This is a genomic window from Streptomyces albicerus (assembly GCF_008905045.1).
Taxonomy (GTDB): domain Bacteria; phylum Actinomycetota; class Actinomycetes; order Streptomycetales; family Streptomycetaceae; genus Streptomyces; species Streptomyces albicerus.
The window spans coordinates 69,938-126,185 of record NZ_VWMY01000023.1; the positions used below are offsets into that span (position 1 = coordinate 69,938).

General features: G+C 69.6%; 56 protein-coding genes (1 of these 56 only partly in view). 25 read left to right on the forward strand and 31 right to left on the reverse strand.

The features are described from left to right. Positions 1 to 28 precede the first annotated feature (28 nt). Positions 29 to 802, reverse strand: a complete 774-nt coding sequence (locus GAS53_RS21780) for an isoprenyl transferase (RefSeq protein WP_151479341.1) — start codon at positions 800 to 802, stop codon at positions 29 to 31. A 515-nt stretch (positions 803 to 1,317) separates the two neighbouring features. On the opposite strand from GAS53_RS21780, the gene GAS53_RS21785 reads away from it, so the two are divergent. Continuing rightward, positions 1,318 to 1,653, forward strand: coding sequence for a DUF192 domain-containing protein (locus tag GAS53_RS21785; RefSeq protein WP_151479342.1), 336 nt, complete (start codon positions 1,318 to 1,320; stop codon positions 1,651 to 1,653). Positions 1,654 to 1,875: 222 nt separating this feature from the next. On the opposite strand, the gene GAS53_RS21790 is transcribed toward GAS53_RS21785, so the two are convergent. Beyond that, on the reverse strand, positions 1,876 to 2,274 hold the full coding sequence (locus GAS53_RS21790; RefSeq protein ID WP_151479343.1) for a winged helix-turn-helix transcriptional regulator: 399 nt from the start codon (positions 2,272 to 2,274) through the stop codon (positions 1,876 to 1,878). Between the two features lie 66 nt (positions 2,275 to 2,340). On the opposite strand from GAS53_RS21790, the gene GAS53_RS21795 reads away from it, so the two are divergent. Continuing rightward, on the forward strand, positions 2,341 to 3,492 hold the full coding sequence (locus GAS53_RS21795) for a winged helix DNA-binding domain-containing protein (protein ID WP_151479344.1): 1,152 nt from the start codon (positions 2,341 to 2,343) through the stop codon (positions 3,490 to 3,492). Between the two features lie 35 nt (positions 3,493 to 3,527). Here the strand turns inward: GAS53_RS21795 and GAS53_RS21800 are convergent, their stop codons facing one another. Next, positions 3,528 to 5,438, reverse strand: coding sequence for a heavy metal translocating P-type ATPase (locus GAS53_RS21800; RefSeq protein ID WP_225859023.1), 1,911 nt, complete (start codon positions 5,436 to 5,438; stop codon positions 3,528 to 3,530). Positions 5,439 to 5,519: 81 nt separating this feature from the next. Between GAS53_RS21800 and GAS53_RS21805 the strand changes: the two genes are divergently transcribed. Next, positions 5,520 to 5,870: an ArsR/SmtB family transcription factor gene (locus tag GAS53_RS21805; protein WP_151479346.1), complete on the forward strand. Its 351-nt coding sequence runs from the start codon at positions 5,520 to 5,522 to the stop codon at positions 5,868 to 5,870. A gap of 37 nt (positions 5,871 to 5,907) precedes the next feature. Here the strand turns inward: GAS53_RS21805 and GAS53_RS21810 are convergent, their stop codons facing one another. After that, positions 5,908 to 6,696, reverse strand: a complete 789-nt coding sequence (locus tag GAS53_RS21810; protein WP_151479347.1) for a class I SAM-dependent methyltransferase — start codon at positions 6,694 to 6,696, stop codon at positions 5,908 to 5,910. 125 nt (positions 6,697 to 6,821) lie between these two features. Between GAS53_RS21810 and GAS53_RS21815 the strand changes: the two genes are divergently transcribed. Further along, positions 6,822 to 7,322, forward strand: coding sequence for a DinB family protein (locus tag GAS53_RS21815; protein WP_151479348.1), 501 nt, complete (start codon positions 6,822 to 6,824; stop codon positions 7,320 to 7,322). Positions 7,323 to 7,335: 13 nt separating this feature from the next. On the opposite strand, the gene GAS53_RS21820 is transcribed toward GAS53_RS21815, so the two are convergent. The 3 genes from GAS53_RS21820 to GAS53_RS21830 all read right to left on the reverse strand — a co-directional run bounded on the left by GAS53_RS21820 (position 7,336) and on the right by GAS53_RS21830 (position 10,188). Then, the gene (locus tag GAS53_RS21820; protein ID WP_151479349.1) at positions 7,336 to 7,890 is read right to left on the reverse strand and encodes a GNAT family N-acetyltransferase; all 555 of its coding nucleotides are present in this window, start codon (positions 7,888 to 7,890) and stop codon (positions 7,336 to 7,338) included. Positions 7,891 to 7,952: 62 nt separating this feature from the next. Then, positions 7,953 to 8,843: an LLM class flavin-dependent oxidoreductase gene (locus GAS53_RS21825; RefSeq protein ID WP_151479350.1), complete on the reverse strand. Its 891-nt coding sequence runs from the start codon at positions 8,841 to 8,843 to the stop codon at positions 7,953 to 7,955. A gap of 1,072 nt (positions 8,844 to 9,915) precedes the next feature. Then, the gene (locus GAS53_RS21830; protein WP_151479351.1) at positions 9,916 to 10,188 is read right to left on the reverse strand and encodes a GntR family transcriptional regulator; all 273 of its coding nucleotides are present in this window, start codon (positions 10,186 to 10,188) and stop codon (positions 9,916 to 9,918) included. Between the two features lie 160 nt (positions 10,189 to 10,348). On the opposite strand from GAS53_RS21830, the gene GAS53_RS21835 reads away from it, so the two are divergent. The 11 genes from GAS53_RS21835 (at position 10,349) to GAS53_RS21890 (ending at position 18,389) form a co-directional block, all read left to right on the forward strand. Beyond that, on the forward strand, positions 10,349 to 10,645 hold the full coding sequence (locus tag GAS53_RS21835) for a hypothetical protein (RefSeq protein WP_151479352.1): 297 nt from the start codon (positions 10,349 to 10,351) through the stop codon (positions 10,643 to 10,645). Continuing rightward, positions 10,642 to 11,004, forward strand: a complete 363-nt coding sequence (locus tag GAS53_RS21840; protein WP_151479353.1) for a hypothetical protein — start codon at positions 10,642 to 10,644, stop codon at positions 11,002 to 11,004. Before GAS53_RS21835 ends, GAS53_RS21840 begins: the two co-directional genes overlap by 4 nt. Beyond that, positions 11,004 to 11,315: a helix-turn-helix domain-containing protein gene (locus GAS53_RS21845; RefSeq protein WP_192583220.1), complete on the forward strand. Its 312-nt coding sequence runs from the start codon at positions 11,004 to 11,006 to the stop codon at positions 11,313 to 11,315. The genes GAS53_RS21840 and GAS53_RS21845 overlap by 1 nt, the downstream gene beginning before the upstream one ends. Before the next feature lie 194 nt (positions 11,316 to 11,509). Beyond that, a complete protein-coding gene (locus GAS53_RS21850) occupies positions 11,510 to 12,256 on the forward strand; it encodes a hypothetical protein (RefSeq protein WP_225859024.1) in 747 nt (248 codons plus the stop codon). Positions 12,257 to 12,285: 29 nt separating this feature from the next. Further along, entirely contained in the window at positions 12,286 to 13,293 is a 1,008-nt protein-coding gene (locus tag GAS53_RS21855; protein WP_225859025.1) for a hypothetical protein, read from the forward strand. An 18-nt stretch (positions 13,294 to 13,311) separates the two neighbouring features. Continuing rightward, positions 13,312 to 13,614 (forward strand): hypothetical protein, encoded by a 303-nt coding sequence (locus GAS53_RS21860; RefSeq protein WP_151479356.1) that lies wholly within the window; start codon positions 13,312 to 13,314, stop codon positions 13,612 to 13,614. Beyond that, positions 13,611 to 14,885 (forward strand): putative T7SS-secreted protein, encoded by a 1,275-nt coding sequence (locus GAS53_RS21865; protein ID WP_404829263.1) that lies wholly within the window; start codon positions 13,611 to 13,613, stop codon positions 14,883 to 14,885. The genes GAS53_RS21860 and GAS53_RS21865 overlap by 4 nt, the downstream gene beginning before the upstream one ends. Before the next feature lie 8 nt (positions 14,886 to 14,893). Beyond that, positions 14,894 to 15,532, forward strand: coding sequence for a hypothetical protein (locus GAS53_RS21870; protein ID WP_151479358.1), 639 nt, complete (start codon positions 14,894 to 14,896; stop codon positions 15,530 to 15,532). A 50-nt stretch (positions 15,533 to 15,582) separates the two neighbouring features. Next, positions 15,583 to 16,224: a hypothetical protein gene (locus tag GAS53_RS21875; RefSeq protein ID WP_151479359.1), complete on the forward strand. Its 642-nt coding sequence runs from the start codon at positions 15,583 to 15,585 to the stop codon at positions 16,222 to 16,224. A gap of 134 nt (positions 16,225 to 16,358) precedes the next feature. Then, positions 16,359 to 17,261, forward strand: coding sequence for a hypothetical protein (locus tag GAS53_RS21880; RefSeq protein ID WP_151479360.1), 903 nt, complete (start codon positions 16,359 to 16,361; stop codon positions 17,259 to 17,261). 684 nt (positions 17,262 to 17,945) lie between these two features. Continuing rightward, positions 17,946 to 18,389, forward strand: coding sequence for a hypothetical protein (locus GAS53_RS21890; protein ID WP_151479361.1), 444 nt, complete (start codon positions 17,946 to 17,948; stop codon positions 18,387 to 18,389). 266 nt (positions 18,390 to 18,655) lie between these two features. Here the strand turns inward: GAS53_RS21890 and GAS53_RS21895 are convergent, their stop codons facing one another. The 13 genes from GAS53_RS21895 to GAS53_RS21955 all read right to left on the reverse strand — a co-directional run bounded on the left by GAS53_RS21895 (position 18,656) and on the right by GAS53_RS21955 (position 30,351). After that, complete coding sequence (locus GAS53_RS21895; protein ID WP_151479362.1) at positions 18,656 to 19,276, reverse strand: OmpA family protein; 621 nt, start codon at positions 19,274 to 19,276, stop codon at positions 18,656 to 18,658. Positions 19,277 to 19,278: 2 nt separating this feature from the next. Beyond that, the gene (locus GAS53_RS21900) at positions 19,279 to 19,863 is read right to left on the reverse strand and encodes a hypothetical protein (RefSeq protein WP_151479363.1); all 585 of its coding nucleotides are present in this window, start codon (positions 19,861 to 19,863) and stop codon (positions 19,279 to 19,281) included. Between the two features lie 15 nt (positions 19,864 to 19,878). Then, positions 19,879 to 20,481: a pilus assembly protein TadG-related protein gene (locus tag GAS53_RS21905; RefSeq protein WP_192583229.1), complete on the reverse strand. Its 603-nt coding sequence runs from the start codon at positions 20,479 to 20,481 to the stop codon at positions 19,879 to 19,881. After that, positions 20,478 to 20,720: a hypothetical protein gene (locus GAS53_RS21910; protein ID WP_404829264.1), complete on the reverse strand. Its 243-nt coding sequence runs from the start codon at positions 20,718 to 20,720 to the stop codon at positions 20,478 to 20,480. Before GAS53_RS21910 ends, GAS53_RS21905 begins: the two co-directional genes overlap by 4 nt. 102 nt (positions 20,721 to 20,822) lie before the next feature. Beyond that, complete coding sequence (locus GAS53_RS21915) at positions 20,823 to 21,632, reverse strand: response regulator transcription factor (RefSeq protein ID WP_151479364.1); 810 nt, start codon at positions 21,630 to 21,632, stop codon at positions 20,823 to 20,825. Then, complete coding sequence (locus GAS53_RS21920; protein WP_151479365.1) at positions 21,625 to 23,070, reverse strand: sensor histidine kinase; 1,446 nt, start codon at positions 23,068 to 23,070, stop codon at positions 21,625 to 21,627. Before GAS53_RS21920 ends, GAS53_RS21915 begins: the two co-directional genes overlap by 8 nt. Position 23,071: 1 nt before the next feature. Next, on the reverse strand, positions 23,072 to 23,962 hold the full coding sequence (locus tag GAS53_RS21925; RefSeq protein WP_192583221.1) for a DUF5936 domain-containing protein: 891 nt from the start codon (positions 23,960 to 23,962) through the stop codon (positions 23,072 to 23,074). A gap of 16 nt (positions 23,963 to 23,978) precedes the next feature. Further along, a complete protein-coding gene (locus GAS53_RS21930) occupies positions 23,979 to 24,920 on the reverse strand; it encodes a type II secretion system F family protein (protein WP_151479367.1) in 942 nt (313 codons plus the stop codon). Between the two features lie 40 nt (positions 24,921 to 24,960). Beyond that, positions 24,961 to 26,301 (reverse strand): CpaF family protein, encoded by a 1,341-nt coding sequence (locus GAS53_RS21935; protein ID WP_151479368.1) that lies wholly within the window; start codon positions 26,299 to 26,301, stop codon positions 24,961 to 24,963. 96 nt (positions 26,302 to 26,397) lie between these two features. After that, positions 26,398 to 26,775, reverse strand: a complete 378-nt coding sequence (locus GAS53_RS21940) for a TadE/TadG family type IV pilus assembly protein (protein ID WP_225859026.1) — start codon at positions 26,773 to 26,775, stop codon at positions 26,398 to 26,400. After that, the gene (locus GAS53_RS21945) at positions 26,772 to 28,391 is read right to left on the reverse strand and encodes an AAA family ATPase (RefSeq protein ID WP_151479369.1); all 1,620 of its coding nucleotides are present in this window, start codon (positions 28,389 to 28,391) and stop codon (positions 26,772 to 26,774) included. The genes GAS53_RS21940 and GAS53_RS21945 overlap by 4 nt, the downstream gene beginning before the upstream one ends. 188 nt (positions 28,392 to 28,579) lie before the next feature. Beyond that, complete coding sequence (gene cpaB, locus GAS53_RS21950; protein WP_151479370.1) at positions 28,580 to 29,293, reverse strand: Flp pilus assembly protein CpaB; 714 nt, start codon at positions 29,291 to 29,293, stop codon at positions 28,580 to 28,582. A 176-nt stretch (positions 29,294 to 29,469) separates the two neighbouring features. Continuing rightward, positions 29,470 to 30,351, reverse strand: coding sequence for a hypothetical protein (locus tag GAS53_RS21955; RefSeq protein ID WP_151479371.1), 882 nt, complete (start codon positions 30,349 to 30,351; stop codon positions 29,470 to 29,472). 376 nt (positions 30,352 to 30,727) lie between these two features. Here GAS53_RS21955 and GAS53_RS21960 point away from each other — a divergent pair, with 376 nt between their 5' ends. After that, positions 30,728 to 32,416 carry a chitinase gene (locus GAS53_RS21960; RefSeq protein ID WP_192583222.1) on the forward strand — a complete coding sequence of 563 codons (1,689 nt, stop codon included), beginning with the start codon at positions 30,728 to 30,730 and terminating at the stop codon, positions 32,414 to 32,416. Between the two features lie 60 nt (positions 32,417 to 32,476). On the opposite strand, the gene GAS53_RS21965 is transcribed toward GAS53_RS21960, so the two are convergent. From GAS53_RS21965 to GAS53_RS21980, 4 genes are all read right to left on the reverse strand, one after another. Continuing rightward, positions 32,477 to 33,829, reverse strand: coding sequence for an Nramp family divalent metal transporter (locus tag GAS53_RS21965; protein WP_151479373.1), 1,353 nt, complete (start codon positions 33,827 to 33,829; stop codon positions 32,477 to 32,479). 281 nt (positions 33,830 to 34,110) lie between these two features. Beyond that, positions 34,111 to 34,584 (reverse strand): ATP-binding protein, encoded by a 474-nt coding sequence (locus tag GAS53_RS21970; protein WP_151479374.1) that lies wholly within the window; start codon positions 34,582 to 34,584, stop codon positions 34,111 to 34,113. A gap of 112 nt (positions 34,585 to 34,696) precedes the next feature. Continuing rightward, the gene (locus GAS53_RS21975; RefSeq protein WP_151479375.1) at positions 34,697 to 35,641 is read right to left on the reverse strand and encodes an MEDS domain-containing protein; all 945 of its coding nucleotides are present in this window, start codon (positions 35,639 to 35,641) and stop codon (positions 34,697 to 34,699) included. 88 nt (positions 35,642 to 35,729) lie between these two features. Further along, positions 35,730 to 38,171 (reverse strand): ATP-binding protein, encoded by a 2,442-nt coding sequence (locus GAS53_RS21980; protein WP_151479376.1) that lies wholly within the window; start codon positions 38,169 to 38,171, stop codon positions 35,730 to 35,732. Between the two features lie 492 nt (positions 38,172 to 38,663). On the opposite strand from GAS53_RS21980, the gene GAS53_RS21985 reads away from it, so the two are divergent. Further along, positions 38,664 to 40,043 (forward strand): M14 family metallopeptidase, encoded by a 1,380-nt coding sequence (locus GAS53_RS21985; RefSeq protein WP_151479377.1) that lies wholly within the window; start codon positions 38,664 to 38,666, stop codon positions 40,041 to 40,043. 79 nt (positions 40,044 to 40,122) lie between these two features. Here GAS53_RS21985 and GAS53_RS21990 read toward each other — a convergent pair whose 3' ends face one another. The 5 genes from GAS53_RS21990 to GAS53_RS22010 form a co-directional block, all read right to left on the reverse strand. Continuing rightward, positions 40,123 to 40,734 carry a hypothetical protein gene (locus GAS53_RS21990; RefSeq protein WP_151479378.1) on the reverse strand — a complete coding sequence of 204 codons (612 nt, stop codon included), beginning with the start codon at positions 40,732 to 40,734 and terminating at the stop codon, positions 40,123 to 40,125. Between the two features lie 58 nt (positions 40,735 to 40,792). Then, entirely contained in the window at positions 40,793 to 42,394 is a 1,602-nt protein-coding gene (locus GAS53_RS21995; RefSeq protein ID WP_192583223.1) for a GntP family permease, read from the reverse strand. Positions 42,395 to 42,578: 184 nt separating this feature from the next. After that, a complete protein-coding gene (locus GAS53_RS22000; RefSeq protein WP_151479379.1) occupies positions 42,579 to 43,001 on the reverse strand; it encodes a RidA family protein in 423 nt (140 codons plus the stop codon). Beyond that, a complete protein-coding gene (locus GAS53_RS22005; RefSeq protein WP_151479380.1) occupies positions 42,998 to 43,762 on the reverse strand; it encodes an IclR family transcriptional regulator in 765 nt (254 codons plus the stop codon). Before GAS53_RS22005 ends, GAS53_RS22000 begins: the two co-directional genes overlap by 4 nt. Then, positions 43,759 to 44,952: a sugar kinase gene (locus GAS53_RS22010; RefSeq protein WP_263974154.1), complete on the reverse strand. Its 1,194-nt coding sequence runs from the start codon at positions 44,950 to 44,952 to the stop codon at positions 43,759 to 43,761. Before GAS53_RS22010 ends, GAS53_RS22005 begins: the two co-directional genes overlap by 4 nt. Positions 44,953 to 45,141: 189 nt before the next feature. Between GAS53_RS22010 and GAS53_RS22015 the strand changes: the two genes are divergently transcribed. Together GAS53_RS22015 and GAS53_RS22020 are read left to right on the forward strand one after the other, a co-directional pair. Next, positions 45,142 to 46,446, forward strand: a complete 1,305-nt coding sequence (locus GAS53_RS22015) for an amino acid deaminase (protein WP_151479381.1) — start codon at positions 45,142 to 45,144, stop codon at positions 46,444 to 46,446. A 9-nt stretch (positions 46,447 to 46,455) separates the two neighbouring features. Beyond that, positions 46,456 to 48,078 carry an N-acyl-D-amino-acid deacylase family protein gene (locus GAS53_RS22020; protein ID WP_151479382.1) on the forward strand — a complete coding sequence of 541 codons (1,623 nt, stop codon included), beginning with the start codon at positions 46,456 to 46,458 and terminating at the stop codon, positions 48,076 to 48,078. A gap of 27 nt (positions 48,079 to 48,105) precedes the next feature. Here GAS53_RS22020 and GAS53_RS22025 read toward each other — a convergent pair whose 3' ends face one another. After that, positions 48,106 to 49,014: a trypsin-like peptidase domain-containing protein gene (locus tag GAS53_RS22025; RefSeq protein ID WP_151479383.1), complete on the reverse strand. Its 909-nt coding sequence runs from the start codon at positions 49,012 to 49,014 to the stop codon at positions 48,106 to 48,108. A 124-nt stretch (positions 49,015 to 49,138) separates the two neighbouring features. Beyond that, on the reverse strand, positions 49,139 to 49,837 hold the full coding sequence (locus GAS53_RS22030) for a hypothetical protein (protein ID WP_151479384.1): 699 nt from the start codon (positions 49,835 to 49,837) through the stop codon (positions 49,139 to 49,141). 200 nt (positions 49,838 to 50,037) lie between these two features. Between GAS53_RS22030 and GAS53_RS22035 the strand changes: the two genes are divergently transcribed. The 6 genes from GAS53_RS22035 to GAS53_RS22060 all read left to right on the forward strand — a co-directional run. Continuing rightward, positions 50,038 to 51,249, forward strand: coding sequence for a pyridoxal phosphate-dependent aminotransferase (locus tag GAS53_RS22035; RefSeq protein ID WP_151479385.1), 1,212 nt, complete (start codon positions 50,038 to 50,040; stop codon positions 51,247 to 51,249). Positions 51,250 to 51,352: 103 nt separating this feature from the next. Further along, on the forward strand, positions 51,353 to 51,766 hold the full coding sequence (locus tag GAS53_RS22040; RefSeq protein WP_151479386.1) for an SCO4983 family protein: 414 nt from the start codon (positions 51,353 to 51,355) through the stop codon (positions 51,764 to 51,766). 477 nt (positions 51,767 to 52,243) lie between these two features. After that, positions 52,244 to 53,320 (forward strand): hypothetical protein, encoded by a 1,077-nt coding sequence (locus GAS53_RS22045; protein ID WP_151479387.1) that lies wholly within the window; start codon positions 52,244 to 52,246, stop codon positions 53,318 to 53,320. A gap of 13 nt (positions 53,321 to 53,333) precedes the next feature. Continuing rightward, on the forward strand, positions 53,334 to 54,536 hold the full coding sequence (locus tag GAS53_RS22050) for a toxic anion resistance protein (RefSeq protein ID WP_151479388.1): 1,203 nt from the start codon (positions 53,334 to 53,336) through the stop codon (positions 54,534 to 54,536). After that, positions 54,533 to 56,089 (forward strand): substrate-binding and vWA domain-containing protein, encoded by a 1,557-nt coding sequence (locus GAS53_RS22055; protein WP_225859028.1) that lies wholly within the window; start codon positions 54,533 to 54,535, stop codon positions 56,087 to 56,089. The genes GAS53_RS22050 and GAS53_RS22055 overlap by 4 nt, the downstream gene beginning before the upstream one ends. Beyond that, positions 56,076 to 56,248, forward strand: the beginning of a protein-coding gene (locus GAS53_RS22060; protein ID WP_151479389.1) for a hypothetical protein. It continues 436 nt past the right edge of the window; 173 of the gene's 609 nt are visible here — the first part of the coding sequence; it begins with the start codon at positions 56,076 to 56,078; the stop codon falls past the right edge of the window. The genes GAS53_RS22055 and GAS53_RS22060 overlap by 14 nt, the downstream gene beginning before the upstream one ends.

Consider the following 56,248-nt stretch of genomic DNA (forward strand, 5'->3'; position numbering starts at 1 on the left):
GGCGAACCGAGCCTCAAAAAAGGGGGGCCTAGCCTCCGTAGCGGCGGTGTCGCGCCGCGTAGTCGCGCATGGCGCGGAGGAAGTCGACCTTGCGGAAGGCCGGCCAGAAGACCTCGCAGAAGTAGTACTCGGAGTGGGCCGTCTGCCAGAGCATGAATCCGGACAGCCGCTGCTCGCCGCTCGTACGGATCACGAGGTCGGGATCGGGCTGGTCGCTGGTGTAGAGGTGCTTGCCGATCATGTCGATGTCGACGCTGTCGGCGAGCTTCTCCATCGAGGTGCCCTTTTCGGCGTGGTCGAGGAGCATCGAGCGCACGGCGTCGGCGATCTCTTGGCGGCCGCCGTAGCCGATGGCGACGTTGACGACTATCCCGTCGACGTGCGCGGTGGACTCCTCGGCCTCTTTCAGGACGGTCTGCATCGGCGAGGGCAGGATGTCGGGCGTGCCCACGTGGTGCACGCGCCAGCGGCCGTCGGCCGCGAGGGAGCGTACGACGTTCTCGATGATGCCGAGCAGCGGTACGAGCTCTTCAGCGGGGCGGTCGAAGTTGTCCGTCGACAGCAGCCAGAGGGTGACGACCTCGACGTCGGTCTCGGAGCACCAGCCGAGGAACTCCTCGATCTTGTCGGCTCCGGCCCGGTGCCCCTGGGCGGCGGTGCTGCCCGCCGCCTTCGCCCAGCGCCGGTTGCCGTCCATGATGACCCCGATGTGCTTGGGCACCTGGTCGTGGTCAAGGTGGCCTTCCACCCTGCGTGCATAGAACCTGACCAGCAAGCGGCGCAGGTTGTCGCGCAGGTTCACGTTTTCGTCAGCCCCTCCGTGCAGATAACGGTCCCCCGAGGGCGACACCCTACCCCTGCGGAAGCGCCGTTCCCCCTTGGGGTACAAGGCCTCCTGGTCCCGGGCGGCACAGCGGCGGGAGCGGGTGGCGGCGGGCCGCACGACGCGGCGGTGCTTCGGGGGCGTACGCCAGGCGCGCTGCGGCGCACAAAAAACGGGCCGGTCCGTGGGGGGGAGACGGACCGGCCCGAGGGGGGGTTTCCACCATAACCCTTTGTAAGTGATGCTGTGTGCATCGGCGTGCCACAACTACTCTCCGAAGTCGCCCGGCGACGCCTGGGTGGGTGCGGAAGCGTTCATTCAGAGGCGGATCATGGCCGAATCGCAGCGGATTCCAAGGCAACAAAGAGGAATCCGAAGGGAACCAGGGGGTTTGTGTGCGGTTGTGGGGCACTCGGCCATCTGCCTCGGACGTACGCCCCAAGGGTGACGCGGCCGGGGAACGCCCGCTTGACGCCGACGCGGAATTCCAGACGATGACCGCCTTCACAACCCCTCACACACCGGAGCCCATCCCCCTGGAGCTCGCCGAGTCGGGGCGGGCCCGGCGGCGCGGGCTGCTCGGGCGGGACGGCGTCGAGGGGGCGCTGCTGCTGACTCCGGCGAGCGCGGTGCACACGGTGGGAATGCGGTTCGCGGTCGATGTCGCCTACCTGGACCGGCGGCTGCGGGTCCTGACGGTGCGGACGATGCGCCCGGGGCGAATCGGGCTGCCGAGGTTCCGGGCCCGGCATGTGCTGGAGGCGGAGGCCGGGGCGATGGAGCGGTGGGGTCTGCGGCGCGGGGTGCTGGTCTCCGTGCGGGACTTCTGAGCCGCAGTACGGCTCCCGAGCCGGAGTACGGGGTTTCCGGGGCGGGCCGGCGCCGGTGGCAGAGCACCGCGCAGCCCCCTCCTCTGCGCGGTGCCATCCCGCGCAGCTTTGCTCACGCGAATTACCTTGATTCGAATTTACGTGAGCCGGAGGGGTGGAACGAGCCATCCGGGATAACGATGTGGAAACCCTGTGTGCATTTCGGGGACTTTCGTGAGGCCCTCACCCCGACGGGGCGGCGACCGACGGCTCTTTGCTGAGATCTGGGTGTTTACGGGCGATAATTTCCTTCATATGTAGATCGCCCCATTCGCCCAGGGGCAGCAGCGCGGTGTTCAGCGCCTTGCCCAGCTCGGTGAGCGAGTACTCGACGCGGGGCGGCACCTCCCCGTACACCTCGCGGTGCACCACGCCGTCCGCCTCCATCTCGCGCAGCTGCTGGCTCAGCACCTTCTCGCTGACCCCCGAGGCGTGCTCTGCCGAGAGATGCCGGCGCAGCTCCCCGAAGCGCAGGGTGCCGCCCTCGTGCAGCGCCCACAGGATCATCGGCTTCCACTTGCCGCCCACGACGTCCACGGCCGCGTCCAGACCGCAGGTGTAGGGACCCTTGCCCTTCGACATGGTCAACTCCTCCCAAGACCGGGCAGCGGACAGGATCTGACCTCATTCGGGTCTAACGTCGCCGCCATGACATCGAGGATCACATGGGACGAGGCGAGCGCGCGGCGCTACGAGCGACAACTCCTGCGTACGCCCGCGCCGTCCGGCACTCCGGTCGCCGAGGTCGTCGGCGCGCTGCTCGCCGCCCACGCGCAGGTACTGTCGGCCGCCGAGCTCTCGGTGTGCCTGCGGCTGGACGGTTCGACCCGCCAGGACGTGCGCGCGGCGCTGTGGGACGACCGGAGCCTGGTGAAGACGTACGGCCCGCGCGGCACCATCCATCTCCTCGCCGCCGCCGAACTGCCCCTCTGGAGCGCCGCACTGACCGCTGTCCCGACCGGCCCGAGCCCACACCCGGCGGACGTGCGGATGACGCCCGAGCAGGAGGACCGGGTGGTCGCCGCGATCGGTGACGCCCTGGACGGGCGGCAGCTGACCATCGACGAGCTGACCGAGGCGGTCGTGGCCCGCACCGGTCCCTGGGCCGGTGACCTCGTGATGGAGGCGTTCCAGGGCAAGTGGCCGCGCTGGCGCCAGGTCATGCACCGCGCGGGCCAGGAGGGCGCCCTGTGCTTCGCCCCCAACCGCGGCCGCAAGGCCACGTACACGCGTCCACCGCACTTCGCCCCGCTCCCGGCCGACGAGGCGCTCGCCACGCTCGTACGCCACTATTTGCATGCGTACGGCCCGGCAACACCGCAGTACTTCGCCAAGTGGGCGGCCGCGCCGCGGAGTTGGGCCGCGGACCTCTTCGCCTCCGTGGCTTCCTCGGGCGGGATCGAGGAGGTCGACTTCGAGGGGGCGCCCGCCTGGGTGGTGGCGGGCGACACCGAGTTCCCTTCGGAGGCCGTACGGGGCGTGCGGCTGCTCCCCTACTTCGACTCGTACGCCATCGCCGCGCAGCCGCGTGAGTGGATGTTCCCCGGGGCGGCGTACGAGCGGGCTCTGGCGGGCGGGCAGGCGGGGAACTTCCCCGTGCTGCTCGTCGACGGTGTGGTCGCCGGGGTCTGGCACCAGCGGCGGCAGGGGAAGCGGACGACGGTGACGGTGGAGCCGCTGGGGCGGCTGACCACCGCGCAGCAGCGGGAGTTGGGGGAACAGGTGGAGCGGGTGGGTGAAGTCCTGGAGGCGAGGCCGGAGTTGGTGGTGGGGAAGGTGACGGCGGGCGCGCACGCGTAACCCTCGCAAGTCAACTCGCGCTAGCAATCAGGGACTTATTCGCGCCACGCGCTCTCCCTCAGCAGGCGCAGGCCGTTGAGGCCGACCAGGATCGTGGAACCCTCGTGGCCCGCGACGCCGAGGGGCAGTGGGAGGTGGCCGGCCAGGTCCCAGATGACGAGGGCGGTGATGAACGCGCCCGCGAGGCACAGGTTCTGGACGACCAGACGGCGGGCACGGCGGGAGAGGGCGACTGCTTTGGGGACGGCCGTGAGGTCGTCGGCGACGAGCACCGCGTCGGCGGTCTCCAGGGCGAGGTCCGAGCCGCCGCGGCCCATCGCGACGCCGGTGTGGGCGGCGGCCAGGGCGGGCGCGTCGTTCACACCATCGCCGATGAAGAGCACCTGGCCTCCCAAGTCCCGTACGGCGTCGGCCTTTTCGTGCGGGAGAAGGGCCGCGTGTACGCCGTCGGAGGGGATACCGGTCTTTTCGGCCACCGCGTGGGCGGCACGGTGGTTGTCGCCGGTGAGGAGCGCGGGCGGGGCGGTGGTGAGGCGGTTCAGGGCGGCGACGGCGGCGGGGGCTCCCGGGCGGAGGCGGTCGGTGAGGAGCAGCCAGCCGGCACGCTCGCCGTCGACGCGTACGACGACCGCGGTGCCGTCGGTGTCGGGCGCCGTCGCCGCCCGCTCGCCGAGGCGCTCGGGCGAGCCGACCTCCACCTCGCGCCCGCCGACCGTGGCGGTCACTCCGCAGCCCGGCGCGGACCGGAAGTCGTACGCCTCCTCGCGCGGGAGGTCGCGGGCGGCCGCCACGATCGCGCGGGCGATGGGGTGCTCACTGCGGACCTCGGCGGCGGCGGCGAGGGCGAGCAACTCGTCCTCGAGGAAGGGGTTTTCGGGGATCACCTTGGTGAGATGGGGCGTGCCCTCCGTCAGGGTGCCGGTCTTGTCGTACGCGATCCGGTCCGTCTGGCCCAGGCGTTCCATCACGACGGCGGACTTGATGAGCACGCCGTGGCGGCCCGCGTTGGCGATGGCGGAGAGGAGGGGCGGCATCGTCGCCAGGACCACCGCGCACGGGGAGGCGACGATCATGAAGGTCATCGCGCGCAGGAGCGCCCCGGTGAGGTCGGCGCCGAAGGCGAGCGGGACGACGAAGACGAGGACGGTCGCGGCAACCATGCCGAGCGCGTAGCGGTTCTCGATCCGCTCGACGAAGAGCTGCGTCGGCGCCTTGGTGCGGGACGCCTCCTCGACCAGGGCGACGACGCGGGCGATGACCGTGTCGGAGGGGTCACGCTCGACGCGTACGCGGAGCGCTCCGGTGCCGTTCTGCGTACCGGCGAAGACCTCGTCGCCCGCCGCCTTCGATACGGGGAGGGGTTCGCCGGTGATCGTCGCCTGATCGACGTCGCTGGCGCCGTCGAGGACGCGGCCGTCGGCGCCGACGCGCTCGCCGGGGCGTACCAGCACGATGTCCCCGATGGCGAGTTGGTCGACGGCGACCGTCTCCTCCGTACCGCTGTCGGGGTGCAGGCGGGTGGCCGTCGGAGGCGCCAGGTCGAGGAGGCCGCGGACGCTGTCCTCGGTGCGGGCGGTGGCGAGGGCCTCCACGGCGCCCGAGGTGGCGAAGATGACGATGAGCAGCGCGCCATCCATGACCTGGCCGATCGAGGCCGCGCCGAGCGCCGCGACGATCATCAGCAGATCGACGTCGAGGGTCTTCTCGCGCAGCGCCCTGAGCCCTTCGAGGGCGGGCTCCCAGCCGCCGGTGACGTACGCGGCGGCGTACAGCGGACCCCACAGCCAGGCGCTCGCGTCGAGCAGCTGGAGCGGCAGCGCGAGCAGGAAGGCCGCGGTGGAGGCGGCGGCCCAGCGCGCTTCGGGGAGGGCGAGGAGGCGGGTTCGGGCGGGCTTGACGCGGGTGGGGGCCTTGACGTCAGGGCGTACGGAGGTGAGGGCGGACATGCGGACCACCATACAGGAATATATGAACACCTCTTCATTCATACCGACTGCTGGTGCGTTCGGATCGATACGATGAGGGGCATGGGCCATGGAGTCGACGAGAAGAGCAGCACCCGTGAACGTCTGGACGCCGTCGGCGCCGCGGACGTCGCCGCGACGCTCCAGGCCCTCGCCACGCCGTCGCGACTGCGCATCCTGGCGCGCCTGCGCGAGGGGCCGTGCGCGGTCGGCGAACTCGCGGAGGCCGCGGGCCTGGAGCAGTCGGCGTGCTCGCACCAGCTGCGGCTACTGCGGAACCTGGGGCTCGTCACGGGTGAGCGGCGCGGGCGGTCGATCGTGTACGCGCTGTACGACCACCATGTGGCGGAGCTGCTGGAGGAGGCGCTGCGCCATGTGGAGCACCTGCGGTTGGGGTTGCGGGACGAGGCGTGACCGTCAGGTACGTGGATTGCGGGACGAGGGGTAATCGTCAGGTACGCGGCTTGCGGGCCTCGATGAGGTGGCGGGTGCTGTGAGCCACGAAGGGGCCGTCCGTCTCGATCCGCTCGTGCAGGGCACGGAGTTGGGGCATGTACTGACCGGCGGTGAAGCCGGGCACCATCCACACCACCTTCCGCAGGAAGTGCACGACGGCTCCGATATCGTAGAACTCCATCCGCAGCCACTCGGCGCGCAGGTCCACGATCTCGAGCCCGGCGGCCTCGGCCCCGGCGCGCTCGTGGTCCGGGTGGCGGGCGTTGCGGTTGGCCTCCGGCTGCGGGCCGAGGAAGTACTCGACGACCTCGTAGGCGCTGTTGGGGCCCACGTGCTGGGCGAAGTACGTGCCGCCGGGCCTGAGGACGCGGGCGATCTCCGTCCAATGGGCGGTCACCGGATGCCGGCTCACGACGAGGTCGAACGCCGCGTCGGCGAACGGCAGCGGGGCGTCCTCCGGCGAGGCGACGACCACCGCGCCGCGCGGATGGAGCAGGGCGGTGGCCTTGGCGACGTTCGCCGGCCAGCCCTCGGTGGCGACGGTGAGTCGCGGCAACTCCCGTGCCGACGCGAGGACTTCACCGCCACCGGTCTGGATGTCGAGAGCGGCCTCCGCCTTGGCCAGCCGCTCCCCCATGACCCGCGCGTATCCCCAGGAGGGGCGCTCCTCGGTGGCCCGCCCCTCGAACCACGAGAAGTCCCACCCCTCGGTGGGGGCGGCTTCGGCTTCGGCGACGAGTTCTTCGAATGCGTCTGCTTCGGGGGTGCGGGTGGTCGGGTCCATCGGGCGATGGTGACAGGCGGGGTTTCCGTGCCGCGACCGAATTTGGGGGCGTTGTCGGTGGGCGCTGTTACGTTCGCGGGATGACTACTTCAGGGGCTGGTGCAGGGGCTGGGGCTGGGGCTGGAATGCCGTACGCCGGTGGCGAGAGGGAAAGCCTGCACGCGAGTCTCGACCGCCAACGGGACGTCGTGCTCTGGAAGCTGGAAGGGCTGGACGACGAGCAGCTGCGCCGGCCCATGACCCCGTCAGGCACGAACCTGCTGGGGCTGGTGAAGCACCTCGGCTCGGTCGAGTACGGCTGGTTCTGCTCGGTGTTCGGCCGCGAGGTCGAGCCGCTGTGGTTCGACCCGTACTCGGAGGAGGACATGACGGTCGGCCCCGGCGAGACGAAGGCGCAGATCGTGGACTTCTACGGACGTGCCCGCGCTGCGGCCGACTCCGTGATCACGGAGCTGCCGTTGGAGACCCTCGGCACGCCCCCGACGCACACCTTCGAGGTGTCCCTGCGCTGGGTCCTCATCCACATGATCGAGGAGACGGCACGGCATGCGGGCCACATGGACATCGTGCGGGAGTTGATCGACGGGGCGACGGGGGATCGCCGCGGGACGCCCGGCGGATCCTAGGGCCGGGGCCTGCTCAATCACCTCCTGGAGCCGGGGCATCCTCAATTGCCTCCTGGAGTACGAGGAGGGTGTGTACGTCCTCGCCGTGCCGGACCGTGCCTGCCCGGCGGAAGCCGTGCCGTTCGAGGAGGCGGACCGAGGCGGTGTTCTCGGGGAAGGGGTCGGCATAGAGGGGGCGGGTCTTCTCCTCGCGGACGAAGAGGGCGAGGGCGCTGGTGCCGATGCCCTGGCCCCAGTAGGGGCGGCCGAGCCAGTAGCCGATGAAGCGACGGCCGTCCTCCCCTTCCCCATCCGCCTCCCCCTTGTCCTCCCACCAGGCGACGATGTGGCCTGCCGGACTGCCGTCCACGGTGACCGTCCGTACGAAGACGGTGTCGTCCCCGAGGATTCGGGTGGCCCAGTGGGTCATGAACCGATCCCGTGGCCGGGGAGCGAACCTCGACCGCCGGACCGCCTCGGCGTCCTGCTCCTGCTCGAAGAACACGTCGAGGTCGGCTTCTTCCACGTCTCGCAGCTGTACGTGCGGGTGTAGTTGGGAGTGTGGCTGTGCGCGCGCGTCGTCGCTCATGCCGAAGGAGTCTGGCACCAGGCACTGACAGTCGGCGTGAGCGACGACGGACCGGCGCGAGCTTACGAAGCCCGGGGAACGAGGGGGCGTACGTCCTCGGCCGCGAAGCGGATGAAGCCCTCGGGGTCGGGTTCGTCGGCGGTGGGCTGGAGGACGACGGTGTCGGCGCCGGCGTCCGCGAGGCGCTGGACGGCCTCGGCGACGGCCTCCGCGTTCCCGGCGACTCCGAGGTCCGGGACGGATGCCAGGTCCTCCGTCTCCAGCTCGGCGTGCAGACGGGCGGCGGCGTCGGGGCCGGTGGCGGTGAGGAGGTAGACGATCACGGGGTGGGAGGCGTCGGTACGGGAGGCCAACTTCCGCCCCTCGTCGATGAGTTGGCGGGCCTTCCGTACGCCCTCCGGTGTGGTGCTGGCGGTGAGGATGGTCCCGTCCGCAGCCTCTCCGGAGAGCCGTAGCGAACGCGGGCCGGTGGCTCCCGCGAGGATCTCCACCGCCGCCTCCGGGGGCGGGGGCCAGTCGAGGGCGACGTCGTCGAGCTTCACGTACCGGCCGTTCGTGGTGACGCGCTCGCCCCGCAACAGCGCGCGCAACGCCACGAGGTGCTCGCGCAGGAGCGTCACGGGCGACTCGGCCCTCGCCCCGACCTGTCCCATCCAGTCCTGTACGCCGTGACCGACGCCCAGGATGACGCGGCCCGGGAAGAGGCGGTGCAGGGTGGCGGCTTCCATCGCGGTCACGGCGACGTTCCGCAGGGGCACGGGCAGCAGCCCCACCCCCACCCGCAGGCGTTCCGTCCAGGCGAGCGCTGCTGCCGCCGCCGAGATCCCTCCCTCCAGGAAACAGTCCTCCCACAGCCACAGCTCCTCCAGCCCCGCGTCTTCCGCGACGCGAGCCATCGGGCGTAGGCGTTCCGGGGGCAGTTGAGGCCGAAATACAGCACCGAGTGCAGTCATGCGGCCTTCCTACCCGGGGGTCGGACGGGGGACAACTCCTTTGTGGGGGTGAGGGGTGGGAACGGGCCGTGTTTGTCTTCTGAGGCGGGCCCAAGTCACGAGACTGAGGTGGGGACCGCCCGCTTCTTGGCCAGTGTCGTGCTTCCACGCCCCGAGTAAAGGGCGCTCCCTCCGGTCGCGTCGGCTACGCCGATTCCGCTGCGCTCCACCCTTGACTCGACCCGCTCCAGCACGAGTGAGAAGCGAGCGGGCGGCCCGGAAGAGTGGGGTCCTGAGGCAGACCTGCGGGCAGGTGGGCTGGGCGGCGGACCGGGACTTACGGACGCGGTCGCGCCTCGCCAGCACGCCGGGTCGGCTCAGCGGCTGACGGCCGGTGGGTGGGGGCGCGACCGCGTGTCGCCCGCACGCGGGTCCTCGGCTAAGCGCCCGACCGCCGGTGGAGGGCCATTCCCATCCAGTCCAGCCACCCTCCCGGGCCGTCCGGCCCCGTCCAGGTGGTGATTGGAAGCTTTGGGACAGGCAGGGTGCACATCACCCCAGGTCGCCGACACCTCTGGCTCTCCCGGCTGTCCCAAAACTGCCAATCATGGCCCAGACGACGGTGGCACACCCCATGGGACCCCGCCCGCACCCTCCCTCATCCACCCGCACGTGCGCCGACGCCCGACACCCGGCGCCACGGATCCGCCATCGCGCTCGCGCCTCACCCACCGGCCGTCGGCCGCTGAGCCCACCCGGCGTGCTGGCGAGACGCCACCGCGCCCGCAAGCCCTGAGCACCCTCACTCCCCGCCCTCCCCTCGGCCGACCTGGGACCCCTTTCCCCTGGGCCGCCCGCTCGCTTCTCACCCGTGCTGGAGCGGGCCGAGTCAAGGGTGGAGCGCAGCGGAATCGCCGCAGGCGACGCGACCGAAGGGAGCGCCCTTTACTCGGCCCGCGGAAGCACGACACTGCCCAAGAAGCGGGCGGTCCCCACGTTCACTTGAGAGTTGGCTGCAGGACTACTCCGCCACTACGCCGCAGGGACTCGGGGTGCGTCCTGCGAGAGTGGGGTAAGAGCTCAACCTGCCGAGTCACGCCTCGTCGGGGGCCTCCGGCCGAGGAGCAACGTACGTCCCCCGCTGCGGAACGGTGAAGACCAGCCCCTCCTCGACAAGCACCGCGATCGCGCGCCGCACAGTCGTACGCGCAAGCCCGTACTGTTGCACGAGCTGCGTCTCGCTGGAGATGGGCCTGTTGGGCTGCCAGTCACCCCGCTCGATCCGGGCGCGCAGGATGCCCGCCAACTGCCGGTAGGGCGTAACCGGTCCATCGTGATCGATTTCAGCGTCCGGTTGGAAGTTCATGGTCAGGAAGCTACTCGTACAGATAAGCGCCTTGTCATTGAGATACGTCTCTATACGTAGCGATACAAGCCGAGCTAAGTTGTGTTCCGAAACAAGCGAAAACCCCGGCGACGGAGGCAACCGTCCCGGGGCATGGCCGACGCTGCAAAGGAGCGCCAACATGCTGGACCTTACCGTCCGCTTCCTCTCCCGGATGCTGAGCATCTGCACCCCACGCCCCCGGGGCCGCCACCGCCTCGGAACGATCCCGATCCCGCCCCTCCGATTCACCCCTGCCCCACCGCCCCGCTTCACGGAGATCCTCGACGGCAACACATCCCGCCTCGTACGCCCCTACGTCCTGAACCCCGCCGAACACCGCCGCCAACGCGAACGCCGCCGCGCCCTCTACCTCGCGACACTCGGCATCGACGTCGACCCGGACCACATCCACGGCATCCCGACGGCCGCCCGATGACCCGCCCCGCCGTACGGATGTGCGCCCGCTGCCACCACACGACCAACCGCCCGGTCCTGGTCCACGAGGTACACGCGGCAACGGGTCCCGGCTTCAACGTGTACGCGTGCCCGGAGTGCGCCGACCACTACCCGCCCATGACCGACGCACTGGTACTCCCGGAGCCCAGTCCTCGCCGCTCCCGCCTCACCCTCCGCGTCTACAAGGTCGACGCGGACGGCGCTGTGACCGAGGACCGGGGTGAGGTGAAGGTCCTCACCGGCGGCCGAGCCGAGCCACTACCGCACATGTCGGCGTATCCACCGTGCGAATGCCCGGGCTGCCGACCGCCACAGCGCAGCACGACTCAGGAGACCTGATGAGCAACGGACGAGAGCACACCGTCTGGAAGATCCCACCCGAGCACCGCGAAAGCCCGGTCCGCCGCGCCACCGGACGGCGCATCGCCTTCGGCCAGGCGGTCTACGCCCGCCGCTCAGCCCTGGGTTGGTGCACAGCCGAACTGGCCCGCCGGTCCGGGATGTCCGCCCGCGACATCGAGCGCATCGAGGAAAGCGGAGTCGATCCGACCCTCGAACTCATCGAGCAACTGGCCACCGCCCTCAAGTCGGTGGCGCGGATCACGCCAGGCACTCGCCCCGAGTTCCGCTTCGAGGAGTCCGCCACCTGAACGGTGCTTCACGGCGCTGGGACACCCTCATCGCGCCAGCAACGCGTAAATCCCTGCAATCCAACTCCCATACACGGCCCTGAACGCACGCGCGGCGTTCGGGGCCGCCGCATGTCCAGACACCTTCGGGCCACATGTGCAATCAACTTGCCCTAATTCCTCCCCATCCGCCCAGCCGTGCAAGGAACTTCGCTGTGGCGAAACTGATCGCCACACAGATACCGTCATTGCTCTTGACTGCATCTTTGTCTCACGGGGAGTTCACTGTGAAGCGCCGCTCTTTGCCCGTTGCTGCCGCGTCCGCCGCGACCGCAGCCCTACTCCTGACGGCCTGCGGCAGCGGGGACGACAAGCCCAGCGACAACGACAAGATCGCGGGAGCCGATCAAGGCAACGCAGAGCAGTCGGCTTCACCAAGCGCATCCGCCGAAGCGGACGGTATCGACCGTCCGAAGATGGCGTTCCCTTCGGACTTCAAGATGGTGTTCGACCGGACGGAGCCTTCCGATGCGAAGGAAGCCGCCGCGCTCAACGATGCCGAGAACTTCGTCCGTGCCATCAACCACGGCATCGTCCAACAGGACGTGGCAGACGCGGCGTACAAGTTCTACTCGGACCCCCGAGGCACCGCCCAGGCGTACGCGAAGAAGCAGATTCAGCAGTACATCGACGGCGGATGGACCGTCACGGGCACACAGCGTTACACCGACGCCAAGGTCACTCTCGCGAGCGGCGGCAACCGCGCATCAGTGTCCTTCTGCGACGACGACTCGAAGTTCTACGGCAGGGAGATCAAGTCCAAGAAGGTGCTCAGGACCAATCCGAGCGACAAGGACTACTACTTCTTCGAGATCGTCATGACCACGTCCAAGGATGCCAAGGGCCTTTGGACTGCCGAGGCCATCGAGGTGCAGACGGAGGCAACGCAGTGCAAGGCGTGAAGCGGACGGCTCTCCCCCTAGTCGGTGCGGTGGCTCTGCTCCTGGTACCTGCACAGAACGCGTTCGCCGGCGGCCCGACGGACAAAGGAACCACGGACACAAGCACCGACAGCGGTCTCAAGGACGACGCTCTCTACGCCAAGGCAACGGCGATCTCGTACGACACCTCGAAGAACGGCTCCGGGGCATCCGTCGGACCTATCACGGCCAGCGGTAGTAACTGGACGCCCCCTGCTTGCTGGCACGCCCCCTTGTGGACGGCGAAGCAGTTCGCCAAGGAAACAGAGGACGGGTACAGGGAGATCTCAGGCGACCCCAATCAGCCCGCACACTCCAGGAGGGGCACGTACGAATTCCGGCAGATCTACAAGGACGGCGAGTACAAGAACTACAACCTCGACAAGCAGGACGAGGGCATGTGGTGGGGAGCTGTCGAGAACCCGAATGCTCCCATCCTCGAGCGGACCGCCTGCAACTCGAAACTGCCTTTCTGGGTCGAGAACGGCGAAACGCCTGAAGTCGAGACCGCCATCACGCCGGAAATCCTCGCCGGTCTCGCCTACGAGCAGATCAAGGTCCCCGGCACCGAGGTGACGCTGGCGCCCGACGGCACCACCAAGGTCAACCTCCCCACCTGGGCCTGGCTGGACAAGGGCGAATTCAAACCTGTCTCGGTGACGGCGTCACTCAACACACCTGGTCTGAACATCCAGGCCACCACCACAGCAAAAACCGTCTCCCTCAAGCTCGAACCGGGCACTACGGACGCCGAGACCTACCCCGCCTCCGGCGAGTGCCAGATCAACGACGACGGTTCGATCGGCGAGCCCTACGCCAAGGGCAAGGCCAGCGAGACACCGCCCTGCGGCCTCAGGTACCTCCGCTCCTCCGGCAACGGAACGTATGAACTCCAGGCGACCATCACCTGGGACATCGCCTGGACCGGAACCGGCGGCGCGGGTGGAGACCTTCCCGACGGCGCCTTCGGCAACGACCAGGCCGTCACTGTCCAAGAGATCCAGTCCATCAACCGCTAGACCACTGACGGGGGAACAGTGAGCGACATCTACATCGACTCCGAAGTACTTGATCGCGTACGCGGAAACATCAAGCGCATCGGCGACATCATGGAGCGCCCCGGCCGGGAGATGAACGAGGTCGACGGAAACTCCATGGGGGTCACCGAACTGGCCACGCGTATGAACGACTTCGGCGACGAGTGGTCGTACGGGATCAAGCAGATCAAGAAGTTCTCCGGTTCGGCCGTCAAGACCCTCGACAAGATGCAGAAGGCGTTCGAGGAGATGGACGACAAACTGGCCCAGGAGCTGCGCAAGGCGCGGGAGGACTGCGCGTGAGCGACCCGTTCGCGTGGGGATCTCCCACTCAGACTTCTCCGCTCAAAGACCAGTTCCCGGTCCTTGAGTTCGTCCCCTGCCCGGGTGAGCCTCATACCGCCAAGCACGTGGCTGCCATAGTGAAGCGGACCGCCAAGGCGCTGGACGAGATATCGGATGTCCTGCACGGCACGGGAGAGGGCGACTGGAAGGGGCGCCACGCCGAAGAGTTCCGGAAGCAGTTCGACGATGACTTCCGGCCCAAGGTAGATGCGGCGAAACGGTCCTTCAACAGGGCTGCGAGGGCACTGGGGGACTGGGCCGACGCGATGCCGGAATGGCAGCGCAGGGCGCTGGTGCTGGAGAGCAGGGCGCAGGACGCCCGCGACGCGCAGCAGGCGGCGAAGGCGAAGCTGGCCGATCTGCCGCCCAAGCCGCTGATCGATCTGCCGCCGAAGGACGACGCCGAGGCACGCAAGCAGGAGAAGACCGAGAGGGACCGATCCTCCGCGGAACTGGCAGCCAACACCGCGGAAGCGGACCTGGACAAGATCCGAGCACAGGCCCGGAAACTGGCGAGCGACTACGACCTGGATGGCCGGGCCGTTGCGCGGCGCCTCGACAAGGCGATGGACATCGCGCCGAACGAGCCCGGCGCGCTGGACAAGCTGGGCGACGCTCTCGTAGGCATCGGCAAGGCGCTGGGCGCGCTCGACGACGTCATATCCGAGGCGGTCAGCGCGGCCGTGGCCGACGCCGTCAAGTGGCTCGCGGAACACGCCAACTCCATCGCCGCACTTGGCGATGTGCTCGCGACCATGAGTGCCGTGCTGGGCTCGATCTCGCTCGTCCTCCTTCTCGTCGCCCCGGTGACCGGCCCGCTGGCCCCCGCGTTCGCCGCCGCTGCAGCCGGCGTCGGGGTCGCCTCAGGCGCCTTCGCACTCGGTGCGCTGGGACTGCACAGCACCGCTCGGGCGGTCGGTGGCGACTCCGTGGTCTCCAATCGGACGCTGGCCCAGGACGCTCTGGGTGTGCTGCCATTCGGGGGTGCCTTCAAAGGTGTCTCAAGGGTGGTCGCGGCCAGCCGCGCGGCGGACGCGGCGGCCAACTTCGGCCTGGTGGACACCGTTGCCTCCTTCATCGCCGATCCAACCGCACTCGGATACTTCATGCCGCAGAACGACCGACAGACCGTCGAAGCGGCACTCCCGGGCGGTGGTCTGCTCGTAGCGTTCGAAAACGCCTGGAAAGCTGGCAGCGAGAAGGACAAGGCAGCCCAGCAGGGAAAGTGAGCCACACGATGAAAGACGCAGAGATCCTGGCCCACTTCGACGGGCGAGGCCGTGCCGAGTTCCTTCTCGGCGGCTTCGAGGGCAGGCACTCCGACAAGATCACGGCGATCGCGTACGAACTCGGCTATGACCTTCAAGCAACCGAGATGCCGAGCAAGAGCACGATCCGCCTGATCTTTGTGCGGAATGACTCTCCAACGGCGCGCCAGCGCGCCCAGCAGACTCATGGCCGGTTGCGCGCGGGCGGCCCGCTCCTGCAGGTGTGGGCCGCCCCTGCCGCCCAGCCCGGGGCGACCACACCCGTCACAGCCATCGATATGGCATCCAAACGGCGAGGTCTCGCCGCCTACGAGGCCAACGGGGTGAAGGGCTTCGCTGTTTTCGTCGCTCTGCTCAGCCTCGGGTGCTTCATCGTCGCGTGGGTACAGCGCGACACGCCGGGCACTGCCCTCGCGATGGTAATGCTGGGCATTCCCTTGGCCGTGACCGCAGCTTTGATCCCTCGGTGGACGAAGCGCTGGTACGAAAAGAACCGGCGGCTGGTGGATCTCTACGACCAACAGCGGGCCGGCCAGGTAGGGCCCCCACCGCCCCCGCCAGCTCCCGGGCCCACCGACCAACGCCCTGGCGAATGGGACGGGCAGTGATACGGGTCGATTTCTCCGTCCCCGCCGAGTTCGAAGAGGTGCCCCTCGGCATGGACTTCGAGGCGGCTTGGGCCGAGGTGAACACCCGAAGCGCGCATGGGTATATGGCAGCAGGGACAGACAAAGAGACCGACCAACAGTCGCTGACGGAAATGGCCCGGACACTGCAGCGGATTTCGCGCTTCCTCGACGAAGTCGGCGTGGTCTATGCGGCCAACTGCCTGCATTCCTTCGAGGGCGAAGTCTCACTGGGCTCGCTCACTGTCGCAGTAGTGGACTACTCCTACGGTGGCGATGCCGCCACAGCAGCCCGGGGGACTCTGCGTGGTGTCCTCGAATCACGAGGAGAGGGCTGGACCGGATCGGTGATCGACGCTCCGTGCGGCCAGGCTGCCGTCTTCACCGGCGGCCAGAGCTATGTCCTTCCTCCGGCGTTCTCGCCGAACGGTGAGGAGATCGAAGTACTCACAGCCCAGTTCCACGCGATGATCCCTGTCCCACTCGAGGTGGGAGACGAACAGCGCATGTGCCTGGTGGCCTTCTCCACGCCCCAGGTCACTCACTGGGAGAAGTGCTACGCCCCGCTCATGGCCAATGTGCTCCGGAGCCTTCGGTTCACAGGGAATCGCCAAGAGGCCCGTGGGGGAGCCCAGACCACGGCGGCGGCGTCAGCGTCACGTACTGAGGGGTAGGGGCGCACGCACGGGGCTCACTGCGCGTAGACATCCGGCGGAACCGGAGCCCGGTGATCTGTAGGGACGGGCGACCACGGGATCATTCACATGTTCGCCGACGGTCCGAACGCCAGAGAAGCGGAGAGGCAAGCGTGAGTACCGATATGCCGGGCGCGGCGCGGGAGAGACGCACACGACACCGCATCCCACTGGCGATCGGCATCGGCTGGTACGTGCTCGCCGTGATCGTAGGAATGTACCTGCTGAACAACTTCGACTCGATCCTCATGGCGCCCCTGTGGATCGCGCACGGAGTGATGCTGATCGTGCCGATACGGAGACTGGGGGCCAGAGAATCCAGCGTAGGCGCGGCGCTGTTCATTGTCGTCACCTCCCTGTTCGCCGCATATGGCGCCGACCTGGCCCGCGACAACTTGACCCTTCAGTTGCGGGGCGAGAAGGTCACCGCCACGGTCGTGAAAGAGCGGCTCGACCCAGGCCAAGGCAGGGGTCGCCGTTCCCACTATGTTCTGGAACGGCAGGACGGCACCCGGGTCCCGGGCCCCAAGATGGGCACGGGCTTCAAGGAATACGAGGTCGGCCAGGTGCTCACGGTCCTCGCGGACCCACAGGGCCAGCTCGAACCCCGGACGCTGGGCGAGGCGGACGCCAGCGGCGAGCTGCTCAGCTCAGCAGGAGCAGCCCTCGCCGCTCTCGGCTGCGTCGGCTGGATGACCTGGCGAGGATCGAACACCGCGAAGCGTCGGGACGAGGCGAAGCGAAAGACCTCGTCCCGGACGCAGAAGGCGTACAAGACCGTCACCCGCAACCACACCACACAGGCCGAGCAGGAGGCGATGCTCCGCGAGGCCCTGAGCACGTACCCCGCCGACCGGCGCGGCTATATCAAGGTGCCTCCCGAGGAGTACCCCGACGTGTCGCAGCACCGGGCCGCCCGGATCGCCTGGGAGATGGGGCTGCGCGCGGAGGCGGCGGGCAACCGGGGCTCGTGGCGGTTCCGGGAGACCGTGAACGAGGAAGTCCCACACGACTGAGCCCACGAGGCGGCGACCCTCGCCCCTCCGCGATGCGCACGAAGGCATCGGCAAACCCGAGTCGCTCAAGCACGTGCTTGCCTCGGACGGTCCCTCCGCGCCAGCGATGAGCACCAGTTGGTGCGCCTACACATGGGTCCGCGCGGCGGCCGGGCAGGAAGTCGCAGCGAGCGTGTCCATGCCTGCGGACCTTATCGCCGCGGTCAAGGCACGCGTCGGGCCACGGATTCTCGGCGTACGTCAGCGCGGCGGTACAACGGCAGATTCAGCGCGACCTGCTCGATGAGCTGCTCCAGGAGAAGGAGGCGGAGATCGGTTCGCCCACCCCTGAGATCCAGGAGTGGGCTGCAGAGCCGCTCGGGTTCGGTGTACTGGCAGGTCTGGCCGCCGTCTGATCCGAGGCCCGGCTGTCGGTGGGTGGGAGGTGCACCTCCCACCCACCGACACGAGCAGCCACCGTCCCCCGCGAGGGCTCGCCGATCACGGCGGGCCCTTTCCCCCGCAGGCGACGTGTAGAGCGGCGGAGCACCCCTGGCGGACGGCCACTCGCCGGCCAGAGCGGGCCGAGGTCCAGGCGATGTCCCGGCCTGGGCTTTGTCGTGTCACAGTCGAGTGACCACTCTGGCCCTCGGTCCCTCGCCTACACATGATGTCCCCCGGACGTACAAGATCCAGGGGGGAATCATGCGTATCCGTACCACCACCGCAGCCATCACCGCCGTACTCGCCGTCAGCCTTGTCGGCTGCAGCAGCGACAACGGCACCGACAGCAAGGCCGACACCGCCCCGAGCAGTGCGCCTGCGGCCCCGAGTAGCGCACCTTCGGCTCCGAACACCGCGGACAGCAGTGGCACCTCCGAGGCCGACAAGGTTGTCCTGCCCGAGCCCACCGGCGACAAGCGAACTGCCGTCATCACGGCCATAAGAGACGTCGACCCCAGGCTCGTCCAAGACGAGGACAAGGCCATCGAAAAGGCGCGCTACCAGTGTGTGAACCTCGATGGCGGTGTCTCGGACACCGTCGACAGTGCAATGGAACTGTTCTCCTACAACGGCGTCACGCTGACCGATGACGACGCACGTCACCTCAACATCGGACTGCGCAAAACACTCTGTGCCGAAGCCTGATCAGCCACCGCCTCCGGCCCGGCCGCATCCGTATGCGGCCGGGCCTCGCCGTATCCGACGCGTGCATCGTCTGCGGCCCCGGCACGCACCCAGGGCCCCGGGGCTTTCTCCTGGATCGGCGCTCAGCCCATCCTCGCGTCTGGTCCGGCGCATCACCGATGAACACCGGCTGGTGTAGCTGCTCCGGGACGGCGAGTTGGTCGTCCTCCAGTCGCGTTACCAGTACGAATAGGACCGGACCTCGACCCTCGTTGGATCCTGCCGCCTCAGCCGGTCTTCGGGAACGTCACCTCCACGCGGCGGTTCTTGCGGCGGCCCTGTTCCGAGGTGTTGTCGGCGATGGGGTAGTCCTCGCTGTAGCCGCGTACCTCGAAGGTGACGTCCGGGCCCAGGTTGGCCGCGAGCTCGTCGTGGACGGCCTCCGCGCGGTTCTTGGAGAGAGTGACGCCATGGGCGTACGAGCCGAGGTTGTCGGTGAAGCCGAAGACTCGGACGTTCGTGGCTTTCTGGGCCTTGATCTCCTCCGCGATCGCCTCAATGCGGGCGCGTGCCTCCGGGTTCAGTTTTGAGCTGTCCTTCGGGAAGAGGACCTCCGCCTGGAGTGCGAACTTCACGTCCTCGTTCGTGTCCTCGCGGCGTTCCTCGCCGCCGAGGTCCTCGACGACCGACTTGATGTCCAGCACGCGCGCGGGCGCGAGCGTTGCGCCGTCGGCGAGCTTCAGGCCCGGGCTGTTCGCGTCCACTTCCGGGGGCGGGGAGGTGGTGACGCTGCCTGGCGGGGCGCTCGGGTCATCGTCGTCCGCGTGGGCCGGGGTGAGGGGGGTCAGGAAGACAAGCGTGGTGAGGGCGGTGAGGGTCGTCGCCGTGGTGCGGAGGGTGAGGCGCATGGTTACTCGCCCTCGGAGAGTTCGATGGCGGCCGGGGGCATGGTCGGTACCTGGAGCTGAACCTTGTTCGTGCCTTCCGGAGGCGCCGGGAACTGCGCGAACCAGTCGGCGGTCTGACCTTGGTCGATGCCACCCTCGAACTTCGTGCACAGGCAGCGTCCTTCGGTGTCCCTGAGGACGAAGTACTTCTTCTTACCCGCCTGGTCGACGACGCTGGCGCCTGCCATGGATCCCCCGTTTTTCTTCAGCTCCGTCTCGTCGCTCTTCCATTCACTCGCGAGCCAGATCCCGGACGTAGCGTTCGTCACCTTGCCCTGAACTGTGAGGAAGCCGCCCTCATCGCGTTCCGCGGAAGTGACCGTGAGCGTGATGCCGTTGCTCTTGACCTCGGAAAGCACCTGTTCCGGCTCGGCCTCCGCGGAATCCTTGTCCTTCTCGTCGTTCTTGGCCGGAGCGGAAGACGCCGTCTTGTCGGACTTGTCGTCGTCACCGCCCCCGCCGCAGCCGGCCACCGTGAGGACCAGCCCGGTCGTGATCGCCACAGCGGTCATTGCCCTGCGGCCCCGCATGGTGTGCCGAAAGTCCATTGGTACGGCTTCCTTTCATTCGGCCAGTTGCACAGAGAACAGCACGGATGCGTCGGGAAGGTCGTCCAAATCGAAATCTTCGGGGTCGATATCCACGCGTTTGCCGTCACAGTTCAGTTCGACGACGTCCTTGGGGTCGTCTGGCACGTCGAAGTCGCAACGCGGTCGGATGACGGCCTCGGCATCGGCCGTCGCCTGCATGCCCTCCGTGCCCGGGATGATCGAGTCCCCGACCGTGTAGTTCGTGAGGATCTGCACGCGGTAGCCGGGGTACTCGGCTGTGGTCGAGGGCCCGAACTCCGTGACGGTCGCGTCGTTTTCGGCCGCCAATGCGTCGGCCGCGGCGGCGGCTCCGTTCCCTTCGATGCCTTCAGGGTCGAGCCAGTCCAGCCAGTTGTCGTCCACACCGATGGCGCCTTCCAGGCCTTCCATCAGCTCGTCCCTGGCATCCTGGGCGGCCGCCAACGCCGCAGCGTCCGCCGCGGATTGAGCTCCGTTCCGCGCGGACGCTGCTTGGGCGAATGCGAAGAGGGCGAACGCAGCGAAGAGCAGGATCCCCGTCAGCCAGATGTAGATGGGGAGCGTCTGCCCTCGGTCGCTGCGAAGGCCGGGTGTCAGCCCCCGATGACGTCGTTGACCGCGTCGCCGATCGCCTGGGAGATCTTTCCGTCCAAGCCCAGCTGGTCGATCAAGGTGTAGATGCCGGCAATCAGAATCATCAGGCCCGCATACTCCACAAACCCGGCCCCCTGATCCCGCTCCCGCCCCCGCATCCGACCGGACACGGTCCGCGCCCACGTCCCGAAGGCCCGTTCCACGCTCATCGTTGCCCTCAGCGTCCAGTCCTTCGCCACCATGGCCCCTTCTCTCCCACCCAGAACCAACACCGTCCCGCGCACCGTACGTGAGACCCCGCCTACTCCGGGTGGGCCCAGGGACCCAACTTCGTAAGATTGGAGTCACCGGTTCCACCCCCCGTGGGCCGTGCCCAGCCAGTGGGCGATCGCTTCGCTGCGCGTGGAACTGTGCAGCTTTGCGAAGATGCGGTTGATGTGGTTCTTGACGGTCTTCTCGCTGATGAAGCACGTGGCGGCGATCTGCCGGTTGTTCATGCCGGCCGCGATGAGATCCATGACCTCCACCTCCCGTGAACTCAGCCCGAATTCCAGTCGGTTGTGGCCGCGGCGGTGGAGCCCCGCCGCGGAGGCGGGTCGAGCCTTTGACGACTGTGCCACAACTGGTTGCAGGTGCGAAGAGTTTTCGTTCGGTTCGTACGAAACACCGAGCGAATCCGAGACAGACTCCGAGAGAGGCTCCGAAACCGAGTCCGAGACCGAGTTCAAGACAGCGGCGGCCGCAGCCGCGGAGGAGGTGAAAGTGGCCCGCCCGTCACTCAAGTCACGTACGGCTGTGATCAGTTCCGCCGCCGTGAACTCGCCGTGGACGAGATAGCCGACCGCTCCGAGGCCCAAGGCCTCCGCCACCACCTCGGGTTCTCGGCTGTACGTCAGCATCATCACGGGCGCGAGTCGGGCCAGTGAGGGGAGTGCGGTCAGGCCGTCCGTGCCCGGCATGCGTACGTCCAGGAGGATCACGTCCGGGCGGTGGCGGGTCGCGGCCGCGACTGCCTCCGCGCCGTTCGATGCCTGGGCCTCGACCCGGATGTCGGGGTGCGCGTCCAGCAGGGCCGCCAGGCCCGCCCGGACGACCGGGTTGTCGTCGGCCACGAGCACTCGTAGGGGCGGGCCGGGAAGCGCCTGGTCAGGCATGTGCGGCCTCCTCGTGGGGAGAGTGTGAGGGGGGTTCGGGGAGTGGGGTTCCCGACGTTCTCAGGGGGAGGTCCACCTTGACCTCCGTGCCGCCCTGCTCGGCTCGGCGCAGCCGGATACCCGCGCCTATCGACGTCGCGCGCTCCAGCATTCCCAGCACACCGAAGTGGCCGGTTTTCGCCAGGAGTCGTACGTCATTGAGGGAATTGAGGGATCGGGAATCGAGCGATACGGGCGTTCCCGTTCCGTCGTCCCGCACGGTCAGGTGCAGTGCCGTGGCGGCCACTTCCAGGGTTACGTCCACGCATGTCGCGTCCGTCGCGTGGCGGTGCGTGTTCTCCAGTGCCTCCGAGAGGATGGACAGGAGTTGGTGGGGCGCCCCGGGAGGGAGTACGAGGTCGGGGGCCGCCCGGTAGGCGAGGGTCGCCTTGATACCCGTACGCGATTCGAAGTCCTCCGTCCTCGCCGCGAGTTCCGTGCTCAGGGATGCGGGCGGGGCCGCCAGTGCCGTGTGGCGGCGTAGGTCTGTCAGGAGGTCTCTGGACTCCGCGGCCGCTCGGCGTGCCGCGCCCGCCACAGCCGTGGCCTGGTCCTTCAGGGCACGGGGGTCCGGGTCGTGGTCGGCTGCGATCGCCAGTGCCTCGGCCGCGAGGGCCAGACCGTGCAGGGTCTTCGCCACGGAGTCGTGCATCTCGCGGGCCAGGCGGGCCCGTTCGGACTCGACGGCCTCCGCGACGGCCAGCCGGGAGTTCGCCTCCGCGAGGGCCTGGCTGGCCGTGCCGAAGCGGAACATCAGGTTGCGCAGGGTGACGCCGATGATCCCGGCCGCGATGCAGAAGCCGGCGACCAGGAGGGTGCTGACGCCGGCGCCCGGACGGTGTTCCCAAGCCCTGAAGACGGTGAGGAGGACCACGAGTTGGAGGCCGGTGAAGACGCCCGAGCCGCGCCAGCCGTACAGCAGGCCCGAGAGGAGCGGGGTGCAGACCGCCGCGTACGCGAGGGGGGAGGCGGGGGACGCGGTGAGGAGCAGTATCGCGCCGAAGACCAGGTCCACCGCCATGAGGGAGGGGTGGGCGAGGAGTCGGGGGGCGAAACGGTCCCAGTCCCTGAGCATGGCGTACGAGCCCATGACGCCCAGGACCGCGGCGGCGAGGACTCCGTAGCGGGGCAGGCCGTCCGTAGCGTTGGCCGTCGCGAAGGGGGCGCCTATCGCGATCAGGGTGAGCCGGACCGCGAATGCCTGCCGGCAGAGGGCCTGGAGGGCGTTGAGCTGGAGACGGATGCTGCCGGGCGCTGCCGCGTCGTCTGCGAAGTAGCCTGTGGCTCGCTCGAAAAAGGGGGCAGTTCGAACAGTGCCGGTCCGTTGTGGCTTGTCGCGCAGTTCCCCGCGCCCCTGGAGGGGCGCCCTCGCCCGGCCCTGTTTCCGAACCCCCGCCATCTCAACGCCCCAAAATCGAGCCGAAGTTCGTGCCCGAGCCGAGGAACATGCCCGTGGCGATGAGGATCATCGTGGCCGGGAGCATGAAGACCAGCGTGACCATCGTCGCCTTGGGGATCGTCTTGGCCGCCCGGCGCCGGGAGTTCTGCGCGTCGGTGCGGCGCATGTCCGTGGCGAGCTGGATGAGGGTGTCCGCGATCGGGGAGCCGAGTTCCTCGCCCTGCTGCAGCGCCGAGACGAACTGGGCGACCTGCTCGGAGGAGTTGCGCTTGCGGAGTTCGTCGAAGGCCTGGCGGCGGCTTACGCCCATGTCCATCTGGCGCAACGTGATCCTCAGCTCATCCGCCCACGGGCCCTCGTAGTGGTCCGCCACCCGGTCCAGGGCCTGGCGGAAGCCGAGGCCCGCCGACACCACGACCGCGAGGACGTCCAGGAAGTCGGGGAGGGTGCGGTCGATGACCTCCTTGCGTTCGCGGATGGCCTGCCAGATCAGGGCGTCGGCGGCGAGGAGGCCGAAGGCGAGGGCCATCAGGGCGAAGAGGAGCTGGTCGTTGGTGAGGAAGATCAGGAAGAGCAGGACACCGAAGATGCCGTAGACCGCCCGGCGAGCCGCGTAGCGGTTCAGGGTCAGGCCGCCGGGGTTGCCCGCCATGTCGATACGGCGGCGTTTGGCGTCGACGCGGCGGGGGCCCATCAGGCGCAGGACGAGCGGGGCGAAGCGCATGCCGAGGCGGTCGACGGCCGAGTCCGCCTTGGAGACACGGGTCGAGCCGACCTCCAGGGCGAGGGCCATGTCGCCCGGGAGCTTGGCCTCCGCGCGGTACATACGGACGCCGAGGAGGATGCCTCCGACGGCGAGGCCCGTCAGTGCGGCGAGCAGCAAGGCCAGCAACGTAATCCCCTCCTCCTCATACTTCGATCTTGCCGAGGCGGCGGATCACGAAGAAGCCGACGGTGTACAGGCCCATGGAGATCAGCACCAGGGTCTGGCCCAGCGGGGAGCCGGTCACCTTGGCCAGGGCGCCCTCGTTCGAGGAGTTGATGAGGACGAGGGAGCCGAGGCCGAGGAGCGGGACCGTGAAGGCGGTCGCGTTGACCTCGGAGAGCATCGTGCGGACCTCGCGGCGGGTTTCCTTGCGGTCCTCCAGTGTCTGGGTGAGGTTCCGCAGGGAGCTGACGACCGAGCCGCCCGCCTTGTTGGACAGGACCAGGGTAGTGACGAGGACGACGAGCTCGCGGGACGGGAGGCGTTCGGCGAGTTCACCGAGGGCATCGTCGATCGAGCGGCCCAGCATCAACTGGTCGGCCACCCGGGCCAGTTCCTCGCCCGCCGGTGCTTCGAGCTCCTCCGCCGCCATCGCCAGGGCCGTGCGCAGGGCCAGGCCCGCCGCCGCCGCGTTGGCCAGCAGCCGGGCCACGTCCGGGAGTTGATTGATGAAGGCCTCGATGCGCTTCTGGCGTTGCCAGCTGAGGAAGATCGCGGCGCTCCAGATGCCCACGAAACCCGCGATGGGGCCGAAGAAGGGGGCCAGGGTGGCGGCCGCGATCAGCCAGAGGGCAACGACCACGGCGGCGACGTACGTGAAGAACTCGCCCGCCGTCACGTCGAGTCCCGTCGCCGAGAGGCGCAGGTGGATGGTGCGGCCCAGGCGGGTGCGGCGCAGCCGGCGGTCGACGGCCGCGAAACGGCGGGCGCGCCCTGCGGCGGTGCGCAGCGGGCCACCGCCGGCCAGGCGGTCGACGAGGGCCTGGCGCTGGGCGCGGCCCGACGCGTACGTGTGCACGCCCGCGACGGCGAGTGTGCCGCACAGGACGGTGGCGCCGAGGGCGAGCAGGGCCGGGTTGTTCACGGCTCGCTCCTCTCAGTCGTGTCGGTCTTGATGGTGGGGGTCATCCGATGGCCTGCCTCGTGTTGAGTACGTCGATGGCTTCCGCGACGCCGAAGGCGGGAGGCAGCGGTTCGTTGGCGACGTACAGCTTCTCGGCGACCGGGCGGGGCAGCGGGAGGTGTTCGAAGTGGCCGTGGACGACGCGGTCGGGGCCGGTGGGGCGGGGCACGAAGCGGGTGACGGGGACGATGCGGAACTGTTCGCGGCCGTGCGAGACGAGCAGGGCGATCTCGGTGACCTTGCGGGAGCCGTCGGCGTGGCGGGTGAGCTGGACGACGACGTCGACCGCGGAGTTGATCTGGTCCTTGAGGGCCTCGAAGGGGATCTGGACTTCGGACATCGAGCCGAGGGTCTGGAGCCTCATCAGGGCGTCCTCGGCGGAGTTCGCGTGGACGGTGGCGAGCGAGCCGTCGTGGCCGGTCGACATGGCCTGGAGCATGTCGAGGGTTTCGCCGCCGCGGACCTCACCGACGATGATGCGGTCGGGGCGCATACGGAGGGAGTTGCGGACCAGGTCGCGGATGGTGATCTGGCCCTTGCCCTCCACGTTCGGGGGCCGGGATTCGAGGCGGATCACGTGCTCCTGCTGGAGCTGGAGTTCGGCGGAGTCCTCGATGGTGATGATGCGCTCGTGGGACGGGATGAGGCCGGAGAGTGCGTTGAGGAGCGTGGTCTTTCCGGTGCCCGTACCGCCGCTGACGATGACGTTGAAGCGGGCGCGGACGAACGCGGCGAGCAGCATGAGCATCTGCTCGTCCAGCGATCCCAGGCCGATCAGCTCCGGGAGGGTGTACGCACGCGGGAAGCGGCGGATCGTCAGGGTCGGGCCGGTGAGGGCGAGCGGCGGGATGATGACATTGACGCGCTCGCCGGTGGGGAGGCGGGCGTCGACCATCGGGTTCGACTCGTCCACGCGGCGGTTGACGGTCGAGACGATGCGCTCGATGGTCTGCATCAGCTGCTCGTTGGAGGCGAACCGGAGCGGGAGCTGCTCCACGCGTCCGGCCCGCTCGACGAAGATCGAGTCCGGGCCGTTGACCATGATCTCGGTGATCGACGCGTCGGCGAGGAGCGGTTCCAGGACGCCCAGGCCGAGGGCCTCGTCGACGACGCGGCGGATCAGCTGGGAGCGCTCGGAGGACGACAGGACCGGGCCCTCGCGGCTGATGATGTGCCCGAGCACGCGCTCCAGGCGCAGGCGCCGCTCGGCCGCCGCGAGGCTCGACATCTCGGCGAGGTCGATCTCTTCGAGCAGCTTGGCACGGTAGACGGCGACGAGGTGTCCGTCCTCGCGGCCGGATCCGCCCTCTTCGGGGGCGGCGATACGGGCCCTGAGGCTCATGTCTTCAACTCCCTTCCGGGGGAGGGTCGTTCGGTACCAGGCGCTCCGCTGCGGTACAGCACCGGACTTCACCTACTCCGCTTGGTCGTCATCGTCCTAGCCGTCATCGTCGTTGGGCATCGTGGCCTTCTTCTCCACTTGCCAGCCCTCCCCCACGAACGGGATGAGGAGCGGGACCTGCACGGTCACGGTGGCGGTGGTCATGTCTCCCCCTCCCTTGGGTGCGGATACCTTCGCGTCGAGCCAGTCGCTCATGGCGGCGTACCCCGCCGCCTCGCCCGCGCCGTCCTGCGAGGCCACCCTCGCGGCGGCACGCGCGCCGGACCCGGCCTGGTTCGCGGCGTATCCGATGAGTCCCAGCTGAATGGCGGCCATCCCGACGAGAAGGAGGATGGGCAGGAAACCGGCGAACTCCAGCATGGAGACGCCTCGGTCGTCCCGCGCCTTCCTCCACAGCTTCCGGAGCACGCTCATTCGTCGTCCTCCCCCTCTATGGCCGCTCCCGCCTCGCCGTCGACCCGCCAGCCCGCGTCGAAGCCCGGGAAGAACAGCGGGACCTCGGCTATGACGTCGGCCTTCCAGACGTCGCCCTCCCGGTTGCAGTCGATTGCGGCTCCCTGCCAGGCGTCCGGGAGGTGCTCCTTGCCCGCGGCCGCGCAGGCCCCCTGGGGGTCGGCGCCTGCCGCGTGCGCCGCCGTGGCGGCCCTGGCCGCCTCGTCCGCCGCATTCCCCGCCAGGGAATACGTGTAGCCGTACAGCACGCACTGCCACAGGATCGTCATCACGACCAGCAGGATCGGGAACATCCCGGCGAACTCGAGGGTGACCGCTCCCCGGTCGCCTCCCTTGCGGCGGAGGGCGAGGGCCCCGCGGTCCGACGATGCCTTACGGCGTCTGCCGCCACCGCCGCTCTCCTGCGCGACCACCAGGCCGATCTCCCCCGCCAGCCCCCAGAGCGCCTGCTTGACCGTCGACTTGCTGTCCAGGTCCTGCATCCGGCCCGCGTCCACGGCCGACTGGAGCTCTTTGAAGGCGGCCGGGACCGTGGAGCGGGCGACCTTGGTGCCGGTGACGCGTTCGACGAGGGACGGCTGTATCTCCGTACCGCGGGAGAAGCGGTTGACGACGGTCAGGGTCTCCTCGGCCTTGCGGATCTGGAGGCGGTCCCACATGCGGACCATGCGTTTGGCGGCGCGGACGGCGACCACGTCGGGGGTGACAAGGAGCAGGGCCTGATCGGCGAGCTCCACGGCGGCCGCGTTCGCCGCGTTCAGCTGGGCGCCGCAGTCGACGACCACGACTTCGTAACGGGAGCGCAGGGCCTGCAGGACCTGGCGGGCCACCCGGTCGGTGATCTCCTCGCCGCGTTCGCCTTCGGCGGGGGCGAGGAGGAGTCCGAGTCCGGTGTCGTGGGTGTAGACGGCGTCCTGGAGTACACGGGGGTTGATGTCGCTGATCCCGGCGAGGTCGGCGATGGAGCGGCGGAACTGGACGTCGAGGTACGAGGCCACGTCCCCCGACTGGAGGTCCAGGTCGAGCAGGGCGACGGAACGGCCCGACGCCTGGGCGGCCAGGGCGAGTTGGACGGCGGCGACCGTCGCGCCGACGCCCCCCTTGGCTCCGGTCACCGTGACGACCGAGCCGCCGGGGCCCGCGTACAACTCGGGCGTACCGCTGCCGAGATGGCGCCGCATGCCCGTGGACCAGGCGGCTGCCGCCTGGACGCGCTCGGCGAGGGCGTCGTACCCGAGGGGCAGGCCGATGATGCCGCGGGCGCCCGAGTCCATGGCGGCGGTCAGCACGTTGGTGCTGGTGTCGGCGGTGATGAGGACGACACCGACGGCCGGGAAGCGCATCACCAGGTCGCGGATGACGTCCAGCGCGGGCATCGGGCCGATCCGCTCGTGGACCAGGACGACTTCGGGCAGCTCGTCCAGGGACTCGGCGGCAAGGCGGGCCAGCGTGTCCAGCAGGGCCGTGGTGTCCGCGACGGGCGGCGCTGGTTCGGCGTCGGCGAGCTGGCTCAGGAGCGTGGTGAGCGCGCGGGCCGAGTCGATGTCGCCGACGGCGGGGAGGATGCGGATGGTCATCGGCCGGTTCCTCGGTTTGGCCCAAGCGGCCTTGGTGAAGTCCGGTGCGGTACCGCGCCCCGTGAGGGGCGCGGGGCCGCGACATATGCGGCTCCGCCGCGCGGGCGCGACCAGCCCCCACCGGCCCGCGGGGTCATCACCGCGCCTCCAGCGGAGCGCTTAGTGGGGGCTGAGCGCATCAGGGCCTCCTACTTGTCCTCGTCGAGGGTGTACGTGCGGTCGCCGGGGGCGACGGTGGCGTCGGCGCCGTCCGCGACCAGGGCGAGGCGGACGTGTTCGGCGAACGACTCGGCGTACGCGACGCGTTGGGCGTTCGCGGTGTCGAGGGCGAAGGTGATCGGGACGGCCTCGTTCGCGGTGCGGCGGCGGTCGTTGCTGGACTGGCCGGGGTCGAGCGCGGTCAGTTTGCCGACGTCGATGACGCGGGCATTCTCGACGATGACCTTCGACTGGTCCTTGCCGTTGTCGGTCTCGTCCTTGAACGTGGCGTAGATGTTGACCCGGGAGCCCGGGTTGATCTTGCCGGCCACACCGGTCGCCGCGTCGATCAGGATCGCGATCTCCTGCTGGCCCGGCTCCAGCGAGGGCCGGTCCACGATCATGTCCGTCTGGAGCAGCGAGCCCTTCTCCAGCTGGGTGACGGCGATCTTGCCGCGGATCTGGGAGAGGCTGGTGACGGCGGTGGACGACAGCCACCGCTCGGGCATCGAGACCTTCTCGAACTGGTCGGCCGTCAGCTCCTTGTAGGGCGCGATATCGCCCTTCAGCCGGTACGCCGCGACCTCGGGGCCGACCTTCGAGTTCACGTCGCGGATCACCGAGAGCACTCCGGCGAAGGCGCCCAGGGCGCACAGGACCGAGAGGACCAGCAGGATGACGCCGCGGCGCTGGCGTGAGTTCATGACGCGGACAACCTCGATCGGGGGGTGGGGACAGCGGGGTCGAGCGGTCGTACCTGGATTTTCGTGCCTGGTGCTTCGTGCCTGGTATTACGTGCCTGTTGTGCACCGTTATTCAGGTGTACGTACATGACGTGCGGGACGTGCACGGCTTGCGCGTTTTACGTGGCTTACGTGGCTTACGTGGCACCCCGGGGAAGGGCGCGTACCGAAGAGGCTGCCCGCACGGTGGCGTTCGGAAGCTCCCGTGACGAGGGTGGTGGCAACGGCGCCGCACAGAACCCGCAGCGGTCACCGATGAGCTCGAGCCCGCACCAGTGGCACTCCTCGCGCCGTACGGACGAGACCAGCTGGTACAGCACGGACACGTCGTACAGACCGGCGGCGAACTCGGCGAGCTTGCCCGTGCCCCACCAGCGCGTGGACTCGGCGGGCAGCGGTACGGTCGCGACACCCTGGACGCGCCAGGCGGGCGCGAGCGTCGTGACGAGCCAGTCGGAGGGCAGTTGCCCGGGCGCGACGAGCAGCCGCGTCCCGAACTCGGGCCCGGTCAGCTCCTCGTGGCCGACGCGCACCAACTGGGGCCGCGGATTGGCCAGTACGGCGAACTGGGCTCCCGGCACCCACGACTTGGCGTGGGACTTCAGGGACACGGGGATGCGGTCCAGCTTGGCGACGGAGCCGAGCAGGGCGCCCGCGTAGATGTAGTGGGCGAGGAGCCGGGCGGAGGAGGCAAGCACGCCGGGGCTGAAGTCGCAGACGGAGAGCTGGCGCAACTGCTGTGCGAGCAGGGCGAGTCCGAGCGGCGGCAGATCGATTCCGAGCAGGGCGATGCGGTCGCTCTCCAGGACGGAACGAACGGCGTGCAGCCGCCGGGTGACGTCGTCGGGGGTCGAGGCCGGGTACAGCGCGATCACGTACCCGTGCTGCTCGATGAGCGCGTGCATCCCGGTGAGGGAGCTTTCGAGGCTTTCGAGGGGCTGGACGGCGGCGGGCGGGGTCTGCCGGTCGTGCGGTGGGAGCACCAGATCGGAACTGGTGACGGCTATCGCGGTCGGCACGCTGCACACCACCCCGTTCACTGCGGCGGGGTGGTCAACCACCGCCTCAGATCGCCCCTGATATCGCCATGAAACCTTCACAGAAGAACGCACATTGTCACTGTGGCGCCCTTCTGCATCTGCACCTTATCCACGGCATGGGCCGCTCAACACCGGATCCGCGAGATCACCTCACACAAGGTGCGTACTTGATCCACACAGAGTAAGGCGCATATGCCTCAAGTCGACGAGGCGACAGGGGCGTTGGGCTTCGCCAGAGGTCTTGACAACCGGATTGGTCTGGACCAGCTTGGACGTCCAGCGGTGGCCACCGTCCTCATGCCTTCTCCCCACCATCACTCCCCCACCGGAGGCCCCAGTGGACCGCGTACCAGGCATGCCCAGACGCAGACGGACCTGGGCGGGAGCCCTCGCCGGCGTGCTCGCCGCGTCCGTCCTCTCCCTCGCCGGAGCCGGCCCGGCCTCGGCCGCCGACGTCAACAACACCAAGAACGCCGGCTACGAGTCGGGCCTCGCCAACTGGACCTGCTCGGCGGGCAGCGGCGCCACCGTCTCCTCGCCGGTGCACGGCGGTACGGCCGCCCTGAAGGCCACGCCCGCCGGGCAGGACAACGCCAGGTGCACGCAGACCGTGGCGGTCAGGCCCAACTCGACGTACACGCTGAGCGCCTGGGTGCAGGGCGGGTACGCCTACCTGGGCGCGAGCGGCACCGGTACGACGGACGTGTCGACGTGGACCCCGGACTCCTCCTCCTGGAAGCAGCTGACGACGTCCTTCACGACGGGCGCGAACACGACGTCCGTGACCGTCTACACGCACGGTTGGTACGGGCAGGCGGCCTACTTCGCCGACGACGTGTCCGTGTTCGGGCCCGACGGGGGCGGAGGCGGCGACCCCGACCCGGTGGTCCCGTCGACGCCCGCCGGTCTGAACGTGGCGTCCACGACCTCCTCCTCCGTCTCCCTCGCCTGGAACACGGTGTCGGGCGCGACCGGCTACAACGTCTACCGCGGCGGTACGAAGGTCCTCGCGGTGAGCGGCACTTCGGCCACGGTCTCGGGCCTCGCCGCCTCGACCTCGTACTCCTTCCAGGTCAGCGCGACGAACGCGGCCGGTGAGTCGGCGAAGTCGACGGCGGTCACCGGGACGACCAGGGCGTCGACCGGCGGCGGGACCGCGCTGCCCAAGCACGCGGTGACCGGCTACTGGCAGAACTTCAACAACGGGGCGGCCGTCCAGAAGATCTCCGACGTCCAGTCCCAGTACGACATCATCGCGGTGGCCTTCGCCGACGCCACGACCACGCCCGGCGCGGTGACCTTCAACCTCGACTCGGCCGGGCTCGGCGGCTACACCGTCGACCAGTTCAAGGCGGACATCAGGGCCAAGCAGGCCGCGGGCAAGAAGGTGATCGTCTCGGTCGGCGGCGAACGCGGCACGGTGTCGGTGAACGACGCCACCTCGGCGACGAACTTCGCCAACTCCGTCTACTCGCTGATGCAGACGTACGGCTTCGACGGCGTCGACATCGATCTGGAGAACGGCCTGAACGCGACGTACATGACGCAGGCGCTCAGGTCCCTGTCCTCGAAGGCGGGCTCGTCGCTGATCATCACGATGGCCCCGCAGACGATCGACATGCAGTCCACGTCGAACTCCTACTTCCAGACGGCCCTGAACATCAAGGACATCCTCACGGTCGTCAACATGCAGTACTACAACAGCGGTTCGATGCTCGGCTGCGACGGCAAGGTGTACTCACAGGGCTCGGTGGACTTTCTGACGGCCCTCGCCTGCATCCAGCTGCAGGGCGGCCTCGCCCCGTCCCAGGTGGGCCTCGGCCTGCCGGCCTCGACGCGGGGCGCGGGCAGCGGCTATGTCTCCCCGACGATCGTGAACAACGCCCTGGACTGCCTGGCCAAGGGCACGAACTGCGGTTCCTTCAAGCCGTCCAGGACCTACCCGGACCTGCGCGGCGCGATGACCTGGTCGACGAACTGGGACGCGACGGCGGGCAACGCCTGGTCGAACGCGGTGGGCCCGCACGTGCACGGGCTGCCGTAGAGCGCGGGCGCGTAGGAGAAGCCGGCCCTGGTCGGGGCGGAGGAACGAGCGGAGGAACGGTCAGAAGAACTCCGACCAGGGCTGGTCCCAGATCTGCTTCACGCACAGGACGACGAAGAGCAGGCCCGCGATCGTCAGCATGGCGTTGCTGAGGAGTCCGCTGCGCCATTCCGCGGGCGTGCGGGCGGAGTTGAGGAGCCAGACCAGGGTGAGGGCGAGGAAGGGGAGGAAGGCCGCGCCCAGGACTCCGTACAGGATGATCAGGCGGAAGGGCTGGCCCTCGAAGAGGAGGACCATCGGCGGGAAGGTCAGCCACAGCAGGTACGCCCGGAACGGCCACGACTTCTCGCGGGCGCCGGAGGCCACCTCCTCGGCGGACGTCACCTTCTCGCCCGTCGCCCGGTCGGCCCGGTCCTTGCGGTAGCGCTCCACGAAGTCCGCGAACATCAGGCTCACGCCGTGCCAGACGCCGATGAGCGAGGTGAAGGACGTGGCGAAGAAGCCGATCAGGAAGAACTTGGCGGTCGCCGTGCCGTACTCGTCCTCCAGGATGTCGCCGAGCTGGATCAGGCCCTTGTCGCCGCTCGCGATGGCGACGTTGGCGGAGTGGAGGAGCTCGGCGCCGACGAAGAGCATGGCGACGACGAAGATGCCGGTGGTGGCGTACGCGACGCGGTTGTCGAGGCGCATCACCTTCATCCAGCCGGTGTTCGTCCAGCCCTTCGCGTTGACCCAGTAGCCGTACGCGGCAAGGGTGATGGTGCCACCGACGCCGCCGATCAGGCCGAGCGTGTTGAGGATCGAGTCCTTCTCGTCGGGGAGGACGGGGAGCAGGCCCGCGAAGGCGTCGCCCAGGTTCGGGGTGACGCGGATGGCCAGGTAGACCGTGACCACGAACATGACGCCCACCAGGACCGTCATGACCTTCTCGAACACCGCGTACTTGTTGAACCAGACGAAGACCAGGCCGACCAGACCGGTCAGGATGCCCCACCACTTGAGGTCCATGACGTCCGGGAAGAGCGCCTGGAGGGGCAGGCCCGACGAGGACATCGCGGCCGCGCCGTAGACGAAGCCCCAGATCACGACGTACACGACGAAGAACCAAGACGTCCAGCGGCCCAGGCTCGCCCAGCCGTCGAAGAGGGTGCGGCCGGTGGACAGGTGCCAGCGGCCCGCCGCCTCGGCGAGGGAGATCTTGACGACGCAGCCGATCACGGCGGCCCAGAGCAGGGTGTAGCCGAAGTTCGAGCCCGCGATGAGCGTGGCGACGAGGTCGCCCGCGCCGACGCCCGTCGCGGCGACCACGATGCCGGGCCCGATGTATTTCCAACTGGACTTGCGAGGGCTGGAGATGGCCTCCCCGGTCGCCGTGCTGCCCGCATTACCCGCGTTATCCGTGGTGTCCGCCATGCCGATCAAGAAAGCGCAAAGGGAACGAGGGCACAAGGGGGCGTGCGGCGATCGCCACTCGATGTGCACAGCGGGGGAACGGGCGTTCGAGCCTCGCTGCGAGCGCGTGAACGGGCCCCGGCGGCTGGGCGTGCCGCCGGGGCCCGGGCTGTGGTTCCGGAGACGGACAACGGACCGCCTAGGGGCGCGGGGAACTGCGCGACCAGCCACGACGAACCCGCAGACGGGGGACGGCCCCAGCGGCTGGGCGTGCCGCCGGGACCGCCCGACCCAGCGGAGCGCTACGGCTGTCGCCGACCACAGCCGTCGGACCCGCACGTGCCGAGCTCGAACCAGACGGTCTTGCCCGGCCCGTCCTGGCGGCAGCCCCAGCGCCGTGCGAACGCATCCACCAGGAACATCCCGCGGCCGCTCTCCGCGGTGCCCGCCTCGAGCACCTCGGGGAGGCGGCGGCTGGCGTCGGAGACCTCGCAGCGCAGAACGCCGTGCGCCGCCCAGAGGGTGAGGCGGAAGCGGCTCTTCGCGTGTATCAGGGCGTTGGTGACGAGTTCGCTGACCAGGAGCTCCGCCGTGTCGCTCTGTTCCACGAGCCCCCAGCCCTCCAGCTGCCGCCGGACCTCCGCGCGGGCCTCGGCCGCCGCCTCGGGACGGGGGTCGTACACGACGCTCAAGTGGCCTGCGCCCAACGGTGGTTGGGGGTAGCAGTGGTATGCGGCGTCGGGATCCGGAAGGTGTCCTCCGGAGAGTTCCAGCATGTCTCCAGGGTCGGCTCCCCGCGGCTCGTGGACACGGGGAGGACTACCTGAATGCGTACCTGAATACGTGTGTACGTATCTGTCGGTGTCCCTGTCCTGCCGGATCCCGGCCTCACCCGTACTGGATGCGGATCAGCGAGCCGCTGTCCGGCTCCGCGTCCCGGATGTCGACGTACGCGCAGACCTGGCGGGTGAACCACAGTCCCTGGCCGGGTGCCGGGCCCTCGGCCGACGGTGGGACGAAGCCGGCGAGCGGGTCGGCGATGCGCTCGTGGACGCGCAGCTCGCAGACGCAGGCGGGCGCCTCGCCCCACAGGAGGACGTCCGGGAGCAGGGACTCGGGGAGCGGGGACCGCATGAACGGGGCCGCCGCCTCGGTGACCGCCGTCGCGAACAGCTCCGCGTCCGCGGGGGCGAGTCCGCGCGCCCCGGCCCGCTCGCGGAGGATTCCGCGGTCGGGTGCGGTGAGGCGCTCGGCATCGGGCGGGGGCAGAGGCAGAGGTACGGAGTCCAACTCGCCGACCAGGCGGGCCGGTTGCTCGTACACCGGGGTGTCGGGGTGGGCGCGGCGGGCGGCGTCGACGATGGCGGGGCCCGCGGTGCGGGTGTCGTACGCGCACAGGGCGGTCGTGGCGAACGGCGCGAAGAGGAGGTTGGCGAGCGACTCGTAGCGGATCCACTCGGTGGTCTCGCGGGCCGAACTGCCGGCCCGGCCCGCCCAGTGCGGCTCCATGAGGAGGTGGATACGGCCGCCGGGTCCCGCGTTCGCGGCGAGGTAACCGGCGCTCTGGGCAACGGCGTTGGCGGCCGAGCCCGCGTACCACTCGGTGTGCGGGATGCACGTGATGCCCTTGGCGTCCGTGCCGAGCGCGTCGCGCAGGAGGGCGAGTTTGCCGGGGTCCGCGATGGCGACGGGGGGCGGCTCGTTCGGTGCGGCGAGACCTTCCGCGAGGAAGGGGAGTGCGGCCGCCACGAACGCGTCGTCGGAGCCGAAGACGGCCATCCGGTGGTCGAACGCCCCCTGGGGCGTGGCTGGTTGGGCGGGTTGGGTAGTCACGATGGTTCCCCTTCTGTCGTACTACCTGGCTGTGGGTGGGCCTTTCGCAGGGCCACGGGGCCACGGGGCCACCGCGCGCGGAGACGGCTCAGCGGCGCGCGGAGACCCACGCGGCGATCTGGCTGCGTTTGCTGAAGCCGAGCTTGCCGAGGATGCGTTCCACGTGGCCTTCGGCGGTGCGCCGGGCGATCACCAGCCGGTCGGCGATCTGCTGGTTGGCGAGCCCTTCGGCGACGAGCTCGGCGACCTCTTTCTCCCGCGGGGTGAGCGAAGCGAGACGGGGGTCCCCCCGGACGGAGTCCGGTGGAGGGTTCCCGTCGGCCCCGCGGGGGCCGGGGACGGCCGGCCTCTCGGGTTCCTGGAGGGCGTACGACACGATCCCCGCAAGGCCTAGCCCGCCGCCGCGCCGGTACGCCCGCTCGAAGTCCCCCGGTCCGACGGCCTCCCGTACCCGCGTCTCGCTCTCGCGGCGCGCGGAGTTGTACGTCGTGGAGCCGAAGCGGTTGCTGTCGATGCCGGCCCAGACGCGGTCGGCGCCGCCGAGCAGGACGGCGGCGCGTTCGTGGGCGTCGCGGGCGGCGGTGATGACCACCAGCAGGTCGAGGGTGAGACCGATGCCGATGACGTCGTGCACGGCGAGTTTGCGGCGCAGGGCCTCGCGGGCGTGCGGCTCCGCGCGGTGCCACTCCTTCTTCTCCGTGTACGCGAGGGCGAGGACGCGCAGGACGTACGAGCGGACCCATTCCTCGCCGTGCTCCTCGCAGACGAGGTGGGCCTTCTCGCAGACCTGGACGGCGCGGTCGGTGTGGCCCAGGAAGGCGAGGCTGGCGGCGAGTTCGACCTGGTCGAGGACGGTGAGGCTGGGGAGCTGGCCCTCGACGGGGTTGCGGGCGACGGCGGCCTCGTAGTGCTCGAGGGCGGCCGGGAGGTCGTCGCCGAACAGGGCCATCAGGCCCAGCAGGTACTCGGCGTGGGCGACCTCGGCCGGGTCGCCGAGGCGGCGGGCGAGAGCTCGGGCGTCCTCGGCGCGGTGGCGGCCCCGGGTGAGGTCCTCGGGGCAGCCGGCGAGCAGGCCCGCGACCCAGAGTGCCCTGGCGCGCTCGTGGGTGGGTTCGGGGTGCGCGTCGAGTGCGCGGTCGAGCCAGTACCGGCCCTCGCGGGGTGCTCCGCAGGCGTGCCAGTAGAACCAGAGGGTTCCGGCGAGCCTGAGGCCGGCCCGGACCTCGCCGGGCACGGTGAGGCTGAACTCCAGGGCGGCCCGCAGGTTGTCCTGGTCGGCCCGCAGCCGGGCCACGATCTCCCGCTGCCCCGGCCCGAACCACCTCCGCTCACACTCCCCCGCCACCTCCTGGAACCGGTCCCGATGCCGCCGCCGCGCGGCCGCCTCTGCCCCGGGGTCCTGCCGCAACTTCTCGAGCCCGTAGTGCCGGAGGGTGTCGAGCAGCCGATACCTGACGGCGCCGGCCCCGCCTTCCCTGCACAGCACGGACTTGTCGACTAGCCCGGCGACGGCTTCGAGGACGTCCTGGGGGTGCACCGCCCCGCTCTCGCGCTCCCCCTCCCCTGCGTCCGGACACGGACACGGACCCGGCTGCGGATCCGCAGCTGCATCCGCAGCCGTGCTCGTGTCCGTGTCCGCGCACACCGCCTCCGCCGCGTCCAGGTCGAAGCTCCCCGCGAACACCGAAGCCCGCGCCCACACCGACTGCTCCTTCTCCGTGCAGAGTTCGTGGCTCCAGTCGACCGCCGCGCGCAGTGTCTGGTGGCGGGGCAGGACGGCGGGGCTGCCGGTGGTGAGGAGGCGGTAGCGGTCGTCCAGGCGGGCGACCAGCTGCTCGACGCCGAGGACACGCATACGGACGGCCGCGAGCTCGATGGCGAGGGGCAGGCCGTCGAGTCGGCGGCAGAGGCGGGCCACGGCGGCGCGGTTGTCGGGGGTGAGTTCGAAGCCGGGGACGACGGCGGCGGCCCGGTCGGCGAAGAGCGCCAGGGCCGGGTACGTGGCGGCCGACAGATCCGAGTCCGGGTCGGGCACCGGCAGGGGGCGTACCTCCAGGAGGTGTTCCTCCGTGAGGGCGAGGCGGTGGCGGCTCGTCGCGAGGACGCGGACACCCGTCGTGCCGTGCAGCAGCGCGGCCGCCAACTCCGCGCAGGCGGACAGCAGATGCTCGCAGTTGTCGAGGACGAGGAGCAGCCGGCGGTCGCGTACCTGCTCGACCAGCGCGTCGAGCGGCGGCTGGTCGGAGTGGTCGTGCAGACCGAGCGCGTCGCCGGCCGCGAGCGGTACGAGTGCCGGGTCGTGCAGCCCGGCCAGGTGCACGAAGCGCACACCGTCCGGGAACGCCCGCTCGACACGCGCGGCGATCCGCCCGGCCAGCCGCGTCTTGCCGACGCCGCCGGGCCCGGTCAGGGTGACCAGTCGTGCGGTGGCCAACAACCGTCGCCCCTCGGCCAGTTCGTCCCGCCGGTCGACGAAGCTGGTCGTCTCGACCGGCGGCTGATGGTCCCTTCGCGGCGCTGATCCGCCCATGATCAGCCAGTCCTCTGGGGTATGAGCCGGAGCCGGAGTACGGGGCTCCTCTTGCGCGGGTCCCCACTCTCCCGGCTGCGCCGCGGTTTCGCACGCGCGATTCACACCCGTGGGTGCACTTTGCCGGGGACTGCGCCGCGGTGTACGGGGCCGCGTACACTGCCGGGCTGCATATATGCAGAACGCCCAGCGTGTGCGCTCCGCTTGGGGGGCGGATTTGTCTGCGGGTCCGGTGGGGGCTTGTCGCGCAGTTCCCCGCGCCCCTGACGGGGCGCACCTGGCGCCTCGTCAGTTTTCGGCCGGTTCACGCTGTCTGATTTCGGCCTGGTCTTGACCCGAACATGCCATGCCTCCACGATGAGCGCCACACCCGCATACGGGGTCTCGTCGGCACTTTCGGCGGACACCCCGGCACGTCGCACTGATCCACCCCCCGCTCCACTCCCCACACTTCCGGTGATCCCGGATTTTCTGGAGAACCAAGGAGAATTCATGCGACTCAGCCCCAAAGGGAGCGGCGGCACTCCCGCCGCACCGGCCCCACCGCGCAGACGCGGCCGACGCACCGCCGTCTTCGCCACACTCCTCGCCCTGGCCCTCGCGGCCCCCATAGCCGCCACGACCAGCGCGACCGGCGCCCCTGGAGCGGCTCCCGCCTCCGACACGGACGAGATCCGCCAGTACGAGATCCATGTGCACGGCAGCACCACGGCCACGCGTACCGCGATCGCCCAGACCGGTGTGTCGATCGACGAGGCCGACGAGGAGACCGTCGTCGTCTCGGGCCGCGCGGCCCATGCGAAGAAGCTGCGGCAACTCGGTTATGAGGTCTCGGAACTCGGCACCGCCCCGGACCGGTCGAGCGCCGCGGACGTCGGCGTGCTCGACTTCCCCTCCGCCGACTCGCGCTATCACAACTACGCCGAGATGAACACGGAGATCGACCAGCGCCTCTCGGCCTACCCGAGCATCATGAGCAAGCGCGTGATCGGGAAGTCGTACCAGGGCCGGGACATCGTCGCCATCAAGATCAGCGACAACGTCGCGACCGACGAGTCCGAGCCCGAGGTCCTGTTCACCCACCACCAGCACGCGCGCGAGCACCTCACGGTGGAGATGGCGCTCTACCTGATGCGCGAGCTGGGCGCCGGGTACGGCTCCGACTCCCGCGTGACGAACATGGTGAACAACCGCGAGATCTGGATCGTCCCGGACCTCAACCCGGACGGCGGCGAGTACGACATCGCGTCCGGCGCCTACCGCTCATGGCGCAAGAACCGCCAGCCCAACAGCGGTTCGTCGTACGTCGGTACCGACATGAACCGCAACTGGAACTACCGCTGGGGCTGCTGCGGCGGCTCGTCCGGCTCGACGTCCTCCGAGACCTACCGGGGTTCCGCTCCCGAGTCCGCGCCCGAGGTGAAGGTCGTCGCCGACTTCGTGCGCAGCCGGGTGGTCGGCGGCACGCAGCAGATCAAGGCGGGCGTCGACTTCCACACGTACAGCGAGCTGGTGCTGTGGCCGTTCGGCTACACGACCGCGGACACGACCACTGGTATGACGGCCGACGATCGCAACGCCTTCGCCGCGGTCGGGCAGAAGATGGCCGCCAGTAACGGGTACACGGCCGAGCAGTCCAGCGACCTTTACATCACCGACGGGTCGATCGACGACTATCTGTGGGGCAGCCAGAAGATCTTCGGCTACACCTTCGAGATGTATCCCTCGTCCAGTGGCGGGGGTGGTTTCTACCCGCCCGACGAGGTCATCGAGCGGGAGACGTCGCGTAACCGGGACGCGGTGCTGCAGTTGCTGGAGAACGCCGACTGCATGTACCGGTCCATCGGGAAGGAAGCGCAGTACTGCAGTTGATCAATGATTCGGTCGTGGGGAACTGCGGGGCCGTTGTGGCTGGTCGCGCAGTTCCCCACGCCCCTTGCTGAGTGTCCCTTTACGGGGCGCTGTCCTCGCTGTCTTCGCTGTCATCGAAATAGGAGTCCAAGACCTCGTCCAGTTGGGTCTCCCACTCCTTGAAGCGGGACCTGGCCGTTGCCTCGATCTCGATCGGGTACCAGCGGCGGTCGGGTGTGTGCACCGTGATGGTGAACCGCTTCCCGAAGCGTGGGGACTCGGTCTCGACGGCGCCGATCTCGTCCCAGCGGAACTCGGCCTCCTGGTCGTCCAAGCGCAGACGTACGCCGCTGTGGTCGGCGACGACCTTCGCGCGGCGGTCGGAGGCCTCGAAGACGGGGCCGCCCTCCGGAGCCTTTGCCGGCTCCACGGGCTCTTCGGGCTCGTCGGGCCCTTCGGGTCCTTCAGGTCCTTCACCGGAAGGCTCGTCGCCGGGCTTCTCCTTGGAGGCCGCCTCATCGGAGGCGGCCTCATCGCCAGGCGAAGCCTCCTCGACGGCCTCTTCGGAGGCCTCCGGCTCAGTGGCCTCGGTGCCCCCCGGCTTGGTGTCCTTCGGCTCGGCGGGGCGCGGGCCCGTGATGCCGGGCACGAACGCCGGGTCGACCGCGGCGCCTTGCAGGGGCGGGATGTTGGGTCCTATGCGCTGCTCCACAGCGGGCAGTATGGTCGACGATCCTGTGTCGAGAACAGCCGGTCCCCGGTTCGTCCCGCTATATGAAGACGCTCAGTAGGGCCGCCACGACGAAACCGGCCACCGACAGCACCGTCTCCAGGACCGTCCAGGACTTGAGGGTGTCGCGTTCGGAGATGCCGAAGTACTTGGCGACGATCCAGAAGCCTCCGTCGTTGACGTGCGAGGCGAAGATCGAACCGGCCGAGATCGCCATGATGATCAGCGCGAGGTGGGCCTGCGAGAGGTCCTGCCCCTCGACGAGCGGGACGACGATTCCGGCGGTGGTGACGATGGCGACCGTCGCCGAGCCCTGTGCGACCCGCAGCACGACGGAGATCAGCCAGGCCAGCAGGATGACCGGCAGGCCGACGTCGTTGAAGGTGTCGGCGAGCGCGTCCGCGATGCCCGAGCCCTTGAGTACGGCACCGAAGATGCCGCCCGCGCCGACCACGAGCAGGATGTTGCCGACCGGCTTGAGGGAGGCGGTCGACACCGTCTCCAGGGACTTGCGGGACCAGCCGCGCCGGATGCCCAGCAGGTAGTACGCCATGAGCAGCGCGATGGTCAGGGCGACGAAGGGGTGCCCGAAGAACTCGATGACCGAGCGGAGGGTCGACGGGTCAAGGGCGATGGAGGAGAAGGTCGCGGCGAGGATCAGCAGCAGCGGCGTACCGATGATGAGGAATACGGTGGAGAGGGAAACCGGCTGCTCGTCCGGGTCGTCGTCCGGGGCCGGGGTCTCGGCGAGGGCGACCGAACCGGTGCCCGCGCCAGTTCCCGCACCAGTTCCCGCACCGGTGCCCGCACCGGCGTCACCGCCGGTGGCTCCCGTCGAACGGGCGGCGGCCCGGCGCGCGGCACGCTCCGCGGCGACAGCGGCCTTCGCCTCGTCAGCGGCCTCGACCATGTCCTGCGGTACGGGGACGAAGAGGCGCTTGCCGATCCAGGCGGCGTACGCCCAGGCGGCCAGCACGGCCGGGATGCCGACGACGATGCCCATCAGGATGACCCAGCCCAGGTCCACCTCGAACAGTCCGGCGGCGGCGACCGGGCCGGGGTGCGGGGGCAGGAACGCGTGGGTCATCGACAGGCCCGCGAGCAGCGGCATGCAGTAGAGCAGGATCGACTTGCCGGAGCGCTTGGCGGCGGCGTACACGATCGGCGCGAGGACGAAGATGCCGACGTCGAAGAAGACCGGGACGCCGAAGATGAGGCCGGTCAGGCCCATGGCTAGCGGGGCGCGCTTCTCGCCGAAGAGGTTGAGCAGTCGGGCGGAGAGTGCCTCCGCGCCGCCCGACACCTCGAGGATCGCGCCGAGCATCGTGCCGAGGCCGATGATGATCGTGACGTGGCCGAGGATGCCGCCCATGCCCGTCTCGATCATCGAGACGGCGTTGGATCGCTGGACGGTGCCGAAGAGTTCGGTGACGGAGAGGCCGGCCGAGAGGCCGACGGCTATCGATACGGCGAGCAGCGCGACGAACGGCTGGAGCCTGACCTTGATGATCAGGACGAGGAGAAGAACGATGCCGAGGGCTGCGACCGTGAGTAGGCCTGCGGTGCCGTCTATGAGGAGGAGCAGGCCGCCTGTGTGGGGTGGGGTTTCTGGGGTGGGTGTGGCTGCGAGGAGGGATGACATGGGGAGGGCCTCTTCTTAAGGGCATGGTGTTTTTGGGCAGGGGGGATCGCCGTACGGGGTGCGGGGTTTGTGGGGGGTGGTGCTGATGGCTGCCGGGTGCGGCCTCGTTGTGGCTGGTCGCGCCCACGCGGCGGAGCCGCACATCGATACAGCCCCGCGCCCCTTCAGGGCGCGGGGGTGAGCCTCAGTTGTCCAGTACCGCCAGTGCGTCGATCTCGATGAGGAGCCCGGCCGGGAGGCCCACGTAGACCGTCGTGCGGGCGGCGGGAGGCGCGGTGAGGCCCTGCTCCTCGAAGTACGCGTTGTAGATCGCGTTCATCTCGGCGAAGTGGTCGACGTCCGTGAGGTAGACGCGGATCATCATCGCGTCGTCCCAGGAGGCGCCGCCCTCTTCGAGGATGGCCTTGACGTTGGCGAGGGTCTGGAGGGTCTGCTCGCGCAGGGTGGGGCCGGCGGGCGTGGGCGGCTGCCCTTCGACCGCGGGCAGGAAGCCGACCTGGCCCGCGACCTGGAGGATGTTCCCCTTCCTGACGCCGTGCGAGAACTTGGCGGGCGGGGCGGTGTGGGTCTTGGGGGTGAGGGCTGTCTTCTCGGTCTTGTCAGTCATGAACTGCTTTCCTTCGCGGGGGTCCTGCCGGAGTACTCGCCGCTGATGGCATCCGCCGTACGGCGCACCAGTGGGAGCAGCGTGAGGAGTTCGTCGGCGGTGACGACGACGTTCGGGGCGGAGACGGACATGGCGGCGACGACACGTCCGTCGGTGCCGCGGATGGGGGCGGCGACGCAGTTGATGGACTCCTCGTGGCCGCCGAGGTCGGTGGCCCAGCCCTGGTCCCGTACCTTCTCCAACTCCCGCAGGAACGCAGGTGCGTTGGGGATCGAGCGGGACGTGTACATGGGGTAGTCGAGCTTCTCCGCGAGGGTGCGGCGCTCGGGTTCGGGGAGGTCGGCGAGGAGCAGCTTGGCGACGGCGGCGACGGTGATGGCGACGGGCTTTCCGATACGGGAGTACATGCGCACCGGGTAGCGGCTCTCGACCTTGTCGATGTAGAGGACCTCGCCCTCCTCGTGCACGGCGAGGTGGACGGTGTGTCCGCACTGCTCGTTGAGGCGTACGAGGTGGGGGTGGGCGATCTCGCGGACGTCGAGGTTCTCGACGGCCTCCTGGGCGAGCGCGAAGAGGCGGGCGCCGAGGCGGTAGCGCTGGTCGGACTGGCGGTAGACCAGGCCGTGCTCGTGGAGCGTGCGCAGGAGGCGGAGCGCGGTGGACTTGTGGACACCAAGGCGCTCGGCGACCTGCCCGAGGTCGGCGGGGCCCTCGGCAAGCAACGGCAGGATGCTCAGCGCGCGGTCGACGGTCTGGCTCATGGGGTACGTACCTCCTCCTGGGCCCGATCAACGACTCGATCTGCGGCTTGCGTCCAGCCGGGGCCGAGTCGAAGTGTCCCCCACGCGTCGTCGTCGAGTGCGGCGAGCCGGTCGGCGTGGTCGCGGGAGGGGGGCTCCCCCAGGTCTCCGGGCACGGTGAGCGCGGCGGCGGCCATGAGATGCCCGTGCCTGAGCCGGTCCCGGACGGGCAGTCCGCGCAGGGTCGCGGAGAGGAACCCGGCGGCAAAGGCGTCACCCGCGCCGACGGGAGCCACCACGTCCACGCGGAGGGCGGGGACGTGGGTGACGGTGTCGGGGCCGGGCGCACAGGCAGCTCGTTCGAAGACCGTGGCCCCCCGCCCGCCGTCCTTGACGACGAGTACCCGCGGTTCGGGGAGCGCGGCGCGGATCGCGGCGGGGCCGCCGGTGACGCCCCAGGCGGCCTCGGCCTCGTCTGTGCCGACGAAGACGAGGTCGCTGCCGCGGGCCAGGGCGAGGAGGGTGGCGCCCGCCTGGGCGGGGTCCCGCCAAAGGCCTACGCGGTAGTTGACGTCGAACGAGATCAGGGGGCGGCCCGGGCGAGGGGCCGTGAGGTCGCGCAGAAGAGCGAGGCAGTCGTCCGAGAGCGCGGCCGTGATGCCGGAGAGATGGAGCACGCGACCGGAGCGGATCTCGTTCCCGGGCATGTTCGCGGGGGACATGGCGGACGCGGCGGAACCGGTGCGGTAGTAGACGACCTCTGCGAGAGTCTCGGCCGTCTTCACCATCTCTGCCGCCCCGGTCGTCTCCGCGGTGACCGCGGCCTCCACCGGAGAACCCCCGTCGGCGGCCGCCATGAAGGACTTCCCCACGCCCCGCGCGCCCGGCGTGAGCGCCCGCTCCCCCGCTGTGCGGAAGTAGATGCCGGTGGGCCGGGCCGGATCGACCTGCACGGCGCTCGTGTCGACACCGTGCGCGGCGATCCGTTCCACCAGGTGCTGCCCGAAGCCGTCGGCGCCGATCCGGCTGACCCACTTCGCGGAATGCCCGGCGGCAGCCAGCCCGCACGCCACATTGGATTCCGCGCCACCTATCGCCCGCTCGAACGACGGCACGTCGGCGAGGCGTCCCGGGCGGGACGGGAGGAACGTGACCATGGACTCGCCGAGCGTGACGACATCCACGGCGTCCAATACGTCCACGACGTCCACAGCGCGCGCGGGGTCGCGTTCGGTGCCGACGGCCGGTCCGGTGGGGGTCACGATGGCTGGGGCTCCTCGTCGCTGGCGCGGGTCTCAGCGGCTCCGTTGACCCGGCGTTGGCCGAGATGTTAGACAGCAGTAAGCGACATACGCAATGACTGTTGCATATATTGCAACGACCCTCATCAGGGAGGCTCCATGGCCGCCGACTCAGCCGACTCAGCCGCCGGCACCGTCGCAGAACGTCTCGCCGCGCTCGCGGAGGAGCGCGTCGACCACCGTTTCAAGGGCCTCCCGCCCGACGCCGACGGCCTGACCGTCGGCGAGCTGGCCGCCCAGCGCCGCAACCTCTTCACCGACGGCTTCACCACCCCCGTCCTCGCCCTCTCCGCCGAGCGCCTGGAACACAACCTCCGGCTCATGGAGACGTACACGACCCGCCACGGTCTCTCCTTCGCCCCGCACGGCAAGACCTCGATGGCCCCCCAGCTCTTCCACCGCCAGATCGAGCACGGCGCGTGGGGCATCACCCTCGCCGTGCCGCACCAGGTGCGCGTGGCACGGGCCTTCGGCATCCAACGCGTGTTCCTCGCCAATGAGTTGGTGGACCCGGCGGCACTCAAGTGGGTCTCCTCGCAGCTGGCCGCCGACCCGGCCTTCCAGCTCATCTGCTACGTCGACTCCGTGCGCGGCGTCGAGTTGATGGACGCCGCGCTGCGCGGAGCGGCCCGCCCGGTGGACGTCGTCGTCGAACTGGCCGCGGGCGAGGGCGCCCGGACCGGCGTACGGACGGAGGCGGAGTGCGCGGCGGTCGCGGACGCGGTAGCGGCCGTGGACACGCTGCGGCTGGTGGGCGTCGCCGGGTACGAGGGCGAGGTGCCGGACGCGAACCCGGAGCGGGTGCACGCGTGGCTGCGGCGTCTCGTCGCGCTGGCCGCCGACTTCGACAAGGCGGGCCGCTTCGCCGAAGCGGGCCTCGACGAGATCGTGGTGAGCGCCGGCGGCAGCGCCTGGTTCGACGCGGTGGCCGACGTCTTCGCCGAGCTTCCCGAACTCTCCCTGCCCGTACTGAAGTTGCTGCGCTCCGGTGCGTACGTCTCGCACGACGACGGCCACTACCGCAAGATCACCCCCTTCACCCGGGTCCCCGAGGAGGGCGCGCTCCACCCCGCCTTCCGCCTCTGGGCCCAGGTCGTCTCCCGCCCCTCCCCCGAGCAGGCCTTCGTCAACGCGGGCAAGCGCGACGCGGCGTACGACCTGGATCTGCCGGAGGTCCAGGTGATCCGCTCGGACGCCGGCGAACGCCCGGCGACCGGCATCACGATCACCGCCCTCTCCGACCAGCACGCCTGGGTCCGCACGGCCCCGGAGGCCGATCTCCAGATCGGCGACTGGGTGGGCATGGGCCTCTCGCACCCCTGCACGTCCTTCGACAAGTGGCAGCTGATCCCGCTGGTGGAGCCGGACGGCACGGTCGTCGACTACATCCGTACCTACTTCTAGGAGCCCGGCATGGATCTCGTCATCCGCGACGCCGAGGTCGTCGACGGCAGCGGAGAGCCCTCCTACCGCGCCGACGTGGCCATCAAGGACGGCAGAATCGCCTCGATCGTCAAGGAGGCCGCCGCGGCCGGCTGCCAGCGTCCCATCGCCCGCCGCACGCTCGACGCCGAGGGCCTCGTCCTCTCCCCCGGCTTCATCGACATGCACGCCCACAGTGACCTGGCCCTCCTCCGCGACCCCGACCACAGCGCGAAGGCCGCACAGGGCGTGACGCTCGAAGTCATCGGCCAGGACGGCCTGTCGTACGCCCCGGTGGACGACCGGACGCTCGGCGAGGTGCGGAAGGCGATCACCGGCTGGAACGGCTACGGCGACGACATCGACTTCGACTGGCGGTCCGTGGGCGAGTACCTGGACCGTCTGGACCACGGCTTCGAAGGCCGGGGTATCGCGGTGAACGCCGCCTACCTCATCCCCCAGGGCACCGTACGCATGCTCGCCGTCGGCTGGGACGACCGCGAGGCAGCGCCCCAAGAGCTGGACAGAATGCGGCAGTTGGTCGCGGAGGGGATGCAACAGGGCGCGGTCGGTATGTCGTCGGGGCTCACCTACACGCCCGGCATGTACGCCAAGGACGCCGAACTCACCGAACTGTGCAGGGTGGTGGCCGCGTACGACGGCTACTACTGCCCGCACCACCGCTCGTACGGAGCCGGCGCCCTGGACGCGTACAGGGAGATGGTGGACCTGACCCGGGAGGCGGGCTGCCCGCTCCATCTGGCCCACGCCACCATGAACTTCGGCGTGAACAAGGGCAAGGCGCCCGACCTGCTGACGCTCCTGGACGAGGCGCTCGCGGCCGGCGCGGACATCAGCCTGGACACGTACCCGTACACGCCCGGCTGCACCACTCTCGTGGCGATGCTGCCCAGTTGGGCGAGCGAGGGCGGCCCCGAGGCGATCCTCGCCCGTCTGAAGGACGACGAGACCGCCGAACGGATCCGCCACCACATGGAGGTCATCGGCGCGGACGGCTGCCACGGCGTTCCCATCGAGTGGGACACCATCGAGATCTCCGGCGTGACCGACCCGGCGCTCGCGCCCCATGTGGGCCGGACGGTCCGGCAGTCGGCCGACGCCCGCGGCGAGGCCCCCTGGACCACCGCCCGCCGCCTGCTCGTCGAGGACGGCCTCGGCTCGACGATCCTCCAGCATGTCGGCCACGAGGAGAACGTCCAGCAGATCATGCGCCACCGCGTGCACACGGGCGGCTCCGACGGCATCCTCCGGGGCGACAAGCCGCACCCGCGCGCGTACGGCACGTTCCCGCACTATCTCGGCCGGTACGTAAGGGAGTTGGGCGTGCTCTCCTTGGAGGAATGCGTCGCCCATCTCACGTCACGACCGGCCGCCCGCCTCCGTCTGCCCGACCGCGGCCTCGTCCGCGAGGGCCACCGCGCCGACCTGGTCCTCTTCGATCCTGCGACGGTCGCCGCGGGTTCGACCTTCGAGGCGCCGCGTACGCTCCCGACCGGCATCCCGCACGTCCTGATCGACGGCCGCTTCGTCATCGAGGACGGCCGCCGGACGGACCAACTGGCGGGACGGGCGGTCCGCCGGACTCCCGGGTGACCGCCCGCCCTTGAACGACTACGCGACCTATGGCGTGGGCAGCGTGCACCCGCTGCGGCTCAGGTCGATCTTGTTGTCGAGCCCGACGCACGGCACGATCTGGTACGTCTCCTGGCCGTAGTTGATGCCCTGGCGGACGGTGACGTTGCCGCTCTCGTCCACCTCGCAGGGGTTGTTGTCGGTGCAGCGCCCGCCGTCCTCGTTACCGGTGTTGTTGACGGCGACGACCTTGCCGGTGGCGTCGTCGATGACGGGCGAACCCGAGGTGCCGCCGATGGTGTTGCAGGCGGAGGTGTACCGGATCGAGTCCTTCCAGGTCCAGGACCCCTCCTTCAGGCGGTAGGCGAACCCGTCGATGCTGCACGAGTAGATCCGCTTCCAGTAGCCCGAGACCACCTTGATGGCCGTACCGGCCGTCGGGTGCGAGGCGTTGAGTTCCAGCGCCGATATGCCGTACGAGTTCTGGATCTGCTGGTACGTGCTGGTCAGCTGGTACAGCGAGACGTCCGTGTCGGTCATCGTCGCGTACGCGATCTTGCTGGCCCGGAGCGTCGCGACTCTCGTGCCCGCGGAGTTGAGCAGGCCGAAGGTGCGGGTGGAGGGCTGGTCGACGATGACCTCGCCCGGCCCGGGGAATCCGCTCTCGAGGCAGTGGCCGTTGGAGAGCACGAGAGCGGGGTCGTCCGCCTCCGAGTCCGGCATGCGCACGACCGAGCCGGAACAGTTGCTGAGCGCCACGGTTCCGGCGAAGTCGACCGCCTGGGGCGCGGGCGCCTTCCCGGGGAGCACCTGCTCGGCGAGCGACGTGACCTGACCCGCGAGCCGTTCCGTGATCGGTTCCGTCGCCGTGTCGCCACTGGTGGCGGCCGCTGCCGGAGCCATGCCCGCCCCGGTGATCACCAGGGCTCCGAGCACGGCAAGGAGAGGCTTCTTCATGTGGGGGGTCCCCTCTTGCGACTTCGGCGGCCGGAAGTCTTCCGGCCACCTTCCGTTTTGTCATGCGCATTCTGAGGGGGAGGGAGGCGACGGGGCAAGGAGTTGAATTCGGCCCGCCCACCTGCTACTTGGGGCCCTTGGTGGAGCCCTGGCCACGACCGGGATTGTCACCGCCGTTGCCACGGCTCGGCTCGCCGGTGGTGGCGGGGGCGGTGGTCGTGGGGGCCTTCGTGGCGGGTTCACCGGAGTCGCCGGAGCCGCCGGGCCGGGACTCGCTCGGCGAGGGGCTTGCCGAGGCGTCGGGTGACGCCTGGTCCGATTTCCCGGGTGAGGTGCCGGACGGGCCGGAGGAGTCGTCCGAGGAGCCGGCCGCACCCTGCCGGTCCGCGGACGAGGAGGAGTGCTGGGCCTTCGGCCCCTTCCGGTCCCCCTCCCCCGAGGAACCAGAGGAATCGGAACCGAAGAGTCCGGCGATCACGACGGCGAGGAGCACGACACCGGCCGCGCCCGCGGCGACGGCCCCGCGGCGCATCAGCCGGGTCCGGCGGCGGCGCATCAGCCGGTCGCGACGGCCCACTCCCTCGGGGAGAGCCGGGACCGAGTCACGCCGGGGCTCGACGGCGGGACCGACGGCAGAGGCGACGGCGGGGCCGGCCATGGGTTCGGCGGGGTCGAGGCGGACCGTGTCGTCGTAAGCGTTCTGCCAGCCGTGGGCGACCGCCGGATCCGCGTACTCGTCGTACGGCAGGTCCGTGTCGGCGATCGGGTGGTACACACTCGGCAGACCCTGAGCGTCGCCGTTCTCCCGGTTCGCGCCGTTCATGACGTACGCACCGGTCGTATCGTTCGCGTCATATGCGTCGTACGTGCCACTCTCGCGCTGAGGATCCGGAACATGGCCGCGCATTGTAGGGACACGAGGGGCCTTCGAGGCAGCTACCGACGATAACGGCCCAAACCATCTCGTCTCACGTGGTGGAAAACACGCCGCGGGAACCGTTACTCGGCCGTAAGCTCACGGACATGCAGGTGATCCAGTCGACCAAGCTCGCCAACGTCTGTTACGAGATCCGGGGCCCGGTGCTCGAGGAGGCGATGCGGCTTGAGGCGGCGGGGCATCGCATCCTCAAGCTGAACACGGGAAATCCGGCCGCGTTCGGGTTCGAGTGCCCGCCCGAGATCCTGGAGGACATCCTCCGGAACGTGTCGTCGGCCCATGGGTACGGAGACGCGAAGGGCCTGCTCGCGGCGCGCCGGGCCGTGGTCATGCACAACCAGACGCTCGGCATCGAGACGGACGTCGAGCACGTCTTCATCGGCAACGGCGTCTCCGAGCTGATCGTGATGGCGATGCAGGGGCTGCTGGACGACGGCGACGAGGTGCTCGTACCGACGCCCGACTATCCGCTGTGGACGGCGGCGGTCTCGCTGTCCGGCGGTACGGCCGTCCACTACCGCTGCGACGAGCAGTCCGACTGGATGCCCGACCTCGCGGACATCGAGCGGAAGGTCACCGACCGCACCAAGGCGCTCGTGATCATCAACCCGAACAACCCGACGGGCGCGGTCTACGACGAGGCGATGCTGCGGGGGCTGACCGACATCGCCCGCCGCCACAATCTGCTGGTCTGCTCGGACGAGATCTACGACAAGATCCTGTACGACGACGCCACGCACACGGCGACCGCCAAGATCGCCCCGGACCTGCTGACGCTCACCTTCAACGGGATGTCGAAGGCGTACCGGGTGGCGGGCTACCGGGTCGGGTGGATGTCGATCTCCGGGCCGCGGGCGCACGCCGACTCGTACATCGAGGGGCTGACGATCCTCGCGAACATGCGGCTGTGCGCGAACATGCCGGGTCAGCACGGCGTGGTGGCCGCTCTCAGCGGGCGGCAGACGATCAACGATCTCGTCCTCCCCGGCGGACGGCTGCGGGAGCAGCGGGACGTGGCGCACGACCTGCTGACGCAGATTCCGGGCGTGACGTGCGTGAAGCCGAAGGGGGCTCTCTATCTCTTCCCGCGGCTCGACCCGAAGGTCTTCAAGATCAAGGACGACCGGCAGATGGTGCTGGACCTGCTGCGGGCCGAGAAGATCATGGTGGTGCAGGGGACCGGGTTCAACTGGCCGGAGCCGGATCACTTCCGGGTCGTCACGCTGCCCACGGCCAGGGATCTGACGGACGCGGTGACGCGGATCGGGAACTTCCTGGACGGGTACGGCCAGCCGTGACACTCACGCTGCGTGTACATCGCGACCGGTTTTGCGAACCGGCTCAACTTTAGACGGATTCTAAGCTAGGATGGTTTCCTGTCAGAGCACAGGAGGCCATCCCATGTACGAGCCGATCCGCACCAAGTCGGTCCACACGATGGCCGGCACCGCCGACTTTCCCCACCGGTCGCGCGAGGAGGAGCTGGACATCCAGCTGGCCGGTCACCTCGCGGCGCTGCTCACGGCGACCGACGAGCTGCGCGGTCTCGAACCGTCCGCCGAGCTCGACGTCGCCGCGGAGCGGCTGGCCGAGCAGGTGACGCGGCTGCGCGGGGGCCGTCCGCCGGCCCGCGCGTCGGTGACCGGCACCGCATCCGTTCAGATCGCGGCGCTCCATGAGCGGGCGCACGCTCTCGCGGGCCGCGCCCTCGTCGTCGCGGCGTCCCGCGCGGACACGGCGGCGGCGATCCTGGCCGCCGAGCGCATGGACGCGCACGCGGCGGCCACCGAGGCCCACGCCCTGACCACCCACTGAGCTTCCGGGCTCGCTTCGAGCCGCCGAGCTCACTTCGAGCCTTCGGGCTCCCCCGATCGGCCCCGGTCCGCGCGCATCCGCAGCGACGTGCGGACCGGGCGCCACAGCGCTCCGCTGGGTGCGTGATCAAAACTTCGGGCCCGGGATCCACCTGCGGGCCCGGTGGGGGCTGGTCGCGCAGTTCCCCGCGCCCCTTACGGGGCGCCCGACTGGAGCAGCCCTCTAACGGAGCAGCCCTCTCAGCGGCCTTGGTGAAGTCGACTGCGGTTCGGCAGCGCCCCGGAGGGGCGCGGGGCTGTGACATTTGCGGCTCCGCCGCGGGGCGCGACCAGCCACGACGGACCCGCAGACGATCGACGGACTATCGCGGCACTTCCAGCGGAGCGGGGTGCTCCGGTTGCGTACTGGGATCGGGTGGTCACCCCGTGTTCATCCAGAACGGCGGGGAACGTTGGGTTCCGGGAGCAGGCTCCGGGTGTGAGACGAATAGTCGCCATCGTCCTGGCGGTGTTCCTGATCGGCGGAGTGGCAGCAGCCGTCGTCGCGGGCCGCGAAGAGCAGGACAAGGGCACGGCAACGAAGACCGTGCTGGGAATGATCGGATCGGAGAAGGCGGAGTTCTTCGCCGACCCCGACGTGGTGAACGCCCTCGCTGCCAAGGGCTACACCGTGGAGACGGAGGCCTCCGGGTCCTGGGCCATGGAGGACCTCGACCTCAAGGGATACGACTTCGCCTTCCCTGGCAGTCAGGCGCCCGCCGAGGAGCTGGCCGAGAAGTACGGCGCCCGGCAGCCCCTGCCACGCCCCTTCTACTCGCCCCTCGTGGTCGTGACGCATCGCAGCACCGCCGAGGTACTGGCCGACAACGGCCTCGCGACGCTCCGGACAAAGGGCAACGGCATCCTGAAGATGTCCTCCTATCTCAAGGCAGCCGACCGCGACACGAGGTGGCAGCAGCTCCGGGGCGCCGACAAGTACGGCGAACTGACCGGCACGCTCTTCATCTCCACCACCGACCCGACCAGTTCGAACTCCGGCGCGCTGTACCTCGCCGCCGCCTCGTACGTGGCCGATGGTGGCCGGGTCGCGGACAGCACCGAGGCCGTCGCCCGCACCGCACCCCTGATGCACAAGCTGGTGGGCGTCCAGGGGGCCCAGCAGAGCAGCTCGGACGCGTCGTTCAGGGACTTCGTCAGCGGTGTCGGCAACCCGCTGGTCCTCGTCTACGAGTCGCAGGTCGCCTCACTGCTCGCCCAGGGCCAGGGCGTCGACGACCTGACCGTCCTCTACCCGGACACCACCGCGAACAGCGACCACACCGTCGTCCCCCTCACGGAGGAGGGCCGAGCGCTGGGCGAACTCCTCAGCAAGGACAAGGAGTTGCGGAAGCTGGCGGTGCGGCACGGGTTCCGGCCGCAGGGTGCCGCCGTCGAGTTCACGGCGGCCACCGCCGCCCACACCACGTATCTCAACCAGAAGCTGACCGGCGTCCGGCAGGCGCCCGTGCCCGCCTCCAAGGTGCTGCACGAGATGGCGCGCCAGGCCCGGGGCTAGGGGGAAACCGCAAGTGAGCACCTCGGACAACACCGGAAGCACCGGAAACGCAGCACAGGAATTCACTCTCACCCCGCCCGAGGCCGTCGCCCCGGTGCCCCGGGAAAAGGCCGGCGGTCTCGTGCCGGTCGACGAGTCGGTCCGTACGGACATGGCGCGCAAGGCCACCGAGTACGTCGACGGGCTCGCCGCGCTCGACGCCCGCTCCCCCGAGTTCGCCGGGAAGATCGGGGAGATCGTCGCGCTCGGCTCCGGCGAGATGCGGGGCGCGGCCGCCCAGTCGAACCGCATGCTGGAGCGCACGATCCGCAGCCTGCCCGCGAACGGCGAGGACGCCCAGTCCCGCGTCTCGTCCTCGCTGGTCGAACTCCGGCGCACGGTCGAGGACCTGGACCCGCGCGACCTGCCCGGCGGCAAGGCCCGCAAGCTGCTGTCCCGGCTGCCCGGCGGAAACAAGCTCCGCGACCACGTCGCCAAGTACGCCTCGGCGCAGGGCACATTGAACAAGATCGTCGGCTCGCTGCGCGGCGGCCAGGACGAACTGCGCCGCGACAACGCCGCGTTGCAGACCGAGCGCGTCCGCCTCTGGGACTCGATGGGCAAGCTCCAGGAGTACGTCGTCCTGACGGAGGCCCTGGACGCGGCGGTCGAGCGGCACATCGCCGGCGTGGAGGCGACCGATCCGGCGCAGGCCGACACACTGCGCGCCGACGTCCTCTTCCCCGTCCGGCAGAAGCACCAGGACCTGCTCACCCAGCTCGCGGTGTGCGCCCAGGGCTATCTGGCGATGGACGTGGTCCGCCGCAACAACGACGAGCTGATCAAGGGCGTCGACCGCGCGGCCACCACGACGGTGTCCGCGCTGCGCATCTCCGTGATGCTCGCCTCCGCCCTCGACAACCAGCGCAAGGTCGTCGAGCAGGTCAACGCGCTGCGCGGCACGACGGAGGACCTCATCCGCGGCAACGCGGAGATGCTCGCCACGCAGTCCGGCGAGATCCAGCGCATCGCGGCCGACCCGGCCGTCGGTGCGGAGACGCTCCGCTCGGCCTTCCAGCAGATCTACCAGACCCTCGACGCCATCGACACGTACAAGGCCCAGGCCACCGAGTCCATGGCCGCCACGGTGGAGTCCCTGACCTCCGAACTCCAGCACGCCACGGCGTACTTGGAGCGGTCGAGGTCGAGGGGCGCGCTGGAAGGGGGGCTCGCGTGAGCGTTCGTGTGAGACGAGGGCGTACGGCCCTCGGCGCGGTCCTGCTGCTCGCGGTCACCGCGTGCACGACGACCGCCGAGAAGGACCCCGCCGAGCCCCCGAAGGCCGAACCCGGCACACTCCGCATCCTCGCCTCCAGCGAGCTGAGCGACATGGCCCCGGTCTTCGAGCAGGTCGAGAGGAACACCGGCATCAAGGTCCGGCCCACCTACATGGGCACCCTCGACGCGGTGGACCTCCTCGGAAAGGGCAGGGCAAAGGGCGCGTACGACGCGGTCTGGCTCTCCTCCAACGACTACCTGCGCCTGAATCCCGCCGCCGCGAAGCACATCGTGTCTCAGACCTCGGTCATGTCCAGCCCGGTGGCCATCGGCGTGAAGAACGCCACCGTACGGAAGTTGGGCTGGAAGCCGGAGAGCGTCACCTGGGCGGACATCGAGGGGGCGGTGGCGGACGGGAACCTGACGTACGGCATGACCGACCCCTCCCGCTCCAACTCCGGTTTCTCCACCCTCGTTTCGGTGGCTTCGGGCCTGTCCGACGCCCAGTCGGCGCTCACGGACCGGGACGTGCAGCAGGCGACGCCCCGGCTGAAGGAGTTCTTCAAGGGGCAGCAGCTGACGTCCGGTTCCTCGGGCTGGCTGGCGGAGGCGTACGACCGGCGCGGCAACGTCGACGCGCTGCTCAACTACGAGTCGGTGCTGAAGTCGCGGAAGGACCTGACGGTGATCCGCCCGCGCGACGGCGTGGTCACGGCCGACTACCCGCTCTCCTCGCTCGCCTCCACCGACCAGAGCACCCGCGAGACGGTCCGCCGCCTCACGGACGCCCTGCGCTCCCCGGCGACCCAGCGGCTGATCACCGACCGCACGCTGCGTCGCCCGGTCGTCGCCTCCGTGGCGCCCGCGACCGGACTCGACACCACCCGGCGGCGCGAACTTCCCTTCCCGGGCAGCCGTTCCGTCGCCGACGGGCTCCTGGACGCGTACGAGAACAAGCTGCGCCGGCCCTCGCGGACCGTGTACGTCCTCGACACCTCGGGCTCGATGAGCGAGGACGGGCGGCTCGACCGGCTGAAGAAGGCGCTCACCGATCTGACCGGCGACTTCCGCGACCGTGAGGAGGTGACGCTGATGCCGTTCGGGTCGGCGGTCAAGAGCGTACGCACCCACGTCGTACGGCCCGAGAACCCGCGGTCGGGGCTTGACGGCATCCGCAAGGACACACGGGAGCTCAGCGCCGACGGCGACACCGCGATCTACACGTCGCTGGAGAAGGCGTACGAGCATCTGGGGGCGGACGACGACACGTTCACGTCGATCGTCCTGATGACCGACGGCGAGAACACCGCGGGCGCGGGTCCGAAGGAGTTCGACGGCTTCTACGCCGGGCTCCCCCGCAAGCAGCAGGAGATCCCCGTCTTCCCGATCCTCTTCGGCGACTCCGACCGCGGTGAGCTGGAGCACATCGCCGACCTGACCGGCGGCCGCCTCTTCGACGCCCAGAAGGGCTCGCTCGACGGCGCCTTCGAGGAGATCCGTGGCTACCAATAGGTCCAACAGGCTCGTCGGTTACCTGGAGTCCCGCAAGAACCTCACCGGGAGCGCGCTCGGCATCGTGGGCCTCGGCCTGACCTTCACGGGTCTGGCGGGCGCGTACTGGCCGGTCGTCGTCGCGGGACTGTACGGGGCGGGCGCGCTGATCGCCCCGCC

Coding starts and splice junctions, on each gene's coding strand:
- GAS53_RS21785 (WP_151479342.1), top strand. CDS start 1,318: ATGACCGCCTTCACAACCCCTCACACACCGGAGCCCATCCCCCTGGAG.
- GAS53_RS21790 (WP_151479343.1), bottom strand. CDS start 2,274: ATGTCGAAGGGCAAGGGTCCCTACACCTGCGGTCTGGACGCGGCCGTG.
- GAS53_RS21795 (WP_151479344.1), top strand. CDS start 2,341: ATGACATCGAGGATCACATGGGACGAGGCGAGCGCGCGGCGCTACGAG.
- GAS53_RS21800 (WP_225859023.1), bottom strand. CDS start 5,438: ATGTCCGCCCTCACCTCCGTACGCCCTGACGTCAAGGCCCCCACCCGC.
- GAS53_RS21805 (WP_151479346.1), top strand. CDS start 5,520: ATGGGCCATGGAGTCGACGAGAAGAGCAGCACCCGTGAACGTCTGGAC.
- GAS53_RS21810 (WP_151479347.1), bottom strand. CDS start 6,696: ATGGACCCGACCACCCGCACCCCCGAAGCAGACGCATTCGAAGAACTC.
- GAS53_RS21815 (WP_151479348.1), top strand. CDS start 6,822: ATGCCGTACGCCGGTGGCGAGAGGGAAAGCCTGCACGCGAGTCTCGAC.
- GAS53_RS21820 (WP_151479349.1), bottom strand. CDS start 7,890: ATGAGCGACGACGCGCGCGCACAGCCACACTCCCAACTACACCCGCAC.
- GAS53_RS21825 (WP_151479350.1), bottom strand. CDS start 8,843: ATGACTGCACTCGGTGCTGTATTTCGGCCTCAACTGCCCCCGGAACGC.
- GAS53_RS21830 (WP_151479351.1), bottom strand. CDS start 10,188: ATGAACTTCCAACCGGACGCTGAAATCGATCACGATGGACCGGTTACG.
- GAS53_RS21835 (WP_151479352.1), top strand. CDS start 10,349: ATGCTGGACCTTACCGTCCGCTTCCTCTCCCGGATGCTGAGCATCTGC.
- GAS53_RS21840 (WP_151479353.1), top strand. CDS start 10,642: ATGACCCGCCCCGCCGTACGGATGTGCGCCCGCTGCCACCACACGACC.
- GAS53_RS21845 (WP_192583220.1), top strand. CDS start 11,004: ATGAGCAACGGACGAGAGCACACCGTCTGGAAGATCCCACCCGAGCAC.
- GAS53_RS21870 (WP_151479358.1), top strand. CDS start 14,894: ATGAAAGACGCAGAGATCCTGGCCCACTTCGACGGGCGAGGCCGTGCC.
- GAS53_RS21875 (WP_151479359.1), top strand. CDS start 15,583: ATGGACTTCGAGGCGGCTTGGGCCGAGGTGAACACCCGAAGCGCGCAT.
- GAS53_RS21890 (WP_151479361.1), top strand. CDS start 17,946: ATGCGTATCCGTACCACCACCGCAGCCATCACCGCCGTACTCGCCGTC.
- GAS53_RS21895 (WP_151479362.1), bottom strand. CDS start 19,276: ATGCGCCTCACCCTCCGCACCACGGCGACGACCCTCACCGCCCTCACC.
- GAS53_RS21900 (WP_151479363.1), bottom strand. CDS start 19,863: ATGGACTTTCGGCACACCATGCGGGGCCGCAGGGCAATGACCGCTGTG.
- GAS53_RS21910 (WP_404829264.1), bottom strand. CDS start 20,720: ATGGTGGCGAAGGACTGGACGCTGAGGGCAACGATGAGCGTGGAACGG.
- GAS53_RS21915 (WP_151479364.1), bottom strand. CDS start 21,632: ATGCCTGACCAGGCGCTTCCCGGCCCGCCCCTACGAGTGCTCGTGGCC.
- GAS53_RS21920 (WP_151479365.1), bottom strand. CDS start 23,070: ATGGCGGGGGTTCGGAAACAGGGCCGGGCGAGGGCGCCCCTCCAGGGG.
- GAS53_RS21935 (WP_151479368.1), bottom strand. CDS start 26,301: ATGAGCCTCAGGGCCCGTATCGCCGCCCCCGAAGAGGGCGGATCCGGC.
- GAS53_RS21940 (WP_225859026.1), bottom strand. CDS start 26,775: ATGAGCGTGCTCCGGAAGCTGTGGAGGAAGGCGCGGGACGACCGAGGC.
- GAS53_RS21945 (WP_151479369.1), bottom strand. CDS start 28,391: ATGACCATCCGCATCCTCCCCGCCGTCGGCGACATCGACTCGGCCCGC.
- cpaB (WP_151479370.1), bottom strand. CDS start 29,293: ATGAACTCACGCCAGCGCCGCGGCGTCATCCTGCTGGTCCTCTCGGTC.
- GAS53_RS21960 (WP_192583222.1), top strand. CDS start 30,728: ATGCCCAGACGCAGACGGACCTGGGCGGGAGCCCTCGCCGGCGTGCTC.
- GAS53_RS21965 (WP_151479373.1), bottom strand. CDS start 33,829: ATGGCGGACACCACGGATAACGCGGGTAATGCGGGCAGCACGGCGACC.
- GAS53_RS21970 (WP_151479374.1), bottom strand. CDS start 34,584: ATGCTGGAACTCTCCGGAGGACACCTTCCGGATCCCGACGCCGCATAC.
- GAS53_RS21980 (WP_151479376.1), bottom strand. CDS start 38,171: ATGGGCGGATCAGCGCCGCGAAGGGACCATCAGCCGCCGGTCGAGACG.
- GAS53_RS21985 (WP_151479377.1), top strand. CDS start 38,664: ATGCGACTCAGCCCCAAAGGGAGCGGCGGCACTCCCGCCGCACCGGCC.
- GAS53_RS21995 (WP_192583223.1), bottom strand. CDS start 42,394: ATGTCATCCCTCCTCGCAGCCACACCCACCCCAGAAACCCCACCCCAC.
- GAS53_RS22000 (WP_151479379.1), bottom strand. CDS start 43,001: ATGACTGACAAGACCGAGAAGACAGCCCTCACCCCCAAGACCCACACC.
- GAS53_RS22005 (WP_151479380.1), bottom strand. CDS start 43,762: ATGAGCCAGACCGTCGACCGCGCGCTGAGCATCCTGCCGTTGCTTGCC.
- GAS53_RS22015 (WP_151479381.1), top strand. CDS start 45,142: ATGGCCGCCGACTCAGCCGACTCAGCCGCCGGCACCGTCGCAGAACGT.
- GAS53_RS22020 (WP_151479382.1), top strand. CDS start 46,456: ATGGATCTCGTCATCCGCGACGCCGAGGTCGTCGACGGCAGCGGAGAG.
- GAS53_RS22025 (WP_151479383.1), bottom strand. CDS start 49,014: ATGAAGAAGCCTCTCCTTGCCGTGCTCGGAGCCCTGGTGATCACCGGG.
- GAS53_RS22030 (WP_151479384.1), bottom strand. CDS start 49,837: ATGAACGGCGCGAACCGGGAGAACGGCGACGCTCAGGGTCTGCCGAGT.
- GAS53_RS22035 (WP_151479385.1), top strand. CDS start 50,038: ATGCAGGTGATCCAGTCGACCAAGCTCGCCAACGTCTGTTACGAGATC.
- GAS53_RS22040 (WP_151479386.1), top strand. CDS start 51,353: ATGTACGAGCCGATCCGCACCAAGTCGGTCCACACGATGGCCGGCACC.